Source organism: Streptomyces sp. NPDC001020 (assembly GCF_053599115.1).
The window spans coordinates 56,502-113,929 of record NZ_JBSFLQ010000016.1; the positions used below are offsets into that span (position 1 = coordinate 56,502).

A 57,428-nucleotide genomic window follows, 5' to 3' on the forward strand; every position below is an offset into this window, starting at 1 on the left:
CATGTTCCTGGACAGCGACGACACCCTGGAGCCCAACGCGTGCCGCAACCTGCTGGAGGCGGCCGACCGCACCGGCGCCGACCTGGTCTCCGGGCGGTGCGTTCGGGTCCACACCGACAGCCGACACGACAAGAGGGTTCCCTGGTATCCCTGGCTGTACCGGGCGACGCGCACCGTCGAGTCCATCGCCGAGCTGCCGGACCTCTTCGTCTTCGACACCCTGTCGACCAACAAGTGCTACCGGCGCGCGTTCCTCATCGAGAACGGACTCACGTTCCCACGGGGCGTCCACTACGAGGACCTGCTGTTCTCCGCCGAGGCGTACCTCGCGGCAGATCGGATCACCCTGATCCCCCACACGGTCTACTTCTGGAACGTGGCAGAGAAGACCGAGACCAAGTCGATCAGCAACCGGCGCCACGAGATCAACAATTTCGCCGACCGGCTGGAGATCCACCGCCGCATCGACGCCGTGCTGAACCAGCGCGGCCTCGGCGAGCTCAAGCTGTGCAAGGACATCAAGTTCCTCAAGCACGACCTCGTCCTCTATCTCCGCGACCTCCCGTTCCTCGACGACGACTACCGCCACCGCTTCGCGGAACTGGCTCGCGGCTACATCCAGAACTTTCCGCAGACGGCGTACGACCGTCTGGACCCGGTGCACGCCATCTGCGCCTACCTGCTGATGCGGGAGGACTGGGACGAGCTGATGCCGGCCGTCGACACGCTGATCAACCGCAAGAAGATCTCCGCGCCGCTCGTCGAGCGGGCCGGCCGCATCTACTGGTGCGACCGGTACCTGGACGATCCGAAGGCACGCGGTGTCATGGACGTCACCGCTCTTGGATACCACGGCAGGCCGCTGGACCGGATGTTCCTGCGCAACCTGCTCACCCGGTACGCCGTGCAGGGCGACAAGGTGCTCCTGGAAGGCGCGGTGGTCAACCCGCTGCACACCATCGCCACCGACGCCGACCTCGCCGCCGAGCTGGAATTCCGGGCCCGCCGCCGCAGTCTGCGGACCTTCCGGTTCCCCGTGCGGACCGTATCCCACGACGGCGACGCCATCGTCTGGCAGGCGGCCGTCCCGCTGGCCCGCCGGTTCCGTCCGGTGGGCGTCCTGGACGAGGTGTGGGACGTCCGGCTGCACCTGACGGCTGACGGAAAGCGGACCACGACCCGGCTCACGGCCGGCAGCGTGGATCTGGAGAACGCCGCCTCCGTGCCGGTGCGCCCCTGGCTGACCCGGTTCGTGGCGGACCGGCTCGAACCGCAGGTCTCCGCCAAGGGGCACCTGGCCTTCCGGCTCGCCCAGCACGCCACCGCGGCCTCGCGCGGGCGCGCCCTCGTGGACCGCAATCTGCACGGGCCCGCCGCCAAGGCCGCCAAGCGCACCTACCGCGGACTCAGGGCCGTGCGCCGCGACCTGACCTCCGGGACCCGCAAGGTGCAGATCTACCACCGCATGCTGCGACTGCTCCCGGTCCGCAAGGGCACCGTCGTCTTCGAGAGTCACCTCGGCAAGCAGTACAGCGACAGCCCCCGCGCCGTCTACGAGGAACTCAGGCGCCACCGGGTGCCCGTCACCGCCATCTGGTCCTACGCGGGCGCGACGCCCACGGGCTTCCCGAAGGACGCCGAACTCGTCCGCCGCTGGTCCTGGCGTTATCTCAGGGCACTGGCCCAGGCCGAGTTCTGGATCGACAACCAGGGCTTCCCCCTCAAGCTGACCAAACGTCCCGAGACCACCTACATCCAGACCTGGCACGGCTCGGCACTCAAGAAGATGGGCTTCGACCAGCCGACCCACCGGGTGATGTCCGAGCAGGCCCAGCTCTCCTACCAGGAGGCACTGGACCGCTTCGACCATTTCGTGGTCCGCGGCGAACACGACGTCCGTACCCTGGCCCGAGCCTTCCGGATCCCCGAGGAGAAACTCCTGCGCATCGGCTATCCGCGCAACGACGCGCTGGTACGGGCGGCCCGGGACCCCCGGGCGCCCGACCCGGCCCTGCACCGGCTCGCCGAACGCCTCGGCGTCCGCCCGGACCGGCGTGTGCTGCTGTACGCGCCCACATTCCGCGCCCGCGCCGACGGCGGTGTCCGCGACTTCGTGTTCCCCTTCGACGTGGAGCGCTTCGCCGACCGTTTCGGAGGCCAGTACACGCTCCTGGTCCGCTCCCACTATCTGAACCGGGTCAGCCTCCCGCCGTCGGTGGCGGGCCGGGTGATCGATGTGACGGGCGAGGGGGACATCACCCCGCTCCTCCTGCTCTCCGACGCCCTGATCACCGACTACTCGTCGGTGATGTTCGACTATGCGCTGCTGCGCCGCCCGCTCGTGTTCTACGCCTACGACTGGGAGGAGTACTCCCAGGACATGCGCGGCACCTACTTCGACCTTCTCGACGAGGCCCCGGGCCCGGTCGCGCACACCGAGGAAGAGCTCTTCGCCGCGCTGTCCGATCTGCGCACCGTGGGCGACCGGTACGAGGCGCGGCTCAAGGAATTCGTGGACAAGTACGGCGAGTACGACCGCGGGGACGCGGCGGCTCGCATCGTGGACCGTTTCTTCGCCCGCCCGGGAGAGGGCCGATGACGCAGCGTGAGGTCTTCTTTGTCGCCAACGAGGTCAACGAACTCGGCGGCGTGGGCCGCTGGCAGGAACAGATGGCCCGGCTGCTGTCCGAGCGCGGCCACCGGGTCCGGATCATCGGCATCGCCCCGCCCGAGGTGCCGATGGACCTCGGGGCGTGTCCACCGTACGAGACGCTGACCCTGTACGACCGACGGCCCGAGAGCCGCCGTCGGCCGCACTTCCCGCTCGGTCGGCTCGATCCGGCCGTCCGACGGCAGGAACGGGACAGGCAGGCCGCCGCGGAGCGCCTGTCACGTGCGTTCCGCGCCGCACGGCCCGGTGCCGTGATCATCGTGACCCAGGTGTGGGCGATGGAGTGGGTGGCGCTCGCGGACACCGCCGGGCACCCGGTCATCGGCATGAGCCACGAGTCGTTCGGGGCATCCCGCCGCTCCTCGCGCTTCGAGCGTGTGCGTACGTACTACAAGGACGTGGACCGGCTGTTGGCCCTCACCCAGGAAGATGCCGACCTCTGGGTGGGAGAGGGACTCAACAACGTCGGCTTCCTGCCCAATCCGCTGCCCTTGACGCCCGGCGCCCCCTCGCCGCGCACGGAGAAGGCGGTGGCCAGCATCGGCCGGCTCAGCCATGCGAAGGGCGTCGACCTGCTGCTGGACGTGTGGGCCGAGGCCGCGCCGCGGCAGCCGGGCTGGATCCTGCGTGTCTACGGTGCCGGCGAACACGAGGCGGCGCTGCGCCGCCAGTGCACGGACCTCGGCCTGGACGACTCGGTGGAGTGGGCGGGACAGACCGACGACGTGATCGGGGCGCTGGGGCGGTCGTCCGTGTTCGTCCAGTCCTCCCGCGGTGAGGGCTTTCCCCTGGTCCTGCTGGAGGCGATGGCCTGCGGCGTGCCCTGTGCCGCGTTCGACTGTTCGCCCGGTGTGCGCGAGATCGTCAGGAACGGCGAGGACGGGCTGCTGGCCCGGCACGGCAATGTCTCCGAACTCGCGCGCCACCTCGTGCGGTTGATGGCCGACGAGGACCTGCGCGACACGATGGGGGAGCGGGCCCGGGAGAACGTGCAGCGTTTCGCCCCCGATGTGATCACCCGCCGCTGGGAGGAGCTGTTCGACCTCCTGGAGCGCTGACGTGCCGGTCCGTGCCTCCCGGGCACGAACCGGCACCGCTCGTTGGTCAGTGGCAGTCAGTACCTTCCGTGGCCGTGGTCGCCGTGGCCGCGGAAGTCGTGACCGTGACCGTGGCCGCGGAAGTCGTGACCGTGACCGTGGCCCCGGAAGTCGTGACCGCGGCCGTGACCGTGCTCGCCGTGACCGCGGCCATGACCGTGACCACCGTGGCCGCCGTACTGCACGGACGCCTGAACGGCGGTGTGCACCACCGGAGGGGTGCTCGCCATCGCGACACCACTGCTCGCTGCTCCGGCCAGCAGCATCGTGCCGGCGATCAGGGCGATCCGGCGTCGGACGATCGTCATGGTGACTCTCCCTTCTGGCGGGCACGAGAGCCCTGTTCCGTCTCGGTGACCCCAATCTGCGACGGGGGCGCTGAGAGGAGGCTGAGGCCGGCTGAGAGGACGCTGAGAGGGGCGGAGCCGACTGGCAGGCCATCCGGGGACCACTCGGCGGCCCGTACTCACCGGGCGCGCTCGGCGCGCGGCCCTGACCATCTCTTCGTACGGTGGAAGGGAGGCCGGTCATGCGAGTGCTGGTGATCGAGGACGAACGGGGGCTCGCCGCGGCGATCGCCCGAGGGCTCGCCGAGGAGGGCTTCGTCGCCGATGTCGCTTACGACGGGGTGGACGGGCTGTGGCGTGCCGTCCACGAGCCTCACGACGCGATCGTTCTGGACCTCATGTTGCCGCGCATGTCCGGATACGAGGTCCTCAAGCGACTGCGGGCCGCCAGCGTCTGGACACCTGTCCTCATCCTCACCGCGAAGGACGGCGAGTACGACGAGGCGGACGCCCTCGACCTCGGCGCCGACGACTACCTGAGCAAACCGTTCTCCTACGTGGTACTGGTCGCCCACCTGCGGGCACTGCTGCGCCGAGGCGCGCCCGCCCGGCCCGCGGTGCTCGCGGCCGACGACCTCGACCTGGACCCGGCACGACGCCGCTGCCATCGCGCGGGCCAGGAGATCACCCTGACCGCACGGGAGTTCACCCTTCTGGAGTTCCTGCTCAGGCATCCCGACGAGGTGGTCAGCAAGACGGACATCCTCGAGCACGTCTGGGAGGAGAACTTCGACGGCGACACCAACATCGTCGAGGTCTACATCGGCTATCTGCGGCGCAAGATCGACGCCCCGTTCGACCGCCGGACGATCGAGACCGTCCGCGGTGCCGGCTACCGGCTGCGTGGCACCGGGAGGTGAATCGGTGCACATCCTCGTCCCCGCGTGGTGGGCCAGGCGTTCCCTGCGTCTGAGACTGACCGCCGCGGCGGCCTTGATGATCGCGGCGGCGCTGGTCGGTGCCTCGCTGTTGCTGCTCGTCTGGCTGCGCATGAGCCTCATCGGCGGACTCGACCAGCGGGCGTTCGAACAGGCTGAGGTGATCGCCGCGAACATCGACAGCGGGAACCTTCCGCACACCCTGCCGCCCTCGCACAAGGGCGTGACCGCCGTCCAGGTCGTCGACTCAAGGCGCGTCGTCCGGTCCAGTTCGGCGAACCTGGCGGGTAGACCCCCGCTGTTCTCCTTCTCCCCGGCGGCCTCCTCCGGCACCTCAGGGGTCCACAGCATGCACGACCTGCCCGTGATGGGGGACGGCACCTGGCGCGCCGTGGCGGTTACCGCCGGACCCGACAAGGACCCGGTGACCGTGTATGTCGCCGTGCCCACCGAGTCCGTGTCCCGCAACCTGGCCGACCTCACCGCGGGCCTGGCCATCGTCGTACCGCTGGCCGCCACCGTGCTCACCGGCGTGGTCTGGTTGCTGACCGGACGGGCCCTGCGGCCCGTGGACGCCCTGCGCTCCCAGGCCGCCGAGATCACCGTCTCCGACCTCGGCCGCCGACTGGACGAACCGCCCGCCGACGACGCCCTCGGTCGGCTGGCGCGCACCCTGAACGACCTGCTCGCCCGGCTGGACGCCTCGACGCAACGCCAGCGGGAGTTCGTCGCCGACGCCGCCCATGAGCTGCGCAGCCCCTTGAGCAGCCTGCACACACAGCTGGAAGTGGCCGTGCGGCACCCGGGCTCCGCGGACTGGCGCACCCGGGGCCCGGCCCTGATCGAGGAGAGCGAGCGACTGTCCCGGCTCGTCGACGACCTGGTCCGGCTGGCCCGCCTCGACGCCCGGCCCCGGCTGCGCAAACGCCCCGTGGACCTGGACGAGATCGTCTTCCACGAGGTCCTCCGCGCCCGCCTGAGAACCTCCGTGCTCGTCGACCAGCACGCCGTCAGCGCCGCCCGTGTCTACGGTGACGGGGAGGCCCTTGCCCGGGTTGTGCGAAATCTGCTGGACAACGCCATCCGGTACGCCGTCGACCGGATCGATGTGAGCCTCGGCGTGCACGAGGGCACCGCGATCCTGGTCGTCGCCGACGACGGTCCGGGCATCCCGGTGGCCGACCGGCGCCGCGTCTTCGACCGCTTCACCCGTCTGGACGGCGCCCGCGCCCGGGACACCGGCGGAAGCGGACTGGGGCTGGCGATCGCCCACGAGGTCATCGCCGCCCACGACGGCCACATCCACGTCGAGGACAACGGTCCCGGTGCCCGCCTCGTGATCCGTATCCCGGCGACCGACCTTTGACCGGGGCCGGCCGCACGGAACGAAATGTCACTGTTTCGTCGCAGTGTGTACAGCGCCACAACCCAATGGGCTCCGGGGCGGTCTAATCGGCAGGAACCGCGCCGTGTACGGTAGCCGCCGTACAAAAGATGAAAGGCCTGCCCATGGGGGACATACGTAGACGGGGAGCCGTCGTGCTCGGGATCACCGCGCTGGCTGCCCCGCTCACGCTCGCGTTCGGTACCGCACCCGCGGCAGCCGCGAGTTGCACCACACAGACCGGTCCGTATCAGAAGCAAGTGGAGAAGTTCCTCGGCCGGCCGGTCGACGGCAAGCAGTCCTCGGCCGACTGCAAGTCGATCCAGGCCTTCCAGAACAAGCACCGCATCACCCCCGCCGCCGGCTACGCGGGCCCCGTCACCTGGGGTGTGATGGATCTCATGAACCGGCAGAAGGCCGTCGGGAACAAGCCCAACAAGGACGGGAAGTGCCCCGTCAACAAGGGCCGCATCGCCTGCGTCAACCTCACGCTCCAGCTCAGCTGGATCCAGGACGGCAGCCGGCTCGTCTACGGCCCTGTCCCGGTCCGCACCGGACGCAAGGGCTACCCGACCCGCACCGGCCTGAAGAAGATCTACTGGCGGGACATCGACCACGTGTCCAGCCTCTACAACACTCCGATGCCCTACAGCCAGTTCTTCGACGGCGGGCAGGCCTTCCACTCGGTCGGCGTCAGTGTGTGGAACCCGCCGGGGTCGCACGGCTGCGTCAACATGACCAAGACCGACGCAAAGAAGTACTGGTCGTTGCTGAAGAACGGCGACGACGTGTTCGTGTACGGGCGCAAGCCCGGCACCTGACGCGCGGATGGTCCGGCCGCTGAGGTCAACGGCCGGACCGCTGGACCCAGTCACTCGGGCGCGTCCCCGAAGTCCGGGATCTCCAGCCGGACTCCGCCCTTCAGCGCCGAATCGTGCGCGATGATCCCCGGCAAGGTGTAGCGCGCCGCGACCCAGGCGTTCACGGACGGCAGAGTGCCCCTTCCCACCGCCTTCACGAAGTCGTCCACCAGGAAGTGATGGCTTCCCTCGTGCCCGTTGTGCAGGGCGTCGAACTCCCGTGGCAACCGCGACCGGTCGTGTACCGGAGCCGAACCCGAGGTGAAGGCGGCCCGTAGCTCCGGCGCTATGTGCGCCAGTGACGGGTCGTCAGCAGACATGGTGGGCTTGGGTTCCAGCAGTGCCGAGATGTCCTTCACCCCGTTCTTGTCCTGCCACAGTGCCACCGTGGCGAGTTGCTCCATGCTCCCCTCCGTACCGAAGAACCGGAAACGCGACTCCCGGATGTGCGAGGGGTAGCCGACCCGCCGGAACTCGTTGGTGCGGAAGGAGCCACCGCCCGCGACTTCGAACAGTGCGGTGGCGTTGGAGAAGTCGTTGTCGAACTGGCTGACCTCCTTGTCGAACACACCGTCACCGCGCTCGTCGCGCACTCCGATCGCGGACACACTCACCGCGTGCGTCTGCCAGGCGCCGAGCACACCGCCCACCGCGTGGGTCGGGTAGAGCAGTGGGGGATAACTGGCGGTCGCCTTCCAGTTCTCGCCGCCACTGTACTGGTATGCCTCGTAGAACCCGAGGTCCATGTCGTGGACGTAGTCGCCCTCCGCGTAGAACAGCCGCCCGAAGGCGCCCTCGGCGATCCGGTTGCGGGCGTGCACCGTTGCCGGGTGGTACTGGCTGGTCTCGCCCATCATGTACGTCAGTCCGGTCGCCTTGACCGCGTCGATGATGGCCGCGACCTCCTCCGTGTTGATCGCCATGGGCACGGCGGAGTACACGTGCTTGCCGGCGTTCAGTCCCTGGACCACCAGGGGGCCATGGGTCCAGCGCTGGGTGAAGATCGCGACCGCGTCGACGTCCTTCGACTCCAGCATGGCCTCGTACGCGGGGAACGTTCCGGTGAGGCCCTCGGCGGTGGCGAGACTCTCGGCCCGTTCGGGGAGCAGGTCGGTGACGTAGACGTCACCGACGCCGGGGTGGGCCAGGAACAGCTTGGCGAACTGGCCGGAGAACTGGCCGGCGCCGACGATGCCGAGCGAGAACGTCATGGGGTGCGTGCCCTTCATGAGGAGGGAACGGACGGATCTGGCTGTTGCTCTGGTCGAGGCCGCTCACCGGCGCTTCCATCGTTACTTTTGAGGCGGAGGAATCGTGGCGTCAAGACTCCTGCAGTCGAACTCGCCACGACATGCTCACCTTGACGATGAACACGGAAGCACGGTCCCGCAGTTGGGGTGTGAACGGCCCTCCCGGCCAGGAGTGATCGGCTTCACGGTCCGGAATGCCGGAAGGTGCCTGATTGCTCACAACGCCTTCACATGAGGCCCCGTATGCTTCACGTCATGTCCACCACTCCTGAACCTGCAGCGGAACGTTCCGCCGATGAGGTCAACGAGGAGATCCGGGCCTTGTGGTTCCGGAGCGGCGGATCGCTGAGCGCGGAGGAGCGGCGGGAGTACCAGCGGCTCGTCATGGAATGGGCCGCGGCATCCCCGAAGGACACGGAAGCGGCGTGACCGACCGCTCGGTCCGCACGACGAGCGTTACCGGAGCAGTTGATCACCCCGGCCAACGGTGACCGCGGCGCGGAGTGGGAACGCGACGAGCAGTGCGATCGCGACGAGGAGTCCGCTCGCCCAGAGCGGCCCGAGGTCCCCGACCGCAGTGCTGAGGGTGGTCGCGGCGATGAGGGGGCCGACGGCGGCGCCGACGTTGAGTGCGGCGGTCGCGTACGAGCCGGCCATGGTGGGGGCTCCGGCTGCCTCGTACAGGACCCGCGTGATCAGTGTGCTGCCCAGCGCGAACGACAGCGCGCCCTGCACGAACACGAGGAGGAACAGAGCGACCGGCTTGTGGGCCAGCACGGCCAGCGTCGGCCAGCCGATGAGCAGGAGCGGGCCGCCGGTGGCGATGACCAGGCCGGGGCGCTGGTCGGAAAGCCGGCCGGCGACGGTGACACCGACGAAGGAGCCGACACCGAAGAGCACCAGAACGGCAGAGACCCACAGCCTCCCCAGCCCGGCGGCGTCGGTCACGACGGGGGCGAGGAAGGTGAAGCTTCCGAAGGTTGCCGCGTTCACCAGCGCGCCGAGCAGCATGACCAGGAGCAGCCGCGGCCTCCTGAGCTGTGCGAGCTCTGACCGCAAGGCCGGCCCGTCAGCCTTGTCCTGTCGCAGCGGGCGGGTGGGGATTCCCGAGAGGATGCCGATGGCGGCGGGCAGGCAGAGAGCGGCGACGGCCCAGAACGTGGCCCGCCAGCCGAGCAGCGTGCCGAGTACGGACCCCCCGGGGACCCCGGCGATCGTGGCCACCGTCGTGCCCGACAGCAGCACGGCGAGCGCACGTCCCTTCCGGTCGGGCGAGACCATCGCGGCGGCGGTCGTCAGAGCCACCGCGAGGAACCCCGCGTTCGCGAGCGCGGCGACCACCCGGGTCGCGAGCAGGAGGGGGAAGCTTCCGGTCACGGCCCCCATGGCATGGGCCGACAAGAACACGAGGACGAACCCGAGGAGGCTGGAGCGACGTGGCCAGTTGCGGGCAAGCCCGGCCATGAACGGGGCACCGACGATCATTCCGATCGCGAAGGCCGAGGTGAGCATTCCTGCTGTCCCGACTGTCACGTCGAGGTCCGAGGCGATGTCCGGCAAGAGGCCGGCGAGCATGAATTCGGAGGTGCCCATGGCGAAGATCGCCATGGCGAGCAGGTACAGCGGCAGGGGCATCGAGGGCTCCGAGGTGAGGAGATGTACGAGGGGAGACGTCTCGTCACCGCGGTCAGCACCCAGGGGCGCGCTCGTCCGGCCGCGGAACGCGGCGGGACGGCAGATCTACGAACTCAGTGGTTCAGGGGGCTGACGGCGTGACCGAAAGCCCCCACCTTGGCTGACTCAGGGCTCGACATGGCCCGCACCTTACCCGGCCGATACCCATCGAAGCACCTCGGTTTCGCATGTGTCGGACCAGGCCGCCCACGTCATGCCCCGCGCCAACTGGTGGCCCGTCGGCGGACCTCTTCCGCGTCACGCCCTGGGGCGGCGGCCACTGCGGCGCGGCGGCGGCTCGGCGCCGCCCAGCAGAGCGCGCCGGCGTTCCTCACCGTGTTCCTCGACCTGGAGCACGACGCTCCGCAGCCCCTCGGCCAGGCCGCGGCACTCGGCGTCGCTCAACTGCCCCGTGACGAAGGCCTCTTCCTCGTTGAACGCCGGGAAGACCCGCTGCATCAGATCCTCTCCGTCGTCGGTGAGGCTGAGCAGGACCAGTCTGCCGTCGGAGGGGTGGCCGGCGCGTTTCACCAGGCCCCGGGACTCCAGCGTGCGCGCCACGCCCGTCAGCGTTCCCTTGGAGATTCCCGCCTCCTCCGCCACGTGCCGGGTCTCCGTCTCGCCCCACACCCAGACCACCCACAGGACGACGAACGCCGTCCAGGTCAGATCCGACCCCCGCAGCACGGAGTTCTCCAAGTGCTGCCGTACCGCCGACGCGGCCCGGTAGATGTTGGCCACGGCCGCCATCTGGTCCCGGCGGATCGGGAAGCCGCCAAGCTTCGCCGCGGCGAGTTTCTCGGCCTCGGTGATGGATCGTTGGCCGGGCACGGGCTCTCCTCGGTCTGCTCGCCGGAACCGGACGGCTCGTCCGGCCGCTCGTTCGTTCGGCCTCAAATTGTACGGAAAGCGTGCGACGTGCGTGTGCTGGGTGCGGCAGTGGCCGTGACCAGGGGTGGTGGATCAGCGGTGGTGGCCCCTACGCGCCCCCGTGTGCTCCTCCCGCTCGGGTCCTGCCCCCATCATCCGCAGCATGGCGGGGCCGCCGGTACGCAGGAAGCGTACGAGCAGGGCCGCGGCCAGCAGCAGGAACGCGATGTTGAGCCAGGTCGTGTAGTTCCAGGTGACGCCCTCCTCGGGAAGCCTGGCCCGCGCCTGATCGGGAATCAGCCCCAAGCCCCCGAAGACGAACTCGACCACGTACCCGGCGACCACCATCGCCACGTAGAAGGTGCCGAGGAGGAACGCGGCCATGCGTGTCCCGTAGTACTTCCGGTAGATGTTCAGGATGGGCAGGATGAGCAGGTCCGCGTAGACGAAGGCGATCACGCCGCCGAAACTGATGCCGCCCTTCCACAGCACCACCGCCAGCGGCACGTTGCCGATCGAGCACACGAAGGTCGCGACCGCCACGAACGGTCCGACGAGCGGCCCGATCATCCTGGCCGCGAGCGGGTGGTCGGCCAGGAAGAACGTGCGCCAGAAGTCGTCCGGCACCCATGCGGCGATGGCGCCCGCGATCAGCAGACCGACCACCAGGTCGCGCAGGATCGCCGCCCACTCCATGACGAAGATGTGCGAGACGGACGTGAGGCCCGCACGGGACGACAGTCGGCGGACGAAACCGCCCTCGCCGCCCACCGACATGTCCATCGCCGCATGCCCCTCCATGGACCCGGCCAACCCGCGGGCGGCCTGTTCACGGGCCCGGCGCAGCAACTGCTCGCGCATCAGGACACGGAAGAGCACGGCGAGGACCACGATCATCACCGGCCCGCCGACGAACTCCGCGACGGTGAACTGCCAGCCCATCAACAGGGCGAGGATCACGCCGAGTTCGATGACGAGATTGGTCGAGGCGATTTCGAACGCCATCGCCGCGGTGAAGTCGGCGCCCTTGCGGAACAGGGATCGCGCCAGGGCGACCGCCGCGTACGAACACGAGGACGAGGCGGCACCGAGCCCGGCGGCCACGGCGAGCGTACGCGGCCGGTCGTCACCCAGCAGCCGGACGACCGTCGAGCGGCGCACCACCGCCTGCACCACGGCGGAGAGAATGAACCCGAGGATCAGCGCCCAGGTGATCTCCCAGGTCATCGACCCGGTGATGGACAGGGCGTGCCCGACCGCGTCCCACATACGGCGCCCTCCACCCTGGTCCGGTATGGGGCCACTGTACCCCTGGGGGGTATAAATCCGGTTCAGAGTGCCGATGGTGCCGGTCGCGCCGTGGCCGGTACCACCACGTCCGCCCGGCTTCGCGTCGTGGCGACCAGATCCGCGTTGCGCTGGTCCGTGCCCAGCACCCACGCCACCGCGGTGTCGTGGTCCTTGCCGAACTTCTCGTGGCGGGCCACGAGTCGGTGGATGCGCTCCCCTTCGTCGAGCTCGCAGAACCACACCTCGTCAAGCTGTGGCCGGACCTGGGCCCAGGCGCCCGTCTCCAGCAGGAGGTAGTTGCCCTCCGTCACCACCAGCCGGGCCGTCGGGGGCACCGGGAGCGCCCCCGCGATCGGCTGCTCGAGGACCCGCTCGAAGCCGGGCGCGTACACGATCTCGCCGTCCTCCTCTGCGCGCAGTCGCCGCAGCAGCGCCGCGTACCCGGCCGCGTCGAACGTGTCGGGCGCGCCCTTGCGGTCCCGGCGGCCAAGGCGGTCGAGTTCGACGTCGGCCAGGTGGAAGCCGTCCATGGGCACGTGCGCGACCCACGGCGGCCCGTCGCCGTTCAGCTCGCGCACCACATGCTCGGCGAGCGTCGTCTTGCCCGCTCCGGGGCTCCCGGTGATGCCGAGGATCGCGCGGCGGCCGGGGCGCGCCAGGGCCGCGGCCCGCTTCAGGAGGTCGTCGAAGGTCATACGATTACGCCGCTCGCTGTCAAGTGATGCCCCCACCGCGTGGCGGGCCCGGTCGCCGCCATTCGACCAGAGGCCGCGTCAGATCGCGAGATCCGCGGACAGGACCGGTGCCACGACCGCCGAAGAGCGGGCGTTCCTGAGCCGACGGGTGCCGTGGAGTGTCGGCGAGATGGTGCAATTCGGCGCTTGCCGCCGACTGCGCCGCGTTCATGGGGGAAGGTGGCTCCCATGACAGAGCTCGGTCTTCCGGACGGTATCCAAGCCTGCCTCTTCGACCTCGACGGGGTCATCACCAAGACCGCCGTCGTCCACGCCGCCGCGTGGAAGCAGACGTTCGACGACTTCCTGCGCCGACGCGACGGGGACGCCTACCGCCCCTTCGACGACACCGACTACGACGAGTACGTCGACGGGCGCCCCCGCGCCGACGGCGTCAGCACCTTCCTCGTCTCCCGTGGCATCCAGCTGCCCGAGGGCGATCCCGACGACCCACCCGGTCGGCAGACCGTCCACGGTCTCGGCAACCGCAAGAACGCCCTGCTCCTTGAGCTGATCCGCAGCCACGGCGTCGAGGCGTACGACGGCACGATCCGGTACGTCGAGTCGGTGCGTGCCGCCGGACTGGGCACGGCCGTCGTCTCCTCCAGCGCCAACTGCCGCGACGTTCTGCGGTCCATCCGCGCCGAGCACCTCTTCGACGTGACGATCGACGGAGTCGTCGCGGCACAGCGGCACCTGCCCGGCAAGCCACACCCGGACACCTTCCTGGCCGCCGCCCGTGAACTCGGCGTCGCGGCAAAGGCCGCCGCCGTCTTCGAGGACGCACTCGCGGGCATGGACGCCGGGCGCTCGGGCCACTTCGGGTACATCGTCGGCGTGGACCGTGGCGGCCAGGCGGACGCCCTGCGCGCCCACGGGGCCGACGTCGTCGTAGCCGACCTCGCGGAACTGGGGGAGCGGCCGTGATCAGGCACACGTCGTACGCTGTCGAGCCCTGGGCGCTGCGCGAGCGGGGCCTGCACCTCGATGTCCTTCCGCAGAGCGAGTCCGTGTTCGCACTGTCCAACGGGCATGTGGGATGGCGCGGCAACCTCGACGAGGGCGAGCCACACGGACTGCCGGGCTCCTACCTCAACGGTGTCCACGAGATCCACCCGTTGCCCTACGCGGAGGCCGGCTACGGCTATCCGGAGTCCGGGCAGACCGTCATCAACGTCACCAACGGCAAGATCATCCGGTTGCTCGTGGACGACGAGCCCTTCGATCTGCGATACGGCCTGCTGCGCTCCCACGAACGCCTCCTCGATCTGCGTACCGGACTGCTCACCCGGACCTGCGAGTGGACCTCACCGGCCGGCTCGACGGTCCGGGTGCGCTCCACGCGCCTGGTCTCCTTCACCCAGCGTGCGATCGCCGCGGTCGCCTACGAGGTCGAGGCCATCGGCGCACCGACCCGCATCGTGGTGCAGTCGGAGCTGGTGGCCAACGAGCAGCTCCCGGGCCGCGACGGCGACCCCCGGGCCGCCGTCGTCCTTCAGGCGCCGCTGGAGGCGGAGGAGTGCTTCGCGAAGGACGGCCGGCTGCGGCTGGTGCACCGCACGCGCAGGAGCGGTCTGCGGGTGGGTGCCGCCGCCGACCATGTCGTCAGCGGTCCCGAGCCGACCACGACCGAGAGTGAGGCGACCGACGACCTCGCCCGTCTCACCGTCGCCGCCGCACTCGCCCCGGGCGAGCGACTGCGAGTGGAGAAGTTCGTCTCCTACGGCTGGTCCGGCACGCGTTCCCTGCCCGCGGTCAGCGACCAGGTGGACGCGGCACTGGCCGCGGCCACGACCGTGGGCTGGTCCGGTCTCGTCGCGGAACAGCGGGCCTATCTGGACGACTTCTGGGCGCGGTCGGACGTCGAAGTGGAGGGCGACGAGCAGATCCAGCAGGCGGTCCGCTTCGCGCTCTTCCATGTCCTGCAGGCCGGGGCCCGCGCCGAACAGCGCGCGATCCCCGCCAAGGGACTGACGGGCTCCGGCTACGACGGTCACGCCTTCTGGGACACCGAGACGTTCGTCCTGCCGCTGCTCACCTACACCTCGCCCAGCGCGGTCGCCGAGGCGCTGCGATGGCGGCAGAACACGCTGCCCGCCGCCCAGGAGAGGGCCGTCCAGCTGGGTTTGCGCGGCGCGGCCTTCCCGTGGCGGACCATCGCGGGCTCGGAGGGGTCGGCGTACTGGCCGGCCGGCACCGCCGCGTTCCATGTGAACGCCGACATCGCCGACGCCGTCGTCCGCTACGCGGCCGCCACCGGCGACGAGCGTTTCGAGCGCGACACCGGGGTCGAGCTGCTGGTGGAGACGGCCCGGCTGTGGCGGTCGCTCGGCCACCACGACCACCACGGCACGTTCCACATCGACGGGGTGACGGGCCCGGACGAGTACAGCGCGGTCGCCGACGACAACACGTACACCAACCTGATGGCCCGCGCGAACCTCCTCGCGGCCGCGGACGCCGTCGAACGCCATCCGCTCCGGGCCGAGGAACTGGCTGTCGACGAGGAGGAGAGCGCGGCCTGGCGCGAGGCCGCCGAGGCGATGCACGTCCCTTACAACCACGAACTGCGCGTACACGAACAGCACGCCGGGTTCACCCGCTACCAGCGCTGGGACTTCGCCGCGACCCGCCCCGACCAGTACCCGCTCCTGTTGCACTTCCCGTACTTCGACCTGTACCGCAAGCAGGTGATCAAGCAGGCGGACCTGGTCCTGGCGATGTACACATGCAGCACCTTCTTCGACACGGAGCACAAGGCACGCAACTTCGCCTACTACGAGCCCCTCACCGTTCGCGACTCGTCCCTGTCCGCGGGCTGCCAGGCGGTCATCGCGGCCGAGGCGGGCCATCTGCGGCTCGCCTACGACTATCTGCACGAGGCCGCGCTGATGGATCTGGAGGACCTGGAGCACAACACACGCGACGGCCTGCACATCGCCTCCCTCGCCGGTGCGTGGATGGTGCTCGTCGCGGGCTTCGGCGGCTTGCGCCACCACGGGACGCGGATCGACTTCGCACCGCGGCTGCCCGAGCAGCTCGGCAGACTCGCCTTCACACTGCAGCTGCGGGGCCGTCGGCTGCGCGTGGAGATCGGCCGGACGGCGGCCACGTACACGCTGCTGAACGGAGATCCGCTGATGGTCCATCACCATGGCGAACCGCTGACGCTCGAAGCGGACAAGCCGCACACCCGTACCATTCCGTCCCTGGTGCCGCTCCCGGCTCCGGACCAGCCCCCGCACCGGCGTCCGAACCATCTGGGCGCCATGGAGGACTGAGGGAGCGCGGGGGCCGCGCCCTGGCGCTGCTCACCGTGCGGTGCGGCACGGTGAGCAGCCCCGAGCGCGAGCTCGCCCCGCCTGTCAGCCGCCCAGCGGGTGCCTCCCGTACGTGCCGGTCCGGCCACCGACCGCGATGCCCACGCCCTGACAGGCGGGCGAACCGCATCGGCCGTAGCGTCATGCGTGAGGAACCTCAGCGTGGGTACCCGCGTCGGCCATCGAACGAGAGGAGCGGCCGTGAATACGCCTCTATCGCACGTACCACAGGTCGAGGTGGTGATCAGCGGCTGCTCGGCGGCGGACGCGGGAAACCTGTTCGCCGAACTGTGCCGCAGATTCGGCTCGGACCGCGCCGCCGAGGACGCGCCGCACGAGGCCGCGGGTGGCCGGCCCACGATGTGGACCGGCACGTTCGACACGTCCGAGTCCCCCGGGAGAGCGGCGGCGCGGCCGCCGCACCTGTCGGGTCCGGTGACGGCCGAACTCCAGGGCGAGCCCCGCGCGGTGGAGCGCCTGCGCCGCGTCCTGGACGAGACGTTCATCGTGTACCAGCTGGGCGCGGTCGCAGGCGACCAGGAGGTCGACGTCGAGCTGCGGCTGGAGAGCCGCGCGCCGGGCTGAGGCTCGAAAGCGGGCAACTCACTCGAGGGGCGCGTGGCCCGGGTTCGGCGCGCGGAACGGGGCGCTCCGCTCGTCGAAGAGCACGGATGAAAGACTGGCCGTATGGAAGAGCGAGAATTCCGCAGGTCGGGGCAGCACGCGTCGGTGATCGGCCTCGGCACTTGGCAGCTGGGCGCGGACTGGGGCGACGTCGACGACAAGGACGCCCACGAGGTGCTGGAGGCGGCGGCCGAGTCGGGAGTTACCTTCTTCGACACCGCCGACGTGTACGGCGACGGGCGCAGCGAGCAGACCATCGCCGCCTTCCTGCTCGGCAGGCCCGATCTGCATGTGCTGGTGGCGACCAAGATGGGCCGCCGCGTCGATCAGATCCCGGAGAACTACGTCCTGGACAACTTCCGTGTCTGGAACGACCGTTCCCGGCGCAACCTCGGTGTCGACCGCATCGATCTGGTGCAGCTGCACTGCCCACCGACGCCCGTCTACTCCTCCGGCGAGGTGTACGACGCCCTGGACACGCTGGTCGAGGAGGAGCGCATCGCCGCGTACGGCGTGAGCGTCGAGACGTGCGACGAGGCGCTGGCGGCGATCGCCCGCCCGAACGTGGCCAGCGTGCAGATCATCCTCAACCCCTTCCGTATGAAGCCGCTGCGGCAGGTCCTGCCGGCCGCGCGGGAAGCGGGCGTGGGCATCATCGCCCGGGTACCGCTGGCCTCTGGCCTGCTGTCGGGCAAGTACACGAAGGACACGGTCTTCGCCGCGAACGACCACCGCTCGTTCAACCGCCATGGCGAGGCCTTCGACCAGGGTGAGACCTTCTCCGGCGTCGACTTCGCGACCGGCGTGGAGGCGGCGGCCGAGTTCTCAGCGCTCGCCCCGGAGGGCTTCACCCCGGCCCAGCTGGCGCTCGCCTGGATCGTCCAGCAGCCCGGCGTGACCGCGGTGATCCCGGGCGCCCGCTCGGCGGACCAGGCCCGTGCCAACGCTGAGGTCGCGAAGCTGCCCAGGCTCTCGCAGGACACGCTCGACGCGATCCAGGACCTGTACGACCGGCGGATCAAGGACCAGGTCGAGGGTCGCTGGTAGGCACCCATAGGGAGACCGGTCGGCATGCCGTCGACCGGTCAGGCCGTCAGGGCGGAGCGTGCCGCTCGGGACGTACCGTGCGTGGCGGCCCGTACCCGGTAGGTGCTCTTGGCCCGGTCGACCACCGGATCACCGAGCACGATCCGCCCAGCCGCGTACAGCGCGTCGCACTCGTCGGTGGGCAGCGCCATTGGCCGGCCGTTGGCCTGCCAATAGCCGTAACGTCGCCGCCCGTTGGCATGCACGACGAGGAAGACCGGCACACGCTGGTCCATGATCAGGCGCAGTACTTCGGCAGCACCGGAACTGAGCCGAGGGCGCGTCATGGTCGGTCGGCCTTTCCGGGACACGGGTGGGCGGTCATCCACCCCGAGGGCTGGATGATCTTTACCCCGCATTCTCGCCGAGGGCACTGACACCGCGCATCCCGCCTGCCGAAGCCGCCTCGACGCGACCGGCTGCCGCGTCGTGGCCAGGTGAGACGAGGCGGCACGATGTGACGGCTCCGGCGGTGTCCCGCCCCTGCTCACCCCAGACCGAACCGCTCGGCCCACCCCACGACGTCCACCACGGTCGCGTTGCCGCCGCACACCACCAGCCCCAGCCGGGCCCCCTCACCCATCCGCTCCAGGACCTGCCGGGCCGCGGGCAGCAGACAGCCCGCGGCGGGCTCGGTCCAGAGCTTGGCGTGTTCGGCGAGTTCGATGCTGCCCCGGATCGCCTCCGCGTCCGGGACCACCAGGACCTCGGTGACCAGCGCCGACACATGTTCATAGGTGAGCTGGGAGACGGCGGGCGCGCTGAGCGTGGTCACGACCGACGACAGCTCCACGGGCACCGGCCCGCCCGCCGTCAGCGCCCGGGACATGGCCTCGGCGCCCTCCGTCTCCACGCCCCAGACACGTACGCCCGGCCGCAGGGCGTGCAGGGCCGCCGCCACGCCCGAGATCAGCCCGCCGCCTCCGACGCTCACCAGCACGTCCGTCAGCGCGCCCGCGTCCTCGGCGAGTTCGAGGCCGACCGTGCCCTGCCCGGCGATCACCGCCGGATCGTCGAACGGGTGCACCAGGGTCAGCCCCTCGTCGCGCAGCCGCTCGGAGAGCGCGAACGCCTCGTCCATCCCGTCCGTCAGCCGCAGTGACGCGCCCGTCGACTCCACGATCCCGATGGACCGCGCGGGCGCGGACCGCGGCATCACCACCGTCGCCTTCACGTCCAGCGCGGCGGCCATGACGGCGAGCGCGATCCCGTGGTTGCCGCCGCTGACGGCAACCACCCCCGCCGCCCGCTCCGCCTCGTCGAGCGCGAGCAGCCGTGCCGTCGCGCCGCGTGCCTTGAAGGACCCGGTACGCTGCAGCAACTCGAGCTTGGTGGTCACCGGAACGTCGAGCAGCGCGGTGAGCCCAGGACTTTCCACCGTGGGCGTGCGCACGATGTGCGCGCCGATCCGCTGCCCGGCGGCGCGTACGTCCGAGATCCCGATCAATGCGTCTACCTCCTATGACAGTTCCATCCGGCCACGACGCCTCTGTCGCACCGTGTCCACCCTGGCATGTGCCGCGCCGTCACGGGAGTCCCCGGGCCGACGACGGATGATGCCCAGCCTCATGCGGCTCGGGCTCCTCACACGTGATCTCGGCGTCGTAGGATTTATCCCGGAGATCCTGACATGCCCGACCGGAGTGGTGGTCGGGTCGCGCGGGTGAGCCGCATCGAGCCGGTTGTCTTGATCAAGCCCTGCCGGGAGTTCTCGTGTACAGGCCGTGTGAGCGGATGCGTCAGGACCACCGGAGCGAGCCGTGAGGTGGCCCGGACCCCGCACAGCCGAAGACCGTCGTCCGGCGCAGGCGAACGGCACAGGCGGTCTGCACGTGCCCGCCCCGCCCCTATGGATGCGCTGGCTGCCGGCCGTCTACACCGCGGTGATCCTGGTGCTCGAACCGATCACTCCCGTGCAGTGGCCGGTGAGCTACCTGCTCATCGCCCTCCCCGTGATCGCCGCCTACGCCCACGGCCCCGCCAAGGTCGCCGCCACCACGGTCTTCGCCGTCGTGCTCGAAGGCATCCTGGCCGGCACTCCCTGCTGTGCGGGCCGCTCCGGGGTGTACCTGTGGGATCGCCACTACGTGGCCTCCTACATCGCCACCGCCGTGATCGGTGTCCTCGGCACGGTCCTGGCCGCCCACCGGACACGCCGGGAACGCACCCTCGCCACCGTGCGCTCCGTGGCCGAGACCGCGCAGCGAGTGCTGCTGCGCCCGGTACCCCACCGCCTCGGCCAGGTCTCCATCGAAACGCTCTACCTGTCGGCGGCCGCGGAGGCACGCATCGGCGGCGACCTGTTCGAGGCGGTGCCCACCGCGCACGGAGTCCGTCTGCTCATCGGCGACGTCCGGGGCAAGGGCCTGGTCGCGGTGGAGACGGCCGCGACGATGCTCGGCGCCTTCCGCGAGGTCGCGCACGACGAGCCGGACCTGACCGGGGTGGCCCGCCGCGTCGAGCTGAGCATGCGTCGCAGGGCCGAGCAACTGTCTGGCAGCGAGGAGCGCTTCGTCACCGCCGTGTTCGCCGAGATTCCCGATGAGGAACCCGTGGCCCGCCTCGTCAACTGCGGCCATCCACCGCCCCTGCTCCTCGGCCGTGGCGGGGTCGCCGAGCTGCAGGCGGACGATCCGTCCCCGCCGATCAACCTCGGCTTTCTGGTCGGGGACCATTACCACGTGGACGTGGTGCCCTTCCACCCCGGTGACCAACTGTTGCTCTACACCGACGGTGTGACCGAGACACGCGACCGCGCCGGAACCTTCTACCCGCTCAGCGAACGCGTACGGCCCTGGGCCACCCTCCCACCCCGGGAACTTCTCGACCACCTCCACGAGGACCTGCTCGCCTTCAGCGGCGGAATCCTCGACGACGACACCGCCGCCCTTGCCGCGTACCGCCTCGACGGCGAGACCCATGAGTAGCCGAGGCCGCCTTTTTCATCCGCCAGTGCCGCGACGGGGCAAACCTTGCCTGTTGCGGCACTGTTCCGCAATCCCGGGCGGGCGCGCGACGACAGCTACGGCACTCCCCCAAGCTCTTCGAGCAGGGGGGACCCCCACGCCGCGTTGTCGGAACATCCGCATACATCCAGTATGCGGACGCCCCTCCGTCTTGCGAAGCACCGCATCTGACGCCGCGCGCTGATCCACCAGGGGTTACGGGCCAGCCCTTAGCGCAGCGTCTCCGCCCAGTTCGCCGGCACCCGGCCGGCCGGTCCCGGAACGGGCTGGTCGGCGGGATGGCTGAGCGGGGGAGCGAGGTCGGGCCCGGACTCGTCCAGCTCGGAGGTGACGTAGTTCCAGAACCAGCCCTCGCCCGGCTCGAAACTGCGGATCACCGGATGACCGGTGGCGCGGTGGTGGGCGGTGGCGTGCCGGGCGGGCGAGTCGTCGCAGCAGCCGATGTGCCCGCACTGCGCGCACCGCCGCAGATGGAACCACCAGCCGCCCGCCTCGTCGCACTCCGCGCAGCCCGTGCCGCTCGGCGGGACGCTGGGGTCGATTCCGTTCGCTGTGGTCATGATGCCTCCGCTGCTGTCTCGGAACCCGGCCGCGCGGTGGAGTCCGGCTCGATGATCTCGGACTCCTCGGCGGTCAGCGGCAGCCGTACCTGGAATCGCGTGTCGCCCGGCGACGAGTGGACCTCCAGGCTGCCGTGGTGCTTGTTGACGATGATGCGCCAGGAGATGTCCAGGCCCAGACCGGTGCCCTGGCCCACCGGCTTGGTGGTGAAGAACGGCTCGAAGATACGGTCGCGGATCTCCGGTGGTACCCCCGGCCCCGTGTCGCGGAACTCGACCAGGACCTGGTCGCGGTCGAGAGCCGTCCGCACGGTCAATGTGCCCTCTCCGCCCGCGTCGTTCATCGCCGACACCGCGTTGTCGATGAGGTTCGTCCACACCTGGTTCAGCTCGGCGGGATAGGCGGGAACGGCCGGCAGGGTGCGGTCGTACTCCTTGACCACGGTGATCCGCCGGCCGATCTTCCCCGAGAGCATCAGCAGGGTGCTGTCGAGGAGTTCGTGCACATCGGCGATCCGGTAGGGCGCCCGGTCGAGCTGGGAGTACTGCCGGGCCGCGTTGACGAGCGTGGAGACCCGGGTCGTGGAGTCCTCGATCTCCTTCATGAGCAGCTCCGTCTCGACCGTGTAGCCGAGCCAGCGGATCGCGCTTTCGAGGCTCCGAGCGTCGACAGCCCTCGCGATCTGATCCAGCCAGTCGGTGCCGAGCCCGGCCTGCACGAAGGCCGGCGCCACCTGCCAGCCGTCCTGGATGCCGTGGTCGTCGAGCCAGTCGGCGAGCGCGTCCTCGCGGTCGGACGCCTCCAGCGGGCTGAGCGGCGCGGCCTTGGCGACCTGTTCGGCCGTCCGCTCCTGGATGTCGACCAAGGCCATCAGGGCGTCAGGCTCGTAGCGTCCGGCGGCGATCCCGCCCAGCTTGTGCCGCATTCCGGCGACCCGCTCGCGCAGTGCCGAGGTCGCCGACACGGCCGCGGCGGCCGGATTGTTGAGCTCGTGGGTGAGGCCCGCGGACAGGGAACCGAGCGCCAGTAGACGTTCCCGCTGGTTGATGACCTGCTGAGTGTTCTTGGTGCCGAAGAACAGCCCCTCCAACAGATGCACCGCCATCGGGAACCAGTCCCGCATGATCGCGGCGAAGGTCTCCGCGGGCAGGACGAAGAACCGAGAGGGTTCGGTGACCCGCATCGAACCGTTGTACTGCGAGGCCCGCGCCCGGTTCCCGAGATACGCCTGGAAGGCACCCGCGTACACGCCGCGCTGCGATGTCCGGGAGATCTCCACGTCGTCGGTGCCGACCCGGCGCGAGAGCACCACCGTGCCGTTCAGGAGGACGAAGAAACAGGTGGCGGGCTCGCCCTCGGTGTACACCGGGCCGGGTTCGAACAGTTCCACCCGGCCTTCTCGGCACAGCCGTTCGAGCTGGTCCTGGTCCAGCTTCTCGAACAGGAAGAGCGTGCTCAGCTCCGCCCGGTCGCACGGCATCGGCCGGCTGCTCACGACTGCTCCAGATACCGGTGGACGAGCATCACGGCCATGGCCCCCTCGCCCACGGCGGAGGCCACCCGCTTGGCGGACTCGTAGCGCGCGTCGCCCGCCACGAACACACCGGGGACGTTGGTCTCCAGGTGGTACGGCGGCCGCTCCAGTTCCCAGCCCGGCGGCGGTTGCCCGTCGCTGGTCATGTCGGGACCGGCCATGATGAACCCGTGCTCGTCGCGCAGCACGGTCCCCTCCAGCCAGTCAGTGAGCGGGGCCGCCCCGATGAACACGAACAGCCACTGCGCGTCGACGAGTTCGGTGTGCCCGGTCACCACGTCCCTGAGCGTCAGCTGCTCCAGGTGGCCCGAGCCGTGCGCGGACTCCACGACGGTGGACGTGCGCACGATGATGTTCGGCGCCTCCGTCACCTGCTGGACCAGATAGTGCGACATCGACGCCGACAGCGAGGCGCCCCGGACCAGCAGGGTGACCGACTTGGCGCGCCGGGACAGGTACATCGCCGCCTGGCCTGCGGAGTTGGCACCGCCCACGATGTACACGTCCTGCCCCGAGCAGGCCGGCGCCTCGGTGAGCGCCGAGCCGTAGAAGACCCCGCACCCCGTCAGCTCCTCCAGGCCCGGGGCATGAAGCTGCTGGTAGGACACGCCGGTGGCAAGGATCACGCTGTGCGCGGCGATCGCGGTCCCGTCCGAGAACCGCACGACCCGGGCGGAGCCGTTGATCTCCAGACCGGACACCTCCCGCGCGGTAAGGATCTCGGCACCGAACTTCGCGGCCTGCCGACGTGCCCGGTCGGTCAGCTGACCGCCCGAAACACCGTCAGGGAAGCCCAGGTAGTTCTCGATCCGGGAACTCTGCCCGGCCTGCCCGCCGGTCGCGGACCGCTCCACCAGCAGGGTCCGCAGCCCCTCGGACGCCCCGTACACGGCGGCCCCGAGCCCGGCGGGTCCGCCACCGATCACAACGAGGTCGTAGAACTGGGCCGTCGGCGTCGTCGCCAGCCCCACCTGTGCCGCCAGGTCCGGATCGTCGGGCTCCACCAGCGGTGTGCCGTCCGTGGTGACGACGAGCGGCAGCCGCTCACCGTCCTGCCCGGCCGCCGCCAGCAGCCGCTGTCCCTCCGCAGTGTCGACCGAGTACCAGCGGTAGGGCACCTGGTTGCGGGCGAGGAACTCCCGGACCCCCGACGATCGCGCCGACCAGCGGTGCCCGACCACCTTGGTGACGGGCACCGGCTTGTAGTCGGAGGTCCGCCATGCCTCCAGCAGATCGTCCAGGACCGGGTAGAGCTTCTCCTCGGGCGGATCCCACGGCTTGAGGAGGTAGTGGTCGAGGTCGATGACGTTGATCGCGTCGATGGCCGCGTTGGTGTCCGCGTACGCGGTCAGCAACACCCGCCGCGCACCCGGGTAGACGTCCAGGGCCTGCTCGAGGAACTCGATGCCGTTCATCTGCGGCATCCGGTAGTCGGCGACGATGACGGCCACCAGGTCCCCGCGCAGCTTCAGCTCGCGCAGCGCCTCCAGCGCGCTCTCACCGGACTCGGCACGCACGATGCGGTACGACGCGCCGTAGCGGCGGCGAAGGTCGCGTGCCACGGCACGCGACACCCCTGGGTCGTCGTCCACGGTGAGGATGACGGTCCGCGCAGCCGCGTCCGCAGCCTGTGTCATTAGGTCTCCCACCCCGAACTCATCGGCTTCCCGCTCATCGTATGTTCGATCGACCCGTGTTGCCTCGTAATGTGGTGGGCACCCGAATCGGTAGGCGTGAGGCCACCGAGACCCGGACAGGAAGGCAACTGTATGACCCGCCCGATCACTGTGGGAGTCGACGGATCACCGGAGAGCGTCGCCGCGGCGGCCTGGGCCGGCCGAGAGGCGGTGCGTCGGTCCCTGCCGCTGCGGATCGTGTATGCCTGGCAGTGGCAGTCCTACGACATCGCCCCGGGCGCCGACCGCGACGCCCAGGACGGCTGGGCGCGGGAGATCGTGGACGGGGTGCGACGCACGATCGGCGAGCGGCACCCGGAGCTGACCGTGACCGCCGAGGCGTTGGAGGGCGCGCCCGTGGGAACGCTGGTCGCCGAGGCGGGCGAGGCCGAACTGCTGGTGCTGGGCTCGCGCGGGCACGGTGCGCTCGTGGGCTTCCTGCTGGGCTCCGTGGGCCGGCAGGTGATCGCCGAGTCCGCCCGGCCCGTGGTACTGGTCCGCTCCGACGACCTTGCCACGACCGAGGCGGCGGGCCGTGAGATCGTCGTCGGCCAGCACGGGGAGCCGGAGGACGGCGCATCCGCGCTCGGATTCGCGTTCGCCACAGCGGCGGCCAGGGGAGCGGCCGTCCGCGTCGTCCGCGCCTGGAGCCTGCCGCCCGTCTTCGCCTACAGCCCCGCCTCGCTGAAGCTGCTCGAGGAGACCGGCGGCATGGAGCCGTACGAGAGGAAGGCGCTGGAGGAGGCGCTGCGGCCCTGGCGGGAACGCTTTCCTGGCGTGCCGGTGACCGAGCAGGTGGAGATGGGCAGCGCGGGCCAGGTGCTGCTGGAGGCGGCTGCTCACGCCCAACTCGTGGTGGTGGGCCGCCATACCGCCCATGTCGTGGGGCCGCGCATCGGCTCGGTGGCGCACGCGCTGCTGCACCACGCGCCCTGCCCGGTGGCCGTCGTACCGCCCGCCTGACGGGCGACGGGCGCCCGCGAGACCCTGCCGTCAGGCGGGCGCCCGGCGACGCTGTCCCGGCGCTTCAGGCCGCACGGTGTCCGCGCCCGCCCGTGGACTCACACGCTCAGCAGGGTGCGGTTCAGGAGGGCCAGCAGTTCCCTCCAGTGGCGCTCCGCCGCCTCGGGACGATACTCGCAGGTGTCGCCCTGGGTGAAGCCGTGGGGTGCGTCGGCGTAGACCTCGCTGCGGTGGCGGACGCCGGCCTCGGTGAACGCCTTGTCGAGCCGTTCGATCTGCTCGGGCGGCAGTGAGGGGTCCTGGTCGGCGTGGCCGAAGTACACCTCCGCGGTGATCCGGTCGGCCACCAGATGCGGGCTGTCGGGGGTGTCGGTCGCCAGACGTCCGCCGTGGAAGCCGGCCATGGCGGCGACCCGCTTCGGGTGGGAGCCGGCAGCGCGCAGAGCCAGCCGGGCGCCCATGCAGTACCCGACGACACCGACCGGCCCGTCGGCGGCCTGCGAGCAGGCGGCGAGCCAGCGCAGATAGGCATCGGCGTCGCGGTTCGCCACTTCAGGTGTCAGCGACCGGATGAGAGGCGTGAGTTGCTGGAAGAGTTCCTTGCGCTCCGCGTCGATGAACTCGGGCAGTTCGACCACGGGTGCCCGCCCATGGCGGTAGAAGACATTGGGCACGAGGACCGTGTAGCCGTTCCCGGCGAGGCGGTCGGCCATCTTCCTCAGAGACGGGCGCACCCCGAAGGCGTCCATGTAGAGCAGAACCGCGGGGTGCGGGCTGTGGTCGTCCGGGAAGGCCAGGTAGGCATCGGCCGTGCCGTCCTGGGTATGGATCTCCACGGAGATCCCACGGGTGGCGGTCATGTGTTCTCCTGCTGCGTCTGGACATCCGGCCGGTGGCGGTCAGGCCGGGTCTTCAGGTGTCATCATCGCAGGTGTTTTCCCGGAGACGGTCCGTCACCAGCGGCCGCGTTCCGTCGCGCGTCCGCCGCCCGCGCGAGAGATCGCACGGCGCGTCGGCGGGTACGGCCCCCGCCCGGGAACGGGTCAGCACCTCGGCCGGAGGCCGCCATCAGGCGTCCCGTCTCTTGAGCGCCACCCCCGCCCCGGCCAGGGCCACCAGAGCGTAGAGGCAGAACAGCGCGAACCCCGTCCAGGGGGCGAGCGTGTGCGGCTGCTGCTGGATGTGCAGGAGGCCCTGCCCCGCTGTGCTCGGCAGATACTTGTCGATCGCGTCGAACCAGGACGACGGCAGTGCCTCGGCGAGCACCGGAAGCACCAGCAGCACACCGAAGAGCGTGGCGATCCCGCCCGCGGTGTTGCGGATCAGCGCGCCGAGCGCCACTCCGATCAAACCCACGACCGTCAGATACAGACCGGCGCCGAGCACCGTGCGCAGCACGCCAGGAGCACTGAGCGAGGTGCCCAGGTGGTGGCCGGACAGCGCGGCCTGCCCCACCAGGAACGCCGTCAGCGACGCGACCGTCATCAGTGCCCATGCCACCGCCGCGTACACCAGCGCCTTGGCCCACAGCAGGGGAAGGCGGCGCGGCACCGCGGACAGCGAGGCCCGGATCATACCGGTGGCGTACTCGCCGCTGACCACCAGCACACCCAGGACACCGACGGCCAGTTGCGCCAGGTAGAAGCCGCGCAGACTGACCAGTGCCGGCTCGAAGTTCAGCCGCTCCTCCGGCGGCAGGTGCGACCAGCGGTCAGCGGTGAAGTAGCTGAAGAGGAAGCCCAGGCCGATCATCACGACGACCGCGGCGAGCAGGGTGCAGAGCGTCGAACGCAGCGACCGCAGCTTGATCCACTCGGAGCGGATCACTCGTAGCTGCGTGACTTTGCCCCGCTCCGCATCGGGAATCACCGTTGCCGTCCTCATGCCGCGCGTCCTTCCCCGCCCGCGCCGATGAGTTGTGCCGCCGGTGCCTGGAACTCCGTCGCAGCTCGGGTCAGTTCCATGAACGCCTCCTCCAACGACGCCTGTTGTGGCGTCAGTTCGGCCAGTGGGACGCCGTGGTCGGCCGCGATCCGCCCGATCCGGTCACTGCTGAGCCCGGTCACCGACAGCACACCCGGCTCCTGTGCGGTGATGGACACGTCCGGCCCGGCCAGCAGACCGCGCAGCTTCTCCGCCTCGCCGGTGCGCACCCGCACCACGGCACCCGCGGCCCGCGCGGTGAACTCCGCCACCGATGTGTCCGCGATGAGCCTCCCCCGCCCGATCACGATCAGGTGCTCGGCGGTCAGCGCCATCTCCGACATCAGGTGCGAGGACACCAGGACCGTCCGCCCCTCGGCGGCGAGCCCTTTGAGCAGATTGCGGATCCACAGGATCCCCTCCGGATCCAGGCCGTTGACGGGCTCGTCGAGGATCACCGTCGCCGGGTCGCCCAGCAGCGCACTGGCGATGCCCAGCCGCTGCCCCATGCCCAGTGAGAATCCGCCGACCCGCTTCCTGGCCACCGTGCGCAGCCCGACGATGTCGATCATCTCGTTGACCCGGCGCGCGGAGATTCCGTGCGTCGCGGCGAGCGCCAGCAGGTGGTTGTATGCGCTGCGGCCGGTGTGGACGGTACGTGCCTCCAGCATCGCCCCCACCTCGTGCAGCGGTGCCCGGTGCTCGGCGTAGCTCTTCCCGTTCACCACGGCCCGGCCCGACGTGGGCGCGTCCAGGCCGAGGAGCATTCGCATCGTGGTGGACTTGCCGGCCCCGTTGGGTCCGAGGAACCCGGTCACTGTGCCGGGGCGCACCGTGAAACTGAGGTCTTCGACGGCGGTGGTCTCTCCGTAGCGCTTGGTGAGGGAATGCGCCTCAATCATGAAATTTCCTCACAGAAGTCCGTACGCGGCCGGACGCGTCTCATGCCGGGACCCGGGGCGTCGGGAGTCTGCTGTGCTCGGGGCCGCGGGATGCCTCCACCTTCGTACGGGTGCGAAGGTCTGTCGCGCGGGACTGCTCCGGCCGGTGAGAACCAGCCGCTCGGAACCCGCCGGAAGGACGGTGTGAGGTGCAGGCCTAGGGCTGTCCCGATAATCCCTGGCGGGCGCGCGACGACAGCTACGGCACCTCGCCGCGTTGTCGGAACGTCCGCATACATCCAGTATGTGGACGCCCCTCCGCCTTGCGATGCTCCCCCACTGCCTGAACGGCGTGGGAGGCGCCCCCAGCATCTGACGCCGCGCGCTGACCCGCCAGGGATTACGGGACAGCCCTTTGCATGAAAGAAGCCCGCCGACGGGGAAGCCTCGTCGGCGGGCCCACAAACCGGGTGGTCAGGCGCCGCTCGCCCCGAGCATGTCCTCACGCTCGACGATCTTCACGCGTTCACGCCCCTGGGGCTCGCCCAGCGCCTTCTCCGCGGCGTCGAGGCGGTACCAGCCCTCCCACGTGGTGAAGCGGATGTTCCGCTCGGCGAGGAACGCGTCCACGGCCTCGGGCGCGGGGGACGCGGGGGTGTGCAGACGTCCGTTGGTGTGGTCGTCCAGCAGGTTGGCCACCGTTTCGTTGGCGTCGCCCTTGGTGTGGCCGATCAGGCCCACGGGGCCGCGGCGTATCCAGCCGGTCACATACGTGGACGGCAGGTGCTCGCCGGTCTCCTGGACGACCCGCCCGCCCTGGTCCGGCACCGTTCCCGAATCGATGTCCCAGGGCAGCTTGGGCAACTCGTCGGACAGGTAACCCACGGCGCGGTAGACCGCGGTGACGTCCCAGTCCTGGAACGAGCCGGTGCCCTTGACGTTGCCGGTGCCGTCGAGGGCCGTGCGCTCGGTGCGCAGGCCGATGACCTTGCCGTCCTCGCCGAGGATCTCGGCCGGTGACTCGAAGAAGTGCAGGAACAGCTTGTGCGGCCGGTCGCCGACGTCGCGGATGGCCCAGTTCTCCAGCGTCTTGGCGACCATGTCGGCCTGCTTGTTGCCGCGCCGCGTGGCGATCGAGCCCTCGTCGTAGTCGATGTCCTCGGGGTCGACGATGACCTCGATGTTCGGGGAGTGGTCCAGTTCCCGCAGCTCCATCGGACTGAACTTCGCCTGTGCCGGGCCGCGGCGGCCGAAGACATGGATCTCCATGGCCTTGTTGGCCTTGAGCCCGTCGTAGACGTTCGGCGGGATCTCGGTGGGCAGGAGTTCGTCCGCTGTCTTGGCCAGGATGCGGGCCACGTCGAGCGCGACGTTGCCGACGCCGAGGACGGCGACCTTCTCCGCCTTCAGTGGCCAGGTACGCGGCACGTCGGGATGCCCGTCGTACCAGGAGACGAAGTCGGCGGCCCCGTAGGAGCCGTCGAGGTCGATGCCGGGTATGTCAAGGGCCCGGTCGGCCGTCGCACCCGTGGAGAAGATCACGGCGTCGTAGAACGTGCGCAGGTCGTCCAGGGTGATGTCGGCCGGGTAGTCGACGTTGCCGAACAGGCGGATCTGCGGCTTGTCGAGCACCTGGTGCAGGGCCGTGATGATGCCCTTGATCCGCGGATGGTCGGGAGCGACTCCATACCGGATGAGGCCGAACGGGGCGGGCATCCGCTCGAAGAGGTCGATGGAGACGCCGGGGTCGGTGGCAGCCTCGGACTTCAGCAGTGCGTCGGCGGCGTAGATCCCGGCGGGGCCGGCTCCGACAATGGCTACCCGCAGGGGGCGGGACATGATCAGGTTCCCTTCGAGCGATAACAGACAACTCGCCCGAAATTCTAAACTAAGGCAAACCTAAGTTGATGTACGGGTCCGCTCCATGACCTTATAGGGCTGATGTGTGACCCCGTGGTACCGGGGTCTCTTCGTGGCGTCCATCGCTTCGGGCGAGTCGGTACGAACGGGATTCGTGCTGTTGCCGGACGCGTGCCCTTCCCCTCCCTTTCCTTCCCATCTGCTCCCTTTTCTCCTTCTTGGCGCTTCAGGATGTGCGTCGTTGACGTCACGTCAGCTCCGACGTTCCCGCACGGCGTCGTCAAGGTCCGTACTTTCGGGGAACAGTTGGGAAACGCTTGTCGGCCGGCGGGCTCCGTGTCTTGTTGCCCGTGTGTCTACGCGCGTATCTTTGGGCCGACTTCAGAGGTGCCCCACGCCTCCCACATGGTCATTCTGCGTCTTTCTCACGTCTCCTTCCGCAAGAAAGAGCCCCACGTGTCCTCACGCATACCCCCGGCCCTGCGCGGCAGAGGTGCCAAGGTCGTCCTCGTAGCCCTCCCCATCGGTCTCACCGGTTCGCTCATCGCGCTTCCCTTCACCGCCCAGGCGGCACCCTCGCCGGACGCCGTCATCTCCGAGGTCTACGGCGGTGGTGGCAACTCCGGTGCCTCGCTGACCCATGACTTCATCGAGCTGGGCAACGCGGGCACCGCATCGCTCGACCTCAGCGGTTGGTCCGTGCAGTACCTCAGCGGCTCACCCACCACCAGCACCAAGTGGCAGGTCACCCCGCTCACGGGCGCCGTCCCGGCGGGTGGCACCTACCTGGTCCAGGAGGCCAAGGGATCCGGCGGCGACACCGCCCTGCCGACTCCCGATGCCACCGGCACCATCAGCATGTCGGCGACGACCGGTACCGTGGCGCTGGTCCACTCGACCACCGCGCTCACCTGCCTGACCGCCGCCGACTGCGCGGCGGACGGCAGCATCAAGGACCTGGTCGGGTACGGCACCGCCGTGGTTCGCGAGGGCAACCCCGCCACCGGGGCCGGCAACACCACCTCCGTCTCCCGTGACGCCGGGTTCACCGACACGGACGACAACTCGGCCGACTTCACCGGCTCCGCACCCAGCCCCCGCAACTCCACGGGCGACGGCGGATCCTCGACGCCCACGCCCACCCCGACGCCCACCGACACCACTCCGGGCGAGCTCCGCATCCATGACATCCAGGGCAAAACCCGCATATCCCCGCAGAACGGCAAGGCTGTCACCAATGTGCCCGGTGTGGTGACCGGCGTGCGCAGCACCGGCTCGAAGGGGTACTGGATCCAGGACACCACCCCGGACGCGGACCCGGCCACGAGCGAAGGCATCTTCGTCTTCACGGGCTCGGCCACCCCGCAGGTCAAGGTCGGTGACTCGGTACTCGTCTCGGGCAAGGTGAGCGACTACTACCCCGGCGGCCAGAGCAGCGGCTCGCAGTCCGTCACCGAACTGACCAGCCCGACGGCGATCGTGCTGTCCTCCGGTAACAAGCTGCCGGAGCCGGAGGTCATCGACGCCTCGACGCTGCCCGACGCCTATGCGCCGCAGGCCCAGGGAGGCAGCATCGAGTCCCTGGAGCTCAAGCCCGACAAGTTCGCGCTGGACTGGCTGGAAGCCCACGAGGGCATGCTGGTGCAGATCGGCGACTCGCGTGTGGTGGGAGCCACCAACGCCTACAACGAGACGTGGATCACCACCAAGCCCGAGCAGAACCCGACCTCTCGCGGTGGCACGGTCCTCACCGGTTACGACAACCCCAACTCCGGGCGTCTGCTGGTCACCTCGCTGACCGGTGGCCAGCTCAAGGCCAATGTCGGTGACACCCTTACCGGCACGACCGTCGGCCCCGTGGACTACGCCAACTACGGTGGCTACAACCTCCAGGCGACCACGCTCGGGACCGTCAAGTCGGGCGGGATCACCCCGGAGGTGGCGCAGAAGGGCAAGTCCGACCAGGTCTCCGTCGCCACGTACAACGTCGAGAACCTCTCCCCGGCCGACTCGCAGAGCAAGTTCGACCGGCTGGCCCAGGGTGTCGTCAAGAACCTGGCCGCCCCTGACGTCGTGAGCCTGGAGGAGATCCAGGACAACACCGGCCCCAAGGACGACGGCACGGTGGCGGCCGACAAGACCATCGGTCAGTTCGTCGACGCCATCAAGGCGGCCGGAGGCCCGGCGTACGACTGGCGCTCCATCGACCCGGTCAACAACATGGACGGCGGCCAGCCCGGTGGCAACATCCGCATCGTCTTCCTCTTCAATCCCCAGCGCGTCAGCTTCGTGGACCGGTCGGGCGGCGACTCGACCACGGCCGTCGAGGCCGTCGCCGACGGCAAGAAGGGCGTGAAGCTCTCGGTCTCGCCCGGCAGGATCAACCCCACCTCCAGCGCCTGGAACAGCAGCCGCAAGCCGCTGGTCGGGGAGTTCGTCTTCCGTCAGAAGAACCAGCAGTTCTTCGTCATCGGCAACCACTTCAACTCCAAGGGCGGCGACCAGCCGGTGCACGGCGCCCTCCAGCCGCCGACGCTCAGCTCCGAGATCCAGCGCACGAACCAGGCCAAGGAGGTCAACACCTTCGTCTCCAGCCTCCTCGCCAGGGACTCGAAGGCCAAGGTCGTTGTCCTGGGCGACCTGAACGACTATCAGTTCTCCAAGCCACTGACCACGTTGACTTCGGGCGGTGTCCTCACGGACCTGATCAACACGCTGCCGGTGAACGAGCGGTACAGCTACGTCTACGACGGCAACTCGCAGACGCTGGACCACATCCTGGTCTCGCCCGCCATCAAGAAGCCCGACTACGACGTCGTCCACATCAACGCCGAGTTCTCCGACCAGGCGAGCGACCACGACCCCCAGGTGGTCCGGTTCAAGTAGTCGTCTTCGGCTGACTTCCTGTCGGCGATTCGTGTGGCGTGCGCGCGACGGCGTGCACGCCACACGCGTCTTGCAGACGGAAGGCCGTGTGTAGTCAAGCCGCCCCTAACTCTACTGAGTGAACTTCCAACTACTTCAGGTGACTTACCGTCGAGTGCGCTCGTCGTCGGCCGGATGCCGGACCCGCCCCGAGGCGCCCCAGGACCAGGCCCGCTGCCGCTCCCGGCGTGGGTTGCGGCCCGTACCGTTCGGGCGTTACCTGGAACTAGCCGGCGGCGAAGCAAGACCACCCGGGGCGACGGCATCGATCGACGGCCCTGCGGCCGCCTGTGTGTTCCTCCGGCAGCGGCTGTCCCTCGCCACCGTCATCCAGCGCTCGACGCGGAGGTGACCGACGTGAAAGCCGTCGTCTACGAGAAGCCCTTCAAAGTGGCCGTGAGGGACGTCGACGATCCGGAGGTCGAGCACCCGAACGACGCGATCGTACGGGTCACGTCGACCGCGATCTGCGGATCGGACCTGCACATGTACGAGGGTCGCACGGCAGCCGAGGCGGGCATCGTCTTCGGACACGAGAACCTCGGCATCGTCGAGGAGATCGGCAGCGGCGTGACCTCCCTTGTGCATGGCGACCGTGTGGTCATGCCCTTCAATGTCGCCTGTGGGTTCTGCAAGAACTGCCTCGCAGGGAAGACCGGGTTCTGCCTCACGGTCAACCCGGGCTTCGCCGGCGCGGCCTACGGTTACGTGGCGATGGGCCCGTTCGCCGGTGGTCAGGCAGAGCGGCTGCGGGTGCCCTTCGCCGACTTCAACTGCCTGAAGCTGCCGCCGGGTAAAGAGTTCGAGAACGACTTCGTCCTGCTCGCCGACATCTTCCCGACCGGCTATCACGGATGCGAACTCGCTCAGGTGTCCCCCGGCGAGAGCGTGGCCGTCTTCGGTGCCGGACCGGTGGGGTTGATGGCCGCCTACTCCGCGCTGCTGCGGGGCGCGTCGAAGGTGTTCTGCGTCGACCGGGTGCCCGAGCGTCTCGCGAAAGCGGAGGAGATCGGGGCGATCCCCATCGACTTCAGCCAGGCCGACCCGGCCGAGCAGATCAAGGAGCGGACGGGCGGAGAAGGAACCGACAAGGGCGTGGACGCGGTCGGATACCAGGCCCAGTCGTCCGACGCGAGCCGTGAGGAACCCGCCGTCGTCCTCAACGCGCTTGTCGAGACGGTGCGGCCGACCGGCATGCTCGGCGTGCCGGGGCTGTATGTGCCCTCCGACCCGGGCGGACCCGACGAACACGCCAAGCACGGCCAACTGCTGGTGTCCATCGGCAGGATGTTCGAGAAGGGTCAGCAGATGGGCACCGGGCAGTGCAACGTCAAGCAGTACAACCGCCAACTGCGCGACCTGATCATCGCCGGACGTGCCGAGCCCAGCTTCGTGGTCTCCCACGAACTGCCGCTGGACAAGGCACCGCTGGCGTACGAGAAGTTCGACAAGCGGATCGAGGGCTACACCAAGGTGGTGCTGCACCCCGGCCACGCACTCGCGGCTTGAGAGAGAACGGAGTCCGGGCGCAGAACCCCGCTGGGGGCCTGTCACCGTCCCGGCCCGGCGCATCACCCACCGCGTCCGGGCGACCCCCGCAGCCGTTGCGCTGACGCGACATCCCTTGCCACGTAGGGAATCCTGAGGAGGCACATCCACTCGCCCGGCACCACTCGGCCGGCGGTTGGATTCCGGTCCATACGATGGAGCGTTGTGTGGATGTTGGGGGGAAGTTCTTGCGTCATGGGGTGGGGAGGCGGCATGACCGTGCGAGTGGTGCCGGGCCGGGGCAATTGACTGCCATGTGTGTCCGGGGCGTGTTGTTCATCGCGCGCACGCTGCGGGGCGAGTGGTACAGCATGGTCGTCGATCCGGTCAGACAACTCATGCGGCGTGGGCTGTCCGGGCTGTTGCTGGCGTTCGTGGCCGCCTTCGGCGTGATCTTCTTCCACGCGATCGCGCAGCGGCCGACGGGTGCGGTGGCGGTGCGGGCCCTGGGCGGCGTCAACGCCGATCTGCCGCTGTGGCTCGCCCTGCTGCGTACTCCGGTGTCGCTGTACGTCCCGGCTCTCGACCTGCCGGTCTGGGCGGGCATCACCCAGTTGTTCCTCGCCTTCGCCCTGGCCGAACTGATGCTCGGCCGGGCCCGGACGCTGGCCTTGGCGTATGCGACCACGCTGGCCGGAACCCTCACCGTGCGGGTGATGATCGCCATCGGGCCGGGCTGGCCGGGCGTGGGTCTGCCACCGGAGGCCGGGCAGGTGCTCGACACCGGACCGTCTGCCGCGGTGGTGGGCCTGTTCACCTACCTCGCCGTCATCCGGCGCGCTCCCGTCGTGTTCACCCTCACCGGTGGGTCCATGGTGGTGGAGTCGATCGTCAAGCCCAACCTGGCCGGCCGCGAGCACCTGATCGCGGTGGGTGCCGCGATCGTCCTGGGCCTGTTTCACGGAAGCGGGAGCAGGCTGCGGCAGAGGTGGGTCGCGCTGTCGATCCGGCGCGGGGCACGCCGGCCGAGCGGCGCACGGACACCGACGACCGTGCCGGTCCCCACTGCGCGTACCGCGTCTCCTGTGCCGCCGCCGACATACGAGTGGACGGCCCGGGCGCCCGCACGACGCGGAACCAGTGCCTGTGCCCGAGAGGCGGTGCCCGCGGAGCCCCGCCCGACGGCCCGTCCGGCAGGCAGTGCGTCGTCGCCCTCCGGTTCCGCACGCGCCTCCCCCGACTTCGCCGGGCCGACCGACGACGCCTCTTGGAGATCGACCGCAGGTGGACCCGAGAGCGATAAGACGATGTCCGCCCCACGGATCGTCGGGCGATGAGGGTCGCGGCCGTCACGGGCTGCACTGTGGTGGGCGGTGCGACAGGCCAGGCCGATCGGCGGCGTGCTCGAGGCGATGATCGCCCGGAAGGTCCGCGGTCCGCCTGACGGCAGGTGACGTGCCCGTTCTGGCCCGACATGGCCATGCGGGACGGCCAGTGCTAGAAAAGGCACATGGCGGACCGTTTCGTCCGGCTTCGGCGTGCGTCGCTGCGGTCACTGACCGGCAGGAGCCCACGCAGCGTCGCAGGGCAGGTGTTCCTCCTGCAGGTGGCGCTGGTCGTGCTGCTCGTGGCCTGCGCCGTCTTCGCCCTTGTGCTGCAGTCGAGGCGGGAAACCAGCTCCGAGGCCAGGCAACGCGTCATTGCCGTGGCACAGACCTTCGCGCACTCTCCGGGCGTCGTGGCGGCGCTGCAGACCCCCGACCCGACGAAAGCGCTCCAGCCGGCCGCCGAGGCGGGGCGCAAGTCCGCCGGCATCGACTTCATCGTGGTCGCGAACACGCATGGCATCCGCTACACCCATCCACTGCCGGACCTGATCGGCAAGCCGTTGGTGGGGGCCATCGGTCCGTCGCTGGCGGGCAAGGTCCACACGGAGTATGTCAACGGTCCGCTGGGGCGCGAGGTGCAGGCCATCGTTCCTGTCAAGGACGGCGGCGGCAAGGTGATCGGGCTCGTCGCGGCCGGGATGAAGGTCACGAACGTGACCAGTCAGGTGAACCGGCAGATACCGATCATCCTGGCCGCCGGTGCCGGTGCGCTCGCCTTGGCCACCGCGGGGACGGCGCTGGTGGGCAGACGTCTGCAACGGCAGACCCACAGCCTGGCCCCCGACGAGATGACTCGCATGTACGAGCACCACGACGCGGTGCTGCACTCCGTACGCGAAGGGGTGCTCATCGTGGATGGCGACGGTCGGCTGCTCCTGGCGAACGACGAGGCGGTACGGCTGCTGGAGCTGCCCCAGGACGCCGAGGGCCGGCACGTGTCGGAGCTGTCGGGCCTCGAACCCGGCATGGTCCTGTTGCTCGTCTCCGGCCGCGAGGCCACCGACGAGGTGCACTTCGCCGGGGAGCGGCTGCTGGCTGTCAACCAGCGGCTCACGGACCGCGGCGGAGGCCCCAAGGGAACAGTGGTGACGCTGCGCGACTCCACCGAGCTCCAGGCGGTGTCCGGAAGGGCGCACGTGGTGGGCGAGCGGCTCAAGCTTCTGTACGACGCCGGAGTGGGCATCGGTACCACCCTCGACGTGGTCCGCACCGCCGAGGAGCTGGCGCGGGTCGCCGTCCCCCGCTTCGCCGACTTCGTCAGCGTTGACCTGGCCGACGCCGTACTGCGCGGCGAGGAGCCGGCTCCCACGACGGCGGGACTGCGGCGCATCGCCGTGTGCGGTATCCGGGACGACTCTCCGTTCTACGAGAAGGGCCGGCTGATCGCCCTCCCGCCCTCCACGCCCCAGGCGCGGAGCTACGCCACCGGCCGCTCCGAGCTGCTGGCCGACCTGTCGACCAGCACCATCTGGCATGTGCCGGACGCGGAGCGCGCCAAGGGCATCCTGGCCTACGGCATCCACTCGCTCATCGTGGCCCCGATCCGGGCCCGCGGTGTCCTGCTGGGTGTGGCCAGCTTCTGGCGCTGCAAGCCGCACGATGCCTTCGACGAGGAGGAGCTTGCGCTGGCGGAGGAGCTGGTGACCCGTGCCGCGGTCAGTATCGACAACGCCCGCCGGTACACCCGCGAGCACGCCCTGGCGATCACCCTCCAGCGCAGTCTGCTGCCGCGGGCTCTGCCCGAGCAGAACGCCCTCGACGTCGGCTACCGCTACCTCCCGGCCCAGTCGGGTGTGAGCGGAGACTGGTTCGATGTGACTCCGCTGTCCGGAAGCCGCGTGGCGCTGGCCGTCGGCGACGTGGTGGGTCACGGCCTCCATGCCGCCGCCACCATGGGGCGACTGCGGACCGCGGTGCACAACTTCTCCTCGCTCGACCTGCCGCCCGACGAACTGCTGAGTCATCTGGACGACCTGGTCGGCCGCATCGACCAGGACGAGACGAGCGCGGAGACGGACGCGGGCGTCGTGGGAGCCACCTGCCTGTACGCGATCTACGACCCCGTGACGCGTCGTTGTGTCATGGCGCGCGCGGGGCATCTGGAACCCGCGCTGATCCACCCCGACGGAAGCGTCACCTTCCCGGACCTGCCGGCCGGGCCGCCGCTGGGCCTGGGCGGCATGCCGTTCGAGACGGCCGAGCTGGACCTCGCGGAGGGCACCCAGTTGGTCCTCTACACCGACGGCCTCATCGAGGACCGCACGCGCGACCTGGACGTGGGGATGGAGCTGTTGCGGCAAGCGCTGGAGGGGTACCCCGACCGATCGCCGGAGGAGAGCTGCCAGGCCGTGCTGGACGAACTCCTGCCCGAGCGGCCCAGGGACGACGTCGCCCTGCTCATCGCCCGCACCCGACCGCTGCCGCCCGACCGGATCGCCAACTGGGACGTGCCGCGCGACCCGGCCGCCGTCGCGCGGATGCGTGGCGCCGTGTCCGGCAAACTCGACGAGTGGGGCCTGTCCGATCTCGGCTTCAGCATGGAACTCGTACTGAGCGAGCTCATCACCAACGCCATCCGCTACGGCTCCGAGCCGATCCGTGCACGCCTGATCCACGACCGCACGCTGATCTGCGAGGTTGCCGACGGCAGCAGCACTTCGCCGCATCTGCGGTACGCCGCGACGACAGACGAGGGAGGTCGGGGCCTGTTCCTGGTGTCGCAGATCGCCGAGCGCTGGGGAACCCGGTACACGCCTCAGGGGAAGGTGATCTGGGCGGAACTCGCGTTGCCGACAGCCATCGAGGCGCCCTGATCGACGCGGCCCTCGCGGGTGTGACGGGTCACACCAGGACAAGTGAGGGCATGCCAAAACAGGTCAGAAACGCGTGATCGGTAAAAGTTGAGTACTCATCAGTTCTCGCAGCTCACGGATGGGTTGACGGTCTGTCGCACGACGTGTCGGTGATACGATCACCGCACTTACCGAGCGGGCGGATGGGCGTAAAACGACATCCGCGACTTAGGGGGCGGCTCGGGCTGTGGATCCGGTGCGGGTGACCCGCCGGCTCATCCGCATTGACGGGAAATCAGCAGCTGGCCTTCAGTCGTCTGAAGAGAGTCTTATGACGCAGTACATACAGGACCCGGCACTCTGGGCTTTCCTCGTCGGAACCCCTGCCGCGGCTGCCGTTGCTGTTCGCCAACGTAGAGCGGCGCGGAGTTCACGGCGGGAGGTCGAAGAGGTAAGGACCCATTACACCGATCTGGAGAATCGTTACTCGGAATCGGTCAGAAAGGCTCAGGAGCAGGCGGAAGAGGAGACCAAGTCAGCTCTCAAGTCCGCGATGCGGACGCTTCAGGGCCTCGCGGGCGAGCAGCAGCTGATTATTTCAAAGCTGCAGTCCAAATATGGTGAGTCGGTCGTGCTGCAGGACCTCCTGGAAATCGACCACATGAACTCCCAGTTCGGTCGGCGTGCGCAGTCCATCGCTGTCCTGTGTCAAGGCTGGGTGGGCCGGCACCGCGATGTTGCCTCGGTCTACGACGTGGTCCGTAGCGCGCAGGGCAGGATCCGTCATTTCCAGCGGGTGGAAATTCTGTCGCAGGTCGACTTCGGCATCACAAGCAGGGCCGTCGAACCGGTGGCCCTGGCACTCGCTGAACTGCTCGACAATGCTACAAGTTATTCGAGCCCGGACACGATCGTCGAAATCAACGTCCGCACCGTACCCAAGGGAATTTGCATCGTCGTCGACGATGCCGGTGTCGGTATGAACGACGAGGAGCGGGCCAGGGCCGAGAAACTCCTGTCGAGTGAGCGGGCCTCGGGTGTTTCGGGACTCGGCAATCCTCCGCAGTTCGGCTTCGCGGTGATCGGTGTGCTCTGCGAGCGCTTCGGGTTCACGGTGTCCGTGGACTCCTCCTCCCCCTACGGCGGCGTGCGGGCGGTCCTTCTGCTGCCCGACGAGCTCCTCACCAGCATGCCGGAGCCGAAGGAGTCGGCACCGGCCGCAGCCGCTGCCATGCCCATGTCGGCCCCGAGCGGACCGGAGACCTCACTGAACCCGTCCATGACCGCCGACGGCCTTCCGAAGCGACGTCGCAAGCGGCCGATGATCCTCGTGCCGAACGATTCGACAGCCTCACGTGCCCCGAAGCGTTCCGACGAGGACACCGCGGCGATCATGGCCGCTTTCCAGCGAGGCACGCAGTCCGGCCGCACCTCAGGTCCGGGCGCCATGGGTCAAATGAGCAACACACGCGATGCGAGCAGCGAAGGGCATGAGGTCCCGTGAACAACGATCTGTCATGGATGCTTGACAGTGCTTTGGAGCTCCCCGGGGCCCTGCATGCTGTCCTGGTCTCCGCCGACGGGCTGTTGATGGCCCGCTCGAAGGGGGTCGACAAGGACATGGGGGACACGGCTGCCGCCGCGATGAGCGGAGTGCAGTCGCTGAGCCGTTCGATCGGGTTCTTCTGCGGTGGCTCCGGTCAGCAGTGGCGGCAGACGCTGGTCGAGTTCGACGGCGGCTGGGTCTTCCTGATCTCGGCCGGCGAAGGCGCGTATCTGGCGGTCTCGGCCTCTCCTGAAGTCGACATGGGAGACATCACCTTCCGGATGCAGCAGCTCGTCGGCCAGCTGGGCAAGTCTCTGATGACGCCGCCGCGCGAGAGCATCGGCGCGCGCCCATGACCGACCCCGACAAGCCGGAGGCCGAAGCCGCGGAATTAGTACGTCCGTACGTCATTACCAAGGGGCGCAGCCTCCCCGATGACGAGCAGTTCTCCCTCATCACCCTGGTCACCGCGTCACTGGACGAACGACAGCGTCCGACCCGGCTGTCCCCGGAGGAGCAGAGCATGCTGACGATGTGCACCGGTGGCTATCTCTCGGTCGCCGAGATCGCGGGGCACACTCGACTGCCGCTCGGCGTGGTGAAGATCCTCCTTGCTTCCCTCGCCGAAGGCGGATATCTCCTCACCCGCCCGCCGGTCGCGCGCGCCGTCCTCGCCGACCGGGAAATCCTTCAGGAGGTGCTGGATGGTCTCCGGGCCAAGTTTGGATGAGCAGGCCTACGTCCGTGACGGAGCCAACCAGACTCCCGTGAAGATCCTGGTCGTCGGGCACTTCGCGGTGGGAAAGACCACCTTCATCGGGTCGATATCCGAGATTCCCCCGCTCTCCACCGAGGAGACGATGACGAGGGCCGGGGAATCGGTGGACGACCTCAAGGGAGTCAATGGCAAGACCACCACCACGGTGGCCATGGACTTCGGGCGTCTGACCATCAGCGAGCGTGTCGTGCTGTATCTGTTCGGCACGCCCGGCCAGCAGCGATTCGTGCAGATGTGGGAGGACATGGCCCGGGGCGCCCTCGGCGCGCTGGTGCTGGTCGACCCCCAACGGCTCGCGGACTCCTTCGCCGTGATCGACCTGATCGAGCAGTACGGACTTGACTACGCGATCGCCGTCAACCACTTCGACGGTTCGTCCGTGCATGAAAAGAAGGCGTTGCGCGAGGCGTTGGACCTGCTCGATGACACGCCCATCGTCGCTTGTGACGCGCGTGACGAGCATTCATCGGCGGAAGCGCTGATCACACTCGTCCGCTATTTGCAGGACCGTGCCCTTCAGGAGCAGACATGAACGACCACTTCACGGCCCCCGTGCCTCCACCGGGATGCCCGGCCCACGGCCGAGTGCCCCTGCACGGGCCGGAGTTCGCCGCCGACCCACAGGCCTACTACGCGTACCTGCGTCACTTCGGGCCGACCGCACCCGTCGAGCTCGCGCCCGGAGTGGAAGCCACCCTCGTCACGGACTACGCGGCGGCGCTGCACCTGCTGCAGGACTCGGGCGCGTTCCGGAAGGACTCGCGTCGCTGGCGTGACTTCAACGAAGGCAAGGTCAGCCCGGACAGCCCGGTTCTTCCCCTGCTTGCGTACCGGCCCAACTGCATGTTCACAGACGGAGCCGAGCATCTGAGACTGCGTCAGGCGGTCACCGAAAGCTTCGCCCGGGTGGACTCGCGGAAACTGGGCCAGAGCACCGAGCGGGTTTCCAACTATCTGATCGCCCAGTTCGCCGCCCGCGGCTCGGTCGACCTGCTCAACGACTACGCCAAGCAGCTCCCGCTGTTCGTGTTCAACGAACTCTTCGGCTGCCCCGCGGACATCGGTGACCGTGTCCTCTTCGGCATTTCCGGCATATTCGACGGCGTCAACGCCGAGAAGGCCAACGATGTGCTGTTCCAGGCCGTGAGCGAGCTGGTGTCGCTCAAGCGGGTCAAGCCCGGTAACGACGTCACCTCGTGGCTGATGCAGCATCAGGCGCGACTGGACGACGAGGAGATGGCTCATCAACTGGTGCTGCTGCTCGGCTCGGGAGCCGAACCGCTGCGCAACCTCATCGGCAACACCCTGCATCGCCTCCTCACCCACGACCGATACGCCAAGGGCGGATTGATCGATGAGGCCATCGACGACACGTTGTGGGAGAACCCGCCCATGTCGAACTACGCGCCGCATTATCCGGCGTCGGACATGGAGTTCGGCGAGCAGAAGGTGACGGCGGGCGAGCTGATGCTCGTCAGTTTCGCCGCCGCCAACACCGGCCCGGCGCTCGCCGCGTCGCGTCAGGCGGGCAGCAACCGTGCTCACTTGGCATGGAGCGCGGGCCCGCACGCCTGTCCTTCGAAGGAGCCCGCCCGGCTCATCACCGTGTCGGCCATCGAGAACCTTTTCAACCAGGTGCCCGACGTCGAACTCGCGGTGCCGGAAGACAGTCTGACCTGGCGCCCCGGCCCCTTCAACCGGGCCCTGGCCACCCTGCCCGCCCGCTTCACCCCGCTGCAGATTCGGCAGCCGAGCCCGCCGCCACGGGTGCAGGCAGCCGCGTCAGGTCACGACCGCACGCCGAGCAAGCCGGAGCGCGGCGTGTGGAGTGCCTTCCTGTCCTGGTGGAAAGGGTGATGTAGGTAACACCCTGTCAACTGATGTGTACTGCATGACGGTTCAATGGTCGGGGTATGGAGTAGCGCGACATTCATGTTGATCATGAGTTAAAGGAGTCTTGTGCACCACATACCCACTGGCGCCACTTCCGCTGTGCACTCCGCCGTTTCGCTCCGTCCCCGACGACACGCCTTCCGGGAGCACGCCTCCGCGTCCCTCGTACGGACGGAGCGCCCCGTGTCCGAAGGCGGGACACCCTCGCGTACAGAGGGCTGTCCGCCTGTATGCCTTCGGACAGGGGTGCGCCCTGAAGCGGTCGCGCCTCAGCGTCCTGATACGCGCTCCGGCCGCCGCCGGGAGAAGTGGTGATCGCCTCCCGGTCCAGCGACCGGAGCACTCTGGGAGTCAAGACACTCGGTGGGTACACGGCAGACCAGTTGCTGCGACTGTGCCAGGTCGCGGGACTGGAACGAGCCGACGCGGAAACCTATGCGCAGGTACTGGTCGACTCGCTGGGTTCCGTTGCGGACCGATCGCTGGATCTGCCGCCCCCCTCGGGGAGCTTCCTGTCCGACGACCATACGCCGGTGGAGTACTCGCTCTCCTTCAGGCCCGGTGCCGCCCCGGCCCTGCGGGTGCTGCTGGAACCGGGTTGCGATGCGGCGAGCCTGGCGGAGAACGGCCGCACCGGCCTGCGTGTCATCCGGGCGATGGCACAGAGCTGGGGCTTCGCCACCGACAAGCTCGACCTGTTGGAAGACCTGTTCTTCCCTCCCTCCCCGCAGGGGCTCCTCGCGGTGTGGTGCGCCCTTGAGCTGCGCCCCGGCGGGGTCCCCAAGCTGAAGGTCTACCTGAACCCTTCGGCGCGCGGCGCCGAACGTGCTGCCGAGACCGTTCGTGAGGCACTGGACAGGCTCGGCCATCGACAGGCCTTCGACGCGCTGCCCCAGGCCGACGGTTATCCGTTCGTCGCCCTGGACCTGGGTGACTGGGAATCGCCTCGTGTGAAGGTCTACGTCACGCATCACAACCTGTCGGCCCCCGAGGCGGGCGCTCTGGCCCACCTGAACCCCGGCTTCGCGCGCGAGACCATAGAAGAGTTCTTCCGGATCGCGGCCGGATGTGAAGGCGCTGCGTACGCGGACGACGTACGACTCGGTAAGCGGCCCGCCCTCTCCTGCCACTCCTTCACACGGACGACGACCGGTGTGCCGAGCGGATTCACCCTCCACGTCCCGGTCAGGGATTACGTCCAGAACGACGGGGAGGCACATGCCCGCGCGATGACCGTGCTCCGCCGCCACGGCATCGACGACGCCGCGCTCACCCAGTCACTGACCGCCGTGACGTCACGGTCCCCGCAGGAGGGGAGGGGGCTCATCGCCTATCTGGCACTGGCCCATGAGCAGGGACGTGCACCGCGGGTGACCACGTACATCTCCTCCGAGGCGTACGAGGTCCCGCCGCCGGCCGCCCTGCCCTCCCCCCGCGCGGTGCCGGCCGACGAACAGGTCGATCCCGGTTTCGAGACATCAGCCGCCAAACATGAATCACAGAAGCAGGAGCAATGGAGCCGTACCGCATAAAGGCCGTCGAACCCATCGCGATCACCACGCGTGAGCAGCGCGAAGCCGCCCTGAAGCGCGTGCACTACAACGTCTTCGACCTGCGGGCCGACGAGGTGACCATCGATCTGCTGAGCGACTCGGGCACCGGCGCGCTGTCGGCCGCGCAGCTCGCCGCCGGGATGGAGGGCGACGAATCCTACGCGGGCTCGCGTTCCTTCTACCGTTTCGAGGAGACGGTGAAGGAGCTGACCGGCTTCGCGCACATCCTGCCCGCCCACCAGGGCCGCGCCGCGGAACGCATTCTCTTCTCGTCGCTCCTCGAGGCCGGCGGCATCGTCGTGTCGAACACGCACTTCGACACCACCCGGGCCAACGTGCAGCTGGCCGGCTGCGAGGCCGTCGACCTGCCCTGCGCCGAGGCCCGGAACCTGGACAGTCACGCGCCGTTCAAGGGCAACATCGACCTTGAGGCGCTGGAGCGGTACCTCGGTGCGGCGGACGGTCCGAAGGTCGCGGTGGTGGTCATGACCATCACCAATAACGGGGGCGGCGGTCAGCCGGTCTCCATGGAGAACCTCCGCAAGGCCTCGGAACTCTGTCGGCGCTACGGCGTCCCGATGATCCTGGACGCCGCCCGGTTCGCGGAGAACGCCTGGCTGGTGACCCGTCATGAGGCCGCCTACCGGGACCGCACCCCCCGCGAGGTCGCGGAGGAGGCCTTCCGGCTGGCCGATGGCTGCGTCATGAGCGCCAAGAAGGACGCCATCGTCCACATCGGCGGCTTCATCGGCCTGAACGACCTCGAACTCGCCGAGAGGTGCGAACAGCTCCTCATCGCCACCGAGGGCTTCGCGACCTACGGCGGCCTGGCCGGACGTGACCTCGACATGATCGCGCAGGGTCTGCGCGAGGTGACCGAGCCCGCCTACCTCGCGGAGCGGGAAGACGCCGCCCACTATCTCGCGGAGCGCGTCCGGGCCGCCGGGGTCGACATCCTCGAGCCTCCGGGGCTGCACGCCGTGTACCTGAACGCCGGACGGCTGCTGCCGCACATCCCGGCCCACCAGTTCCCCGGCCAGGCCCTGTCCTGCCAGCTGTATCTGGAAGGCGGCATCCGCTCCGCCGAACTCGGTTCCCTCTACCTCGGTGAGGAGGACGAGGACGGCAACCCGATCAAGAGCGCACCGTACGAGCTGGTCAGGCTCGCCCTGCCCCGGCGTGTCTACACGCGCAGCCACTACGACCACATCGGTGAGACCCTGGCGCGCATCGCCAAGAACGCGGACTCCGTACGCGGCTACCGGATCGTGGAACAGTCCCCGATCCTGCGGCACTTCCGCGCGAAGCTCCAGCCGGCGTGAACCGGTCCCGGTCGTTGCCGTCACCCAAAGGGGCGGCCGGGACGGGGCGTTGATCCCGAGCGCGGGATATGAGTGCGGCGGCCGGGCCGAAGGTCCGACCGCCGCACTTTCCTTCCCTGCCGTCGTCAGGGCGATGCGCCACCTGCCTCGGCGGCGCGCCGGTCTCTCGCCGACTGGATCGGCGAGCTGGAGGCCTTCGCCATCGACGTCCCGGTCCGCTGAACGCTGAGGCGGTGCTCAGGGTGCCTCTGCCGGCCCTCCGCCATGGTCGGCGTCCTTTCGCCGCCAACCGGAGAAGACGCCGTGGTGCGTGCGGTCTCCTGTCGGGCGGCGCCGCAGGAAAACCGCGCGCTCAGGCATCCGGGCACGCTTGCGAGCGGTGATCGCCGAGCGGACGGCGGGCTCGCTCCTGGCCACGGCGAGCAGCAGCCCCACCGCGTACAGGGCCGCGATGAGTGCGCTGCCGCCATAGGAGAACAGCGGCAGGGGCACACCTGCGATCGGCAGCAGCCCCAGGACGCCGCCGATGTTGATCGTGGCCTGCGTCGCGATCCATGTGACGACGCCCCCGGCCGCCAGCCGGGCGAACGGCTCCGAGGCGCGGACGGCGATACGGAGCCCGCCCGCGCACAGTGCTGCGAAGAGGCCGAGCACCGTCAGCGTGCCCACGAGCCCGAGTTCTTCTCCGGTGACAGCGAAGATGAAGTCGGTGTGTGGCTCGGGCAGTTGACCCCACTTCTCCAGGCTCGCGCCGATCCCGTCGCCGAACAGGCCGCCCTTCGACAGTGCGTACATCCCGTGCACCACCTGCCAGCACCGGTCGCCGGGACCGGGGTCGCTCGCACCGAGGCAGGCGAAGCGGGACACGCGGTGCGCACTGGTCGCGATCAGCACGGCGGCGAGCAGCCCCGCACCCGCCAGCGCGACCGCGAACAACCGCAGTGGCGCGCCGGCCAACCACAACAGTCCGAAGAGCACCGCGCACAGGATCACCGCGGTGCCCATGTCCCCGCCCAGCAACACCATGCCGACCAGCAGCAACGCCCCCGGCACCAGCGGTACCAGCAGATGCTTCCACTGGCCGAGCAGCTTGTGCTGCTGCTTGCGGGCCAGGAGGTCGGCGCCCCACACGACGAACGCGACCTTGCCGAACTCGCTGGGCTGGACCACGAACGGTCCGCCGACGGCGAGCCAGTTGGTGTTGCCGTTGACGGTCCGCCCCAAGCCCGGCACCTGCACAAGCGCGAGCAGCATCATGCTTCCGACGAGCAGGGGAATGGCCAGCCAGCGATGCCACGGCACCGGCATCCGGGCAGCCAGTAGAACGAGCACCAAGCCGACTGCGGCCGCCATGACCTGCCGGCTCAGGTAGAACGTCGTGGGCAGACCGGAGCGCAGGGCCTGGATCTGGGAGGCGGAGAACACCATGACCAGCCCCAGCCCGGCGATCAGCACCGCACTTCCGGCCACCAGGTAGTACGCGGTCAAGGGACGGTCCCAGGTCCGTCGGGTTCGGGACACCCCCCTGCGCAGCACCCCATCGCGGCGGGCCGTCCTGCCCTCCGCACGTCCAGGGTGCGACCGTGTGCCGTCGTCTCGCTCAACCCGCCGGACCGTGTGCGCCGTTGTGCCGCGTCGGGCACCTTGTCCGTGTCTGTGCACGCCAAAACTTTAGTACTTGCGCACATATGGGAGATTAGAGGCGCGCGGGCGCTCATCCGAAGCGGAAGCGCGCTCCGGGCGGACCCACCGGCGCATTCCCGGTGCCGCGGGCTGCTGTCCGGACGCGCTGCGGAAGTATGTCGGAATGACGCAACGACAGGCGGTGACAGTCGGCATCGACCTTGCCGCGCGTGCACGGCGTACCGCTGTGTGCCGGGTGGTCTGGGGAGACGACGGGGACGACTTGGCGGCGGAGTTCGTCGTGCCCGAGCGGGATGAGGATCTGCTGGCCGTTGTCCGGGCTGCCGACAAGACGGGCCTCGACTGTCCGCTCGGCTGGCCGTCGGACTTCGTGGCGACGGTACTGGCCCACCATCGTGGTGTGCGGTTGCCGCCCCCGGTCAGGTTCGAGGAGCGCGCGGACGGCCGTCCCGGTCTTGATGCGCTGCGGTTCCGACTGACCGACGACCTCACCTGGAAGGCGACCTCGATGCGGCCTCCGCTGTCGGTGTCCACGGACCTTCTGGGTGTTGTCGCACTGCGGGCGGCCTATCTGCTCGACGCCCTCGAGGCGACCGGTGTCCCTGTACCCCGGGACGGATCAGGACCGGTCGCCGAGGTCTACCCCGCTGCCGCACTGCGCCGGTGGGGGATTCGCCTCACCCGGAGCTACAAGACCGCCACGCCCGAAGCGCGCTCCGCCCGAGAGCACATCGTCCGGTCGGTCGAGGCAGGCCTGGGTTTGCCTCTCCCCGAGCCGGTGCGCGCCGAGTGCGCCCACAGTCACGACCATCTCGACGCCTTGGTGTGCGCCCTGGTCGCCCGCGCCGTCCAGGTGGGGGACACCGTGTGGCCGAGTTCTCCTGAGCAGCAGGGGGCTGCCCGGCAGGAGGGCTGGATCCATCTGCCTTGCACCGATCTCGCTGCTCTGCGCCGGTGACCGAGCACTGCCGGGAATCGCGGGCAGTCGGCACCTACCAGGTACCGGGGCCGTCTGGGAGAGGGGCCGGGTGCCGCACCGCCATGCGGCCGCCCGCCTTGGCCAACAGGGCTTGTGGTGCGGGAACGGCCTGGATGCCGGGCAGAAGCAGCAGCCAGAAGTTGGTCAGCCGGTCCTCGATCAGCATGCGGTCGTCGAGGACGTCGGAGAGGGTGTGCAGCCCGAAGAACGCGGCGACCAGGGTGGGGGCGTCACGGGTGGGCTCCGCGTGGGGGGCGAGGTCTCCCTCGGCGCGTGCCCGGGTGAGCAGCCTTGCGACCGTGGCGATCCAGTCCACGAAGGGAGGAGGCATCTCGGCGTCGATGGACCTCCGTTCGGTCCACAGTCGGGCACCCGCGCGGACGAGTACGTCGTCGCGGAACGCGCAGGCGACCTCGAAGCTCAGGCCCACCAGCTTCTCCAGCGCGGGTCCGGGCACCGCTTCATGACGCGCGATCATTGACGGCCAGGCCGCGAAGTGCGCACGCACCACGGCCAGGGCGAGCTGTTCCTTGTTGGCGTAGTGGAAGTAGATCGCTCCGCTGGTGCGGCCGGACCGTTCGCTGATGTCGCTGATGCTGGTCGCCGCGTATCCCCGTTCGAAGAACAGGTGAGCCGCCGTCTGCAGTACGGCTTTGCGGGTTGCTTCCGCCCGATCCTGCACGTGTGTTCCCTTTTCTGTCGGTGGGCCGCGAGGAGGAATGTAGCCGTCCGACCGCGCGGGCACGAAAACCGCGCATGCGAAAACGGTAATAGTCTTATTAGCCTTTTGCTATGGAAACTGGGCAGCGAACGCGGAACTCACGGGAATCATTTACCGGCTCTGCCCGCGCCGCCTCAGGTGCCTTTTCGGCCCTGAGCTGGTCCAGGACCGTCGAGCGTGAGTGGGTGCACCGGATCTCGGTGGCCGAGGTCCTGCTGACGGACGTTCGCCGCTGCGGTCCTTTCGCCTTCTGCGCCGCCGCCGCATGGACGCGCTCGCATCCCACGTTCCCGCGCGGGCGTGACGACCGGCACAGCCCATGGATGGTCGTCGAGACACTGCGCCAACTCGGCATCTACGTTCCGCTGCGACACTTCGACGTGCCGCCCTCGGCCCGCTTTCTGATCAGCGATGTCTCCTTCCGTCTCGACCGGGCGACAGAGCCCAGAGCGCCCCATGGCGCCAGTGAGATCACCTGTCTCGCCTCCGTCGGTGACATCCGCACCGACTCGAAGGGGAACGCGGTGACGGGGTTGCGGATGCAGGTGGATTTCCTGGCAGGCGGCCGCACGTTCGCACACGCCGCCGGCGGTGCGCGATTCCTCGACGCCGGGCGTTACGAGGCCCTGCGGTCCGGAGCTGCCACGGCCGTGCCAGCGGGCCGGCAGCCACGGCCGACACCGGCTGCGCTGGGGCTCGAATCCGCCTCGGACGTCGTCGTCTCCTTGGACGGCGACCGCCTCCTGGTGAATCCGGCCGACTCCCGCCATCCCTTCTTCTTCGACCACGGAACGGACCATGTGCCCGGGATGGCCCTGCTGGAGGCGGCGCGGCAGGCGATCGCCCTGCGCAGCGCAGGGCGCCTGCTGCGACCGGTCGCCTGCCGCATGACGGCCTCGCGGTTCACCGAACACACACCGCCCGCCGTGATCCACTGCTCCGCCTACGGCGATAAAGGTTTCTTCCGTATGCGGCAGGGCGACGTGCAGACCGCCGCGGGCCTGCTGCGGTATCGATGAGATGTCACCCACACGTGGGTATTGCGGTGGCAAACACCCACAGCCGCTCGGGCCGAGCGTAACGTTCATTATGTTTCTGGTTCCGGATGTGCTCGAGACCGCCGCGGATCGCGGTGTGTGACCGTCATGCATGAACCGGCCATGACCGTCCTGCTGTTTCGCGCTTTTCCGCGGTGAAGGTAGCTCGACAAGTGCACCGGTACCTCTGACTGGCGGATCGCGCCGCCCTTCGGCAGTTCCGTCCTGCACCAGAACGGCAAGCACATGACATCCCATCGTATTTTCGACTGGACACCACAAGCCGTAGTCTTCGACTGCGACGGCACGTTGGTGGACACCGAACAGCACTGGCAACAGGCGCGCGACATCGTGCTGCGAGAGCACGGGGTCGTACCGGACGCGGAGTTCACGGAAAGAAGCAGGGGCCTGCACTACACGGAATGCGGTGCCCTGATGGCACGTCTCGCCGGCCAACCGGACGCCGGCGAGGAGATGACCCAGCAACTCCTGGAGAGGTTCCGCGCACTCGCCGCGCAACGCCCCGCGCCTGTTCCCGGAGCTCAGGCCCTGGTGATGAGCCTGAGTCGGTTCGCGCCGCTGGCCGTGGCCAGCAACTGTCCTGCGGACGTGGTGGAGTTCTGCCTCCAGTCCGTGGGCCTGAGACACCACTTCCGGCACATCGTCGTGCCAGGGGCGGACGTTCGTCCCAAACCACGTCCCGACGCCTACGTCGAGGCGGTGAGCCGGCTGGGCGCGGACAGTGGCGACACGCTGGCCGTGGAGGACTCCGTCAACGGGTTGAAGGCCGCGGTCGGTGCGGGCCTCCGGGTGATCGGAGTCGGTCGGCAGCCCAGCAAGGAAGCCGTCGCCCTCGCCGATCTGTGGGTGGACTCACTCGACGACCCGGCGTTGGCGGCCTGGGCGGAGAGTCCGCCAGGCGCCCGCCCGGAGGCAGCCGGCGGTACCCACACCGCCTCCGCGCGGCCGAAGGTGCCCAAGCAGACTGGCCCGGCCCAGTCCGGAACCGAGGCCGTCTCCTGATCGCGCCGGCGTCCACGCCGGCCGACCGCCGGACATGGACGACTGCCAGTCGACTGCCGCTGTCGAGTCCGCCTCTTTCGCGCGCGGACTGCCCCTAAAAGCTCGGGAGTTCGCGCGCGAGGTACGGTGCCGTCGCGCTTCCGATCGCCCGCGCCACCTCCGCCGGCGGTCCCGCCGCAACGATCTGCCCGCCCGCGTCTCCGCCGCCCGGGCCCAGGTCGATCACCCAGTCCGCGCCCGCGACCACGGACATGTCGTGTTCGACCACGATCACTGTGTGCCCGGCGTCGACCAGCCCGTGCAGCTGACGCATCAGTACCTCGACGTCGGCCGGGTGCAGCCCGGTCGTCGGCTCGTCAAGGAGGTAGAGAGTGGTCCCGCGGCGCCCGCGCTGCAGCTCACTGGCGAGCTTGATGCGCTGCGCCTCACCGCCGGACAGCTCCGTGGCCGGCTGGCCCAGGCGCAGATACCCGAGGCCGACGTCGAGCAGTGAGCCGAGGCTGCGGGCGATCGCCGGGGTGTCGGCGAAGAAGTCCGCCGCCTCCTCGACCGTGAGGTCGATCACCTCCGCGATGTTCCGTCCTCGGTACGTCACCTCCAGCGTGTCGGGGTTGTAGCGCGCACCGCCGCAGTCCGGGCAGGGCGCGTAGGTGCTCGGCAGGAAGAGCAACTCCACGCTGACGAACCCTTCGCCCTGGCAGGTCTCACAGCGGCCACCGGGCACGTTGAAGGAGAACCTGCCGACGCCGTAACCCCGCTCGCGCGCCTCGTCGGTGGCCGCGAACACCTTGCGTACGACGTCGAAGAGGCCCGTGTAGGTCGCGAGGTTCGAGCGCGGGGTGCGGCCGATCGGCTTCTGATCGACCGCGACCAGCCGTTCCACTCCCGGCAGTTCCTCGGTGATCTCGCCGATGAGGGTGGACTTCCCGGAGCCCGAGACACCGGTGACCGCGGTGAACACGCCCAGCGGGAACTGGGCCGTCACGTCGCGCAGGTTGTGCCGCGTGACCGGCCCGACCCGCAACTGGGCGCGAGGGGTGCGGACTTCGCCCATGATGGTGGGGGAGCGGTCGAAGAGAAAGCGGGCCGTCGCCGACTCTTCGACGGCTGCCAAATCCGCCACCGGCCCGCTGTGCAGGACCCGCCCGCCGTGCTCGCCCGCGCGCGGACCGATGTCCACCAGCCAGTCGGCGGCGCGTATCACGTCCAGATGGTGCTCCACCACGAACACCGAGTTGCCGGCTGCCTTCAGCCGCCCGAGTACCGTGAGCAGGGCCTCGGTGTCCGCGGGGTGCAGTCCCGCGGAGGGCTCGTCGAGGACGTACACCACCCCGAACAGCCCGGAGACCAACTGCGTGGCGAGCCGCAACCGCTGCAGTTCGCCCGCAGACAGGGTCGGGGTGGCGCGGTCCAGGCTCAGATAGCCGAGACCCAGTTCGACGATGGGCGCGATACGGGACCTGAGGTCCTGGGTGAGGACGCGCGCGGTCTCCGTCGACCCGTCGAGCATCCCGGCCAACGTCGCCAGCGGCAGCGCGGCCAACTCGGCGATGGTCCGGCCCACGAACGTCACCGCGAGCGCCTCCGGCCGCAACCGGCTGCCGCCGCACGCCGGGCATGGCGCGCTGCTCAGGAAGCGTTCCGCCTTCGCGCGCAGGGTCGGGCTCTTGGAGTCCGAGAACGTCTTCATCACATACCGGCGAGCGCTCATGTACGTGCCCTGGTAGGGCCGTTGGATGCGCTCGGCGTCCCGTACCGGATGCACGGTCACTACCGGCTGCTCGTCCGTGAACAGGATCCACTCCCGCTGTCCGGCGGGCAGTTCGCGCCACGGCCGGTCCACGTCGTATCCGAGTGCGTCGAGGATGTCACGCAGGTTCTTGCCCTGCCATGCCCCCGGCCACGCGGCGATCGCGCCCTCCCGGATCGACAGCGACGGGTCGGGAACCAGCAACTCCTCCGTCGTGCGGTGTACCCGGCCCAGCCCGTGGCACTCCGGGCACGCGCCGGCCGCCGTGTTCGGGGAGAAGGCGTCCGAGTCGAGCTGCGCGGCCCCCGGCGGGTAGTCGCCGGCGCGGGAGAAGAGCATTCGCAGGGAGTTCGACAGATTCGTGACCGTGCCGACCGAGGAGCGGGACGTCGGGGTGGAGCGGCGCTGCTGGAGCGAGACGGCGGGCGGCAGTCCGGTGATCTCGCCGACCTTCGGCGCGCCCACCTGGTGGATCAGGCGACGCGCGTACGGCGCGACCGACTCGAAGTAGCGGCGCTGCGCCTCGGCATAGAGGGTGCCGAACGCCAGTGACGACTTCCCGGAACCGGACACCCCGGTGAACACGGCCACGACGTCCCGTGGGATGTCGACGTCGACCGTCTTGAGGTTGTGCTCACGGGCGCCGCGGACGCGGATGTACGGATCGTGCGGGCTGTGCATGGCGGGAACTCCGTGCGGGGCTTCGACCGAGGCGGGACAAACTCCACAATCCTATGCGAGCGGGCGAGCGCTCCCTCGCCCCTTCACGGTCGGCCGGACCGGGTGCGTCAGGTCACGAGGGCCTGGGGGTCCGGGGGCCGTCTCACCATGCGTCCTTTCATTTGACATTAGAGCCACTTATGGAAGATAAAGGGGATGCTTTGGCCATCTATTCACGCGGCGTGACATGTGCGGCGTGATCTCGACGTACCGTCTGCGCGAATGAGTCCTACTGTGTCCCACTCCAGCACTGACCAGCCCACCGCCGATCCCGTGGGGGAGTGGGACGCATGGCGCACCGAGCGCCGTCGGGCCCTCACCTCGCCGACCGGGAACCTCGCCCTCGTCGAGACCCGCTGGCTCCCGGCCGGTGAGCGCCCGGACGCCGAGGCGGCCCGCGCCGGCCGGCCGGAGAGCGTGACGGTCACCACGCTCCAGCGCACCGACCTCGTCACCGGCGAGCCCGAGCACGGCCTGCGCTTCTGGGACGCCGACGCGCCCGCCATCCGCCACTTCGACCGCGTCGACGCCTTCCCCTATGACCCGGCCTGGGTCCTCCACGCGACCTACACGCCCGTGCCCGGCGCCCGACGGGTGCCCTTCGAGCACATCCGGGACAACGGCGGCACCCGCGAACTCGTCGTCCCCGGCGACATCACACTCACCGTCGACGGCCGCGACTACACCCTCAGCGCCTTCGACGACGACGGCACCCTGCTGCTCGTCTTCGGTGACCCCAGCAACGGTGACACCACCTACGGAGCCGGCCGCTTCCTCTTCGTGCGGCGCACCGAGGACGACCACCGCGTCCTGCTCGACTTCAACCGGGCCTTCGTACCGCCCTGCGGGTTCTCCGACCAGTACAACTGTCCGATGCCGCCGCGGCAGAACCGCCTCCACCTGCCCGTCGAGGCCGGTGAGAAGCGCCCCGTCTTCCGCGACGGCTTCTCCGGTCAGCACTGATCCCCCCGTAGCTCCCCGCACCGCAGCACGAAAGCGCCCTTCGCCATGAGCATCAAGAAGACGTCCCTGTACGCCACCGCCACCGTGGCCACACTCGCACTGTCCCTGACCGCCTGCGGCGGCTCCGGCTCGGGCGGCAGCGCATCGGGCGGCCGCTACGACAAGAACGCCACGGTCAACATCGGCTCCCTCTACGAGCCGCAGAACCTCGACAACACCGCGGGCGGCGGTCAGGGCGTGACCGAGGCCCTCAACGGCAACGTCTACGAAGGACTGTTCAAGCTCACCGACGACGGCAAGGTGGAGAAGCTGCTCGCCCAGGACTACAAGGTCAGCGGCGACGGCCTCACCTACACCTTCACCCTGCGCGACGGTGTGAAGTTCCACAGCGGCAAGGCGCTCACCAGCCAGGACGTCAAGTACAGCCTGGAGAAGGTGATCGCGGACGACTCCCAGTCCGCCCGCAAGAGCAACCTCGAGGTCATCAAGGACATCGCCACTCCCGACGCGCGCACCGTCAAGGTCACGCTGTCGCAGAAGTCGATCTCCTTCGTCTACAACCTCTCCTACGTCTGGATCATCAACTCCCAGGCGAAGAACCTGAAGACGACCGAGGACGGCACCGGCCCCTACAAGCTCGACAAGTGGACCCGCGGCTCCGCCCTGAGCCTTACCCGGTTCCCCGGGTACTGGGGCAGTGCAGCCAGCAACAAGAAGGTCGTCTTCCACTACTACAAGGACGCCACCGCGCTCAACAACGCGCTGGTGACCAATGCCGTCGACGTCGTCACCAGCGAGCAGTCGCCCGACGCCCTCGACCAGTTCAAGAACAACCAGAACTACAAGGTCAACGACGGCAATTCCACCACTAAGCTGCTGCTCGCCTTCAACGACAAGGCCAAGCCGTTCACGAACGTCAAGGTCCGCCAGGCCGTCTCCGCCGCCATCGACGACAAGAAGCTGCTGGAGTCCGTCTGGGGTGGCTACGGCAAGCTCACCGGGTCGATGGTGCCGCCCACCGACCCCTGGTACGAGGACCTCACCAAGGTCAACGCCTACGACCCCGCGCGCGCCAAGAAGCTGCTCGCCGAGGCCGGGTACGACAAGGGCTTCGCCTTCACCCTCGACACCCCGAACTACGACCCGCACCCCACCGCGGCGACCTTCATCAAGTCCGAGCTCGCCAAGGTCGGCATCACCGTCAAGATCAACACGATCACGCCGGACGAGTGGTACACGAAGGTCTACAAGAACCACGACTTCACGGCCACGCTCCAGGAACACGTCAACGACCGCGACCTCGTCTGGTACGGCAACCCCGACTTCTACTGGGGCTACGACAACAAGCAGGTCACACAGTGGGTCCAGCAGGCCGAGGAGGCCTCCACCACCGCGGAGCAGACCGAGCTGCTGAAGAAGGTGAACCGCAAGATCGCCGAGGACGCGGCCAGCGACTGGCTGTACCTCTACCCGCAGATCGTCGTCGCCAACAGCAAGCTGTCCGGCTACCCGCTCAACGGCCTCAACTCCCAGTTCTTCGCCTACGACATCAAGAAGACGGGCTGATGGCGCGCTATCTGCTACGCCGTCTCGCCTTCCTCGTGGTGTCGCTGGCCTTGGCCAGTGTAGTGCTGTTCGTCCTGCTGCGTATGCTGCCGGGCGACCCGGCCAACGCGCTCACCTCGGTGGGTGCCGGGCCCGAGCAGATCGCCGCGGCACGGCACGCCATCGGATCCGACAAGCCGCTGCCCGAGCAGTTCACCCACTGGCTCGGGCAGTTGGCCGGCGGCGACCTCGGCACTTCCTTCGTCAGCTCGCTGCCCGTCGGACCCGAGGTCGCCTCCCGGCTGAACGTCACCGTGCCGCTGACCCTCACGGCGTTCGCCCTCGCCGTCCTCATCGCCGTGCCCGCCGGGTTCGTTGCCGCACACAAGCGGCACACCTGGTACGGAGCACTGCTCAATGGGGTGTCCCAACTGGGTATCGCCGTCCCGGTCTTCTGGCTCGGCATGATCCTCATCGCCGTGTTCGCACTGAACGCGGGCTGGCTCCCGGCCGGTGGCTTCCCGCAGGACGGCTGGTCCCAGCCCGCCGAGGCGATCCGCTCACTCGTCCTGCCGGTCGTCACCATCGCCCTGGTGATGAGTGCGTCACTGATCCGATACGTCCGCTCCGCCACCCTCGACGTCCTCGGCAGCGACTACCTGCGTACGGCCCGCGCCCTCGGGTCGTCCTTCGGGCGGGCGATGTGGCGGCACGGCCTGCGCAACGCCTCCGTACCGGTGATCTCCGTCCTCGGTATCGAACTCGCCTCGACCCTGCTCGGCGCGGTCGTCGTGGAGTCGGTGTACGCGCTGCCGGGCCTCGGCTCGATGCTCGCCACCGGCATCGCCCAGCATGACTACCCCGTCGTCCAGGGCGTGCTGTTCGTCTCCACGCTCGCCGTGCTGCTCATCG

At 69.2% G+C, this 57,428-nt stretch carries 46 protein-coding genes and 1 pseudogene (2 of these 47 cut by a window edge); 29 read left to right on the plus strand and 18 right to left on the minus strand.

Features of this window, described 5'->3' with window-relative positions; genetic code table 11:
* Both ACWDEX_RS17305 and ACWDEX_RS17310 read left to right on the plus strand, forming a co-directional pair.
* Positions 1-2,599: the 3' portion of a bifunctional glycosyltransferase/CDP-glycerol:glycerophosphate glycerophosphotransferase gene (locus ACWDEX_RS17305; protein ID WP_450464303.1), read on the plus strand. It extends 296 nt beyond the left edge of the window; the window shows 2,599 of its 2,895 coding nt (coding positions 297-2,895); the start codon falls outside the window, past its left edge; the stop codon is at positions 2,597-2,599.
* The gene (locus tag ACWDEX_RS17310; RefSeq protein ID WP_450464304.1) at positions 2,596-3,729 is read left to right on the plus strand and encodes a glycosyltransferase family 4 protein; all 1,134 of its coding nucleotides are present in this window, start codon (positions 2,596-2,598) and stop codon (positions 3,727-3,729) included. Before ACWDEX_RS17305 ends, ACWDEX_RS17310 begins: the two co-directional genes overlap by 4 nt.
* A gap of 56 nt (positions 3,730-3,785) precedes the next feature.
* Here the strand turns inward: ACWDEX_RS17310 and ACWDEX_RS17315 are convergent, their stop codons facing one another.
* Positions 3,786-4,076, minus strand: coding sequence for a hypothetical protein (locus ACWDEX_RS17315; RefSeq protein WP_450464306.1), 291 nt, complete (start codon positions 4,074-4,076; stop codon positions 3,786-3,788).
* A gap of 221 nt (positions 4,077-4,297) precedes the next feature.
* Here ACWDEX_RS17315 and ACWDEX_RS17320 point away from each other — a divergent pair, with 221 nt between their 5' ends.
* The 3 genes from ACWDEX_RS17320 (at position 4,298) to ACWDEX_RS17330 (ending at position 7,198) form a co-directional block, all read left to right on the plus strand.
* On the plus strand, positions 4,298-4,975 hold the full coding sequence (locus tag ACWDEX_RS17320; protein ID WP_450464307.1) for a response regulator transcription factor: 678 nt from the start codon (positions 4,298-4,300) through the stop codon (positions 4,973-4,975).
* Positions 4,976-4,979: 4 nt separating this feature from the next.
* Positions 4,980-6,359, plus strand: coding sequence for a sensor histidine kinase (locus ACWDEX_RS17325; protein ID WP_450464308.1), 1,380 nt, complete (start codon positions 4,980-4,982; stop codon positions 6,357-6,359).
* 143 nt (positions 6,360-6,502) lie between these two features.
* On the plus strand, positions 6,503-7,198 hold the full coding sequence (locus tag ACWDEX_RS17330; protein ID WP_450464309.1) for a L,D-transpeptidase: 696 nt from the start codon (positions 6,503-6,505) through the stop codon (positions 7,196-7,198).
* Between the two features lie 50 nt (positions 7,199-7,248).
* Here the strand turns inward: ACWDEX_RS17330 and ACWDEX_RS17335 are convergent, their stop codons facing one another.
* Positions 7,249-8,448 carry a Gfo/Idh/MocA family protein gene (locus ACWDEX_RS17335; protein ID WP_450464424.1) on the minus strand — a complete coding sequence of 400 codons (1,200 nt, stop codon included), beginning with the start codon at positions 8,446-8,448 and terminating at the stop codon, positions 7,249-7,251.
* A gap of 282 nt (positions 8,449-8,730) precedes the next feature.
* On the opposite strand from ACWDEX_RS17335, the gene ACWDEX_RS17340 reads away from it, so the two are divergent.
* Positions 8,731-8,916 (plus strand): hypothetical protein, encoded by a 186-nt coding sequence (locus ACWDEX_RS17340; RefSeq protein ID WP_450464310.1) that lies wholly within the window; start codon positions 8,731-8,733, stop codon positions 8,914-8,916.
* A gap of 27 nt (positions 8,917-8,943) precedes the next feature.
* On the opposite strand, the gene ACWDEX_RS17345 is transcribed toward ACWDEX_RS17340, so the two are convergent.
* From ACWDEX_RS17345 to ACWDEX_RS17360, 4 genes are all read right to left on the minus strand, one after another.
* Positions 8,944-10,122 (minus strand): Cmx/CmrA family chloramphenicol efflux MFS transporter, encoded by a 1,179-nt coding sequence (locus ACWDEX_RS17345; protein WP_450464311.1) that lies wholly within the window; start codon positions 10,120-10,122, stop codon positions 8,944-8,946.
* A 297-nt stretch (positions 10,123-10,419) separates the two neighbouring features.
* Entirely contained in the window at positions 10,420-10,992 is a 573-nt protein-coding gene (locus ACWDEX_RS17350; RefSeq protein WP_450464313.1) for a MarR family winged helix-turn-helix transcriptional regulator, read from the minus strand.
* A gap of 132 nt (positions 10,993-11,124) precedes the next feature.
* On the minus strand, positions 11,125-12,300 hold the full coding sequence (locus ACWDEX_RS17355) for a permease (protein ID WP_450464314.1): 1,176 nt from the start codon (positions 12,298-12,300) through the stop codon (positions 11,125-11,127).
* A gap of 62 nt (positions 12,301-12,362) precedes the next feature.
* Entirely contained in the window at positions 12,363-13,016 is a 654-nt protein-coding gene (locus ACWDEX_RS17360; RefSeq protein WP_450464316.1) for a nucleoside/nucleotide kinase family protein, read from the minus strand.
* A gap of 228 nt (positions 13,017-13,244) precedes the next feature.
* On the opposite strand from ACWDEX_RS17360, the gene ACWDEX_RS17365 reads away from it, so the two are divergent.
* From ACWDEX_RS17365 to ACWDEX_RS17380, 4 genes are all read left to right on the plus strand, one after another.
* The gene (locus ACWDEX_RS17365) at positions 13,245-13,982 is read left to right on the plus strand and encodes an HAD family hydrolase (RefSeq protein ID WP_450464317.1); all 738 of its coding nucleotides are present in this window, start codon (positions 13,245-13,247) and stop codon (positions 13,980-13,982) included.
* Positions 13,979-16,336: a glycoside hydrolase family 65 protein gene (locus ACWDEX_RS17370; protein ID WP_450464318.1), complete on the plus strand. Its 2,358-nt coding sequence runs from the start codon at positions 13,979-13,981 to the stop codon at positions 16,334-16,336. Before ACWDEX_RS17365 ends, ACWDEX_RS17370 begins: the two co-directional genes overlap by 4 nt.
* Positions 16,337-16,576: 240 nt before the next feature.
* Positions 16,577-16,960, plus strand: a complete 384-nt coding sequence (locus ACWDEX_RS17375) for a hypothetical protein (RefSeq protein ID WP_450464319.1) — start codon at positions 16,577-16,579, stop codon at positions 16,958-16,960.
* Positions 16,961-17,062: 102 nt separating this feature from the next.
* On the plus strand, positions 17,063-18,046 hold the full coding sequence (locus tag ACWDEX_RS17380; protein ID WP_450464320.1) for an aldo/keto reductase: 984 nt from the start codon (positions 17,063-17,065) through the stop codon (positions 18,044-18,046).
* Positions 18,047-18,084: 38 nt separating this feature from the next.
* Here ACWDEX_RS17380 and ACWDEX_RS17385 read toward each other — a convergent pair whose 3' ends face one another.
* Together ACWDEX_RS17385 and ACWDEX_RS17390 are read right to left on the minus strand one after the other, a co-directional pair.
* Entirely contained in the window at positions 18,085-18,372 is a 288-nt protein-coding gene (locus tag ACWDEX_RS17385; RefSeq protein WP_450464321.1) for a hypothetical protein, read from the minus strand.
* Between the two features lie 200 nt (positions 18,373-18,572).
* Positions 18,573-19,532 carry a threonine/serine dehydratase gene (locus tag ACWDEX_RS17390; RefSeq protein WP_450464322.1) on the minus strand — a complete coding sequence of 320 codons (960 nt, stop codon included), beginning with the start codon at positions 19,530-19,532 and terminating at the stop codon, positions 18,573-18,575.
* 385 nt (positions 19,533-19,917) lie between these two features.
* Here ACWDEX_RS17390 and ACWDEX_RS17395 point away from each other — a divergent pair, with 385 nt between their 5' ends.
* Positions 19,918-21,012: a PP2C family protein-serine/threonine phosphatase gene (locus ACWDEX_RS17395; protein WP_450464323.1), complete on the plus strand. Its 1,095-nt coding sequence runs from the start codon at positions 19,918-19,920 to the stop codon at positions 21,010-21,012.
* A gap of 248 nt (positions 21,013-21,260) precedes the next feature.
* On the opposite strand, the gene ACWDEX_RS17400 is transcribed toward ACWDEX_RS17395, so the two are convergent.
* The 3 genes from ACWDEX_RS17400 to ACWDEX_RS17410 are packed head-to-tail and all read right to left on the minus strand — an operon-like array spanning position 21,261 to position 24,783.
* Positions 21,261-21,611, minus strand: coding sequence for a UBP-type zinc finger domain-containing protein (locus ACWDEX_RS17400; RefSeq protein WP_450464325.1), 351 nt, complete (start codon positions 21,609-21,611; stop codon positions 21,261-21,263).
* Complete coding sequence (locus tag ACWDEX_RS17405) at positions 21,608-23,107, minus strand: ATP-binding protein (RefSeq protein WP_450464326.1); 1,500 nt, start codon at positions 23,105-23,107, stop codon at positions 21,608-21,610. The genes ACWDEX_RS17400 and ACWDEX_RS17405 overlap by 4 nt, the downstream gene beginning before the upstream one ends.
* On the minus strand, positions 23,104-24,783 hold the full coding sequence (locus ACWDEX_RS17410; RefSeq protein ID WP_450464328.1) for an FAD-dependent oxidoreductase: 1,680 nt from the start codon (positions 24,781-24,783) through the stop codon (positions 23,104-23,106). The genes ACWDEX_RS17405 and ACWDEX_RS17410 overlap by 4 nt, the downstream gene beginning before the upstream one ends.
* Before the next feature lie 132 nt (positions 24,784-24,915).
* Between ACWDEX_RS17410 and ACWDEX_RS17415 the strand changes: the two genes are divergently transcribed.
* Positions 24,916-25,785: a universal stress protein gene (locus tag ACWDEX_RS17415; protein ID WP_450464330.1), complete on the plus strand. Its 870-nt coding sequence runs from the start codon at positions 24,916-24,918 to the stop codon at positions 25,783-25,785.
* A gap of 98 nt (positions 25,786-25,883) precedes the next feature.
* On the opposite strand, the gene ACWDEX_RS17420 is transcribed toward ACWDEX_RS17415, so the two are convergent.
* From ACWDEX_RS17420 to ACWDEX_RS17435, 4 genes are all read right to left on the minus strand, one after another.
* Positions 25,884-26,645, minus strand: a complete 762-nt coding sequence (locus ACWDEX_RS17420; RefSeq protein WP_450464332.1) for a dienelactone hydrolase family protein — start codon at positions 26,643-26,645, stop codon at positions 25,884-25,886.
* Positions 26,646-26,853: 208 nt separating this feature from the next.
* Positions 26,854-27,669 (minus strand): ABC transporter permease subunit, encoded by an 816-nt coding sequence (locus tag ACWDEX_RS17425; protein ID WP_450464333.1) that lies wholly within the window; start codon positions 27,667-27,669, stop codon positions 26,854-26,856.
* Complete coding sequence (locus ACWDEX_RS17430; RefSeq protein WP_450464335.1) at positions 27,666-28,610, minus strand: ABC transporter ATP-binding protein; 945 nt, start codon at positions 28,608-28,610, stop codon at positions 27,666-27,668. The genes ACWDEX_RS17425 and ACWDEX_RS17430 overlap by 4 nt, the downstream gene beginning before the upstream one ends.
* A 453-nt stretch (positions 28,611-29,063) precedes the next feature.
* Complete coding sequence (locus ACWDEX_RS17435) at positions 29,064-30,428, minus strand: FAD-dependent oxidoreductase (protein WP_450464336.1); 1,365 nt, start codon at positions 30,426-30,428, stop codon at positions 29,064-29,066.
* Between the two features lie 477 nt (positions 30,429-30,905).
* Here ACWDEX_RS17435 and ACWDEX_RS17440 point away from each other — a divergent pair, with 477 nt between their 5' ends.
* From ACWDEX_RS17440 to ACWDEX_RS17490, 11 genes and pseudogenes are all read left to right on the plus strand, one after another.
* Positions 30,906-33,335 (plus strand): lamin tail domain-containing protein, encoded by a 2,430-nt coding sequence (locus ACWDEX_RS17440; protein ID WP_450464338.1) that lies wholly within the window; start codon positions 30,906-30,908, stop codon positions 33,333-33,335.
* A 396-nt stretch (positions 33,336-33,731) separates the two neighbouring features.
* Complete coding sequence (locus tag ACWDEX_RS17445) at positions 33,732-34,883, plus strand: glutathione-independent formaldehyde dehydrogenase (RefSeq protein ID WP_450464339.1); 1,152 nt, start codon at positions 33,732-33,734, stop codon at positions 34,881-34,883.
* Between the two features lie 293 nt (positions 34,884-35,176).
* A pseudogene (locus ACWDEX_RS17450) lies at positions 35,177-35,947 on the plus strand (hypothetical protein); the annotation flags it as partial.
* A gap of 425 nt (positions 35,948-36,372) precedes the next feature.
* A complete protein-coding gene (locus tag ACWDEX_RS17455; protein WP_450464341.1) occupies positions 36,373-39,063 on the plus strand; it encodes a SpoIIE family protein phosphatase in 2,691 nt (896 codons plus the stop codon).
* A gap of 310 nt (positions 39,064-39,373) precedes the next feature.
* On the plus strand, positions 39,374-40,546 hold the full coding sequence (locus tag ACWDEX_RS17460) for a sensor histidine kinase (RefSeq protein WP_450464343.1): 1,173 nt from the start codon (positions 39,374-39,376) through the stop codon (positions 40,544-40,546).
* Positions 40,543-40,944 (plus strand): roadblock/LC7 domain-containing protein, encoded by a 402-nt coding sequence (locus tag ACWDEX_RS17465; RefSeq protein WP_450464344.1) that lies wholly within the window; start codon positions 40,543-40,545, stop codon positions 40,942-40,944. Before ACWDEX_RS17460 ends, ACWDEX_RS17465 begins: the two co-directional genes overlap by 4 nt.
* Positions 40,941-41,318 carry a DUF742 domain-containing protein gene (locus ACWDEX_RS17470; RefSeq protein ID WP_450464346.1) on the plus strand — a complete coding sequence of 126 codons (378 nt, stop codon included), beginning with the start codon at positions 40,941-40,943 and terminating at the stop codon, positions 41,316-41,318. Before ACWDEX_RS17465 ends, ACWDEX_RS17470 begins: the two co-directional genes overlap by 4 nt.
* Positions 41,293-41,898: a GTP-binding protein gene (locus ACWDEX_RS17475; protein WP_450464348.1), complete on the plus strand. Its 606-nt coding sequence runs from the start codon at positions 41,293-41,295 to the stop codon at positions 41,896-41,898. The genes ACWDEX_RS17470 and ACWDEX_RS17475 overlap by 26 nt, the downstream gene beginning before the upstream one ends.
* On the plus strand, positions 41,895-43,223 hold the full coding sequence (locus tag ACWDEX_RS17480) for a cytochrome P450 (protein ID WP_450464350.1): 1,329 nt from the start codon (positions 41,895-41,897) through the stop codon (positions 43,221-43,223). Before ACWDEX_RS17475 ends, ACWDEX_RS17480 begins: the two co-directional genes overlap by 4 nt.
* A gap of 347 nt (positions 43,224-43,570) precedes the next feature.
* Positions 43,571-44,791 carry a tryptophan dimethylallyltransferase family protein gene (locus ACWDEX_RS17485; RefSeq protein ID WP_450464352.1) on the plus strand — a complete coding sequence of 407 codons (1,221 nt, stop codon included), beginning with the start codon at positions 43,571-43,573 and terminating at the stop codon, positions 44,789-44,791.
* The gene (locus tag ACWDEX_RS17490) at positions 44,773-46,134 is read left to right on the plus strand and encodes a tryptophanase (RefSeq protein ID WP_450464353.1); all 1,362 of its coding nucleotides are present in this window, start codon (positions 44,773-44,775) and stop codon (positions 46,132-46,134) included. Before ACWDEX_RS17485 ends, ACWDEX_RS17490 begins: the two co-directional genes overlap by 19 nt.
* Before the next feature lie 237 nt (positions 46,135-46,371).
* Here the strand turns inward: ACWDEX_RS17490 and ftsW are convergent, their stop codons facing one another.
* The gene (gene ftsW, locus ACWDEX_RS17495; protein WP_450464354.1) at positions 46,372-47,796 is read right to left on the minus strand and encodes a putative lipid II flippase FtsW; all 1,425 of its coding nucleotides are present in this window, start codon (positions 47,794-47,796) and stop codon (positions 46,372-46,374) included.
* Between the two features lie 145 nt (positions 47,797-47,941).
* Here ftsW and ACWDEX_RS17500 point away from each other — a divergent pair, with 145 nt between their 5' ends.
* Complete coding sequence (locus tag ACWDEX_RS17500) at positions 47,942-48,736, plus strand: DUF429 domain-containing protein (RefSeq protein WP_450464356.1); 795 nt, start codon at positions 47,942-47,944, stop codon at positions 48,734-48,736.
* Positions 48,737-48,770: 34 nt separating this feature from the next.
* Here the strand turns inward: ACWDEX_RS17500 and ACWDEX_RS17505 are convergent, their stop codons facing one another.
* A complete protein-coding gene (locus tag ACWDEX_RS17505) occupies positions 48,771-49,439 on the minus strand; it encodes a ScbR family autoregulator-binding transcription factor (protein ID WP_450464357.1) in 669 nt (222 codons plus the stop codon).
* A 110-nt stretch (positions 49,440-49,549) separates the two neighbouring features.
* Between ACWDEX_RS17505 and ACWDEX_RS17510 the strand changes: the two genes are divergently transcribed.
* Together ACWDEX_RS17510 and ACWDEX_RS17515 are read left to right on the plus strand one after the other, a co-directional pair.
* Positions 49,550-50,497, plus strand: a complete 948-nt coding sequence (locus ACWDEX_RS17510; RefSeq protein WP_450464359.1) for a ScbA/BarX family gamma-butyrolactone biosynthesis protein — start codon at positions 49,550-49,552, stop codon at positions 50,495-50,497.
* Positions 50,498-50,761: 264 nt separating this feature from the next.
* Positions 50,762-51,538, plus strand: a complete 777-nt coding sequence (locus ACWDEX_RS17515; protein WP_450464360.1) for an HAD family hydrolase — start codon at positions 50,762-50,764, stop codon at positions 51,536-51,538.
* 94 nt (positions 51,539-51,632) lie between these two features.
* On the opposite strand, the gene ACWDEX_RS17520 is transcribed toward ACWDEX_RS17515, so the two are convergent.
* Positions 51,633-53,969, minus strand: coding sequence for an ATP-binding cassette domain-containing protein (locus ACWDEX_RS17520; protein ID WP_450464362.1), 2,337 nt, complete (start codon positions 53,967-53,969; stop codon positions 51,633-51,635).
* A gap of 261 nt (positions 53,970-54,230) precedes the next feature.
* Here ACWDEX_RS17520 and ACWDEX_RS17525 point away from each other — a divergent pair, with 261 nt between their 5' ends.
* The 3 genes in view from ACWDEX_RS17525 to ACWDEX_RS17535 are tightly spaced (at most 45 nt apart) and all read left to right on the plus strand, a layout consistent with a single transcriptional unit that may run on beyond the window.
* A complete protein-coding gene (locus ACWDEX_RS17525; protein ID WP_450464364.1) occupies positions 54,231-54,971 on the plus strand; it encodes a DUF1684 domain-containing protein in 741 nt (246 codons plus the stop codon).
* 45 nt (positions 54,972-55,016) lie between these two features.
* Entirely contained in the window at positions 55,017-56,537 is a 1,521-nt protein-coding gene (locus ACWDEX_RS17530) for an ABC transporter substrate-binding protein (RefSeq protein WP_450464365.1), read from the plus strand.
* Positions 56,537-57,428 carry the 5' portion of an ABC transporter permease gene (locus ACWDEX_RS17535; protein ID WP_450464367.1) on the plus strand. The gene runs 74 nt beyond the window's last position, so only the first 892 of its 966 coding nucleotides appear in the window; the start codon lies at positions 56,537-56,539; the stop codon falls past the right edge of the window. Before ACWDEX_RS17530 ends, ACWDEX_RS17535 begins: the two co-directional genes overlap by 1 nt.

Excerpts from the sequence above, each read along its gene's own strand:
- ACWDEX_RS17310 (WP_450464304.1), top strand. The coding sequence starts at position 2,596 with ATGACGCAGCGTGAGGTCTTCTTTGTCGCCAACGAGGTCAACGAACTC.
- ACWDEX_RS17315 (WP_450464306.1), bottom strand. The coding sequence starts at position 4,076 with ATGACGATCGTCCGACGCCGGATCGCCCTGATCGCCGGCACGATGCTG.
- ACWDEX_RS17320 (WP_450464307.1), top strand. The coding sequence starts at position 4,298 with ATGCGAGTGCTGGTGATCGAGGACGAACGGGGGCTCGCCGCGGCGATC.
- ACWDEX_RS17330 (WP_450464309.1), top strand. The coding sequence starts at position 6,503 with ATGGGGGACATACGTAGACGGGGAGCCGTCGTGCTCGGGATCACCGCG.
- ACWDEX_RS17335 (WP_450464424.1), bottom strand. The coding sequence starts at position 8,448 with ATGACGTTCTCGCTCGGCATCGTCGGCGCCGGCCAGTTCTCCGGCCAG.
- ACWDEX_RS17340 (WP_450464310.1), top strand. The coding sequence starts at position 8,731 with ATGCTTCACGTCATGTCCACCACTCCTGAACCTGCAGCGGAACGTTCC.
- ACWDEX_RS17345 (WP_450464311.1), bottom strand. The coding sequence starts at position 10,122 with ATGCCCCTGCCGCTGTACCTGCTCGCCATGGCGATCTTCGCCATGGGC.
- ACWDEX_RS17355 (WP_450464314.1), bottom strand. The coding sequence starts at position 12,300 with ATGTGGGACGCGGTCGGGCACGCCCTGTCCATCACCGGGTCGATGACC.
- ACWDEX_RS17360 (WP_450464316.1), bottom strand. The coding sequence starts at position 13,016 with ATGACCTTCGACGACCTCCTGAAGCGGGCCGCGGCCCTGGCGCGCCCC.
- ACWDEX_RS17365 (WP_450464317.1), top strand. The coding sequence starts at position 13,245 with ATGACAGAGCTCGGTCTTCCGGACGGTATCCAAGCCTGCCTCTTCGAC.
- ACWDEX_RS17380 (WP_450464320.1), top strand. The coding sequence starts at position 17,063 with ATGGAAGAGCGAGAATTCCGCAGGTCGGGGCAGCACGCGTCGGTGATC.
- ACWDEX_RS17385 (WP_450464321.1), bottom strand. The coding sequence starts at position 18,372 with ATGACGCGCCCTCGGCTCAGTTCCGGTGCTGCCGAAGTACTGCGCCTG.
- ACWDEX_RS17400 (WP_450464325.1), bottom strand. The coding sequence starts at position 21,611 with ATGACCACAGCGAACGGAATCGACCCCAGCGTCCCGCCGAGCGGCACG.
- ACWDEX_RS17410 (WP_450464328.1), bottom strand. The coding sequence starts at position 24,783 with ATGACACAGGCTGCGGACGCGGCTGCGCGGACCGTCATCCTCACCGTG.
- ACWDEX_RS17415 (WP_450464330.1), top strand. The coding sequence starts at position 24,916 with ATGACCCGCCCGATCACTGTGGGAGTCGACGGATCACCGGAGAGCGTC.
- ACWDEX_RS17420 (WP_450464332.1), bottom strand. The coding sequence starts at position 26,645 with ATGACCGCCACCCGTGGGATCTCCGTGGAGATCCATACCCAGGACGGC.
- ACWDEX_RS17425 (WP_450464333.1), bottom strand. The coding sequence starts at position 27,669 with ATGAGGACGGCAACGGTGATTCCCGATGCGGAGCGGGGCAAAGTCACG.
- ACWDEX_RS17430 (WP_450464335.1), bottom strand. The coding sequence starts at position 28,610 with ATGATTGAGGCGCATTCCCTCACCAAGCGCTACGGAGAGACCACCGCC.
- ACWDEX_RS17435 (WP_450464336.1), bottom strand. The coding sequence starts at position 30,428 with ATGTCCCGCCCCCTGCGGGTAGCCATTGTCGGAGCCGGCCCCGCCGGG.
- ACWDEX_RS17455 (WP_450464341.1), top strand. The coding sequence starts at position 36,373 with ATGGCGGACCGTTTCGTCCGGCTTCGGCGTGCGTCGCTGCGGTCACTG.
- ACWDEX_RS17460 (WP_450464343.1), top strand. The coding sequence starts at position 39,374 with ATGACGCAGTACATACAGGACCCGGCACTCTGGGCTTTCCTCGTCGGA.
- ACWDEX_RS17470 (WP_450464346.1), top strand. The coding sequence starts at position 40,941 with ATGACCGACCCCGACAAGCCGGAGGCCGAAGCCGCGGAATTAGTACGT.
- ACWDEX_RS17475 (WP_450464348.1), top strand. The coding sequence starts at position 41,293 with ATGGTCTCCGGGCCAAGTTTGGATGAGCAGGCCTACGTCCGTGACGGA.
- ACWDEX_RS17480 (WP_450464350.1), top strand. The coding sequence starts at position 41,895 with ATGAACGACCACTTCACGGCCCCCGTGCCTCCACCGGGATGCCCGGCC.
- ACWDEX_RS17490 (WP_450464353.1), top strand. The coding sequence starts at position 44,773 with ATGGAGCCGTACCGCATAAAGGCCGTCGAACCCATCGCGATCACCACG.
- ACWDEX_RS17500 (WP_450464356.1), top strand. The coding sequence starts at position 47,942 with ATGACGCAACGACAGGCGGTGACAGTCGGCATCGACCTTGCCGCGCGT.
- ACWDEX_RS17510 (WP_450464359.1), top strand. The coding sequence starts at position 49,550 with ATGGAAACTGGGCAGCGAACGCGGAACTCACGGGAATCATTTACCGGC.
- ACWDEX_RS17515 (WP_450464360.1), top strand. The coding sequence starts at position 50,762 with ATGACATCCCATCGTATTTTCGACTGGACACCACAAGCCGTAGTCTTC.
- ACWDEX_RS17520 (WP_450464362.1), bottom strand. The coding sequence starts at position 53,969 with ATGCACAGCCCGCACGATCCGTACATCCGCGTCCGCGGCGCCCGTGAG.
- ACWDEX_RS17525 (WP_450464364.1), top strand. The coding sequence starts at position 54,231 with ATGAGTCCTACTGTGTCCCACTCCAGCACTGACCAGCCCACCGCCGAT.
- ACWDEX_RS17530 (WP_450464365.1), top strand. The coding sequence starts at position 55,017 with ATGAGCATCAAGAAGACGTCCCTGTACGCCACCGCCACCGTGGCCACA.